The organism is Tsukamurella asaccharolytica (genome assembly GCF_007858435.1).
Classification (GTDB): Bacteria; Actinomycetota; Actinomycetes; order Mycobacteriales; family Mycobacteriaceae; genus Tsukamurella; species Tsukamurella asaccharolytica.
Genome location: NZ_VIGW01000001.1, coordinates 509634 through 567304, shown reverse-complemented (window position 1 = coordinate 567304; position 57671 = coordinate 509634). Strand labels below are relative to the sequence as shown.

Below are 57671 nucleotides of genomic sequence, written 5' to 3'. Positions count from 1 at the left end.
GGGAGGGCGGTGACGACCTCGGCCCGGCCCGACGTGGGAACGGCCGCGAGGACCGTGCCCGGGTAGACGGGCGGTGGGGTGTAGCGGCCCGTCGGCGTGACGTCGTAGGCGAGCCACGGCGCGACGACCCGCGCCTGGTCCCGGGCGGCGACGGGCCGGCCGGGCGTGACCGCCCATACCGGGACGTAGGGGTCGTCGCGGAATCGCGGGTTGGGGCGGGCGTGCGGGTTCTGCGGGACGTTCAGGCCGATCGAGACGGACACGATCGGCTGCGGACGCGGCCGGCTCCAGTCGCGCGGGTACACCCACATGACCGGGACGTCGGCGCGGAACGTCGGCTCGTACCAAGGCTTGGGCCAGGTCGGGCGCTCCCACGGCTTCGGCTGGCCGGGGTACCAGGGACGAACGCCGAGTTGGCGGCCGTACACGGTCCAGCAGGTCTGCGACTGCACCTCGGCGCCCGCGACCCAATCGTTCCACCGGCCGGTCTCGCAGATCTGTCGGTAGACGGTGATCTGGTACGGGGTGTAGTTCCACGGGCGCGTGTTCACGGGGCGGGTGAGCTGCGGCGGCGGGGGCGCGACCTCCTGCTCCGCGACGGGCAGCCCGGGAACGGGAGGGGCCTTCGGGTAGAAGACGGTGGTCCCGTCGTCCGAGCTCGCGGTGATTGTGCCCTGCTCGAGCCCGGCGTTCGCGACGGCCTGTGCGGCGACGGGGTCGCCGACCATCGTGACGCCCTTCTCGGGAACGGGCACGCCGTCGGTCTGGAAGGCGCCCGGGTTCGACGTGAAGTCGTCGCCGGTGACCTGGCTGAAGGCGACGGAGCTGTCCTGCTGGTCGTCGCTCGACCCGCACGCGGTGAGGGCGGTCGCAGTGAGGAGGGCAGCGGTCAGCGCGCCCACGTGCTTCGCGTTCATGACGGACCCGTTCCGCTCGGTCGGCGTGCTGAAGCGCTGGTTTCGTAACGCCGATTACCTGGGCACAGTCGATCACGACGGCCGGGGACGGTCAAGCGACGAGGGTTGCCCGACGTGGCCGCGCACACAGGCTCGTCGAGGATTCTGCTCACCGCGTAATCCCAGGTAGGATGACGCGCGTGACGCACAAGCACGCGGAGAACACCGAGAAGATGTCGCGCACCACCCGGATCTGGGGCTGGGTCGGCGCGGCCGTCGCTCTGGCCACGTCGCTGGTGCACCTGCCGATGCTCGGCGAGAACAGCTGGGTGGTCTCGTTGATCGTCGCCGCGATGCTGATCGGTTGCGCGCATTGCTCCGTGTGCCTGTTCCGCAACCCGACGGTCAGCGCCTGGGTGCGGACCGCGGCCATGGGCGCCATCATGATCGCGCTGCACCCGGTGCTCATGTCGGCGATGAATGCGGGAATGGCCGGCATGGACCACTCGATGCCCGGCATGGACATGGGCGCGATGGGGCACTCGATGAGCGCGATGCAACCCTGGATGACCTTGATGATCGTCTTCGCCGCGGCGGAGATCGTGGTGGCCGTGGCCGCCCTGAGCCGAATGGCGCTGCGCAACCGCATCGCGCGGTAACGCCCGACAGCCAAGAACAGATAGAGGAATCGATGAACGCGAAGACTGACCTCAAGCGAGCGGGCCTCCGTCGCGCCGCCACCCTCACCGCCGCGACCTCGCTGGTCGTCGGCCTCACCGGTGGGGTCGCCGTCGCCGACCCCGACACCACGTCGAAGCCCACCGCCTCGGCGGCGGAGCTGCTGCTCAACTCGAGCGACTTCCCGGGCGGCTACATCGTCGTGCCCTCGCCGCAGCAGCGACTGGCCAACGAGCTCGGTGCCGATCCGCTGACGCTCGCGAACTCGGCGAAGGTCACCCCGCCGGAGTGCAAGAACGTCCTCGCCGCCGCCGGCGGCGGCCAGGGGAACGGTGACACCGTCGCCGGCGTGCACGACCAGGACCGCAAGAGCCTGAGTGAGACGCTGATCGCCAAGGACTCCGACGTCGACACCCTCAAGGTCGGCCTGCTCAAGCTGTGCTCCGACGTGACCATCGAGACCAACGATCCGCGGGGCGGCGCCATCAAGGTGCGCGCCATCACCAAGGAGGTCTCCTCGGACACGCAGAAGGCGACCTTCGAGATCGCCCTCGACGGCACCCGCACCAAGGGCACTGATTCCTTCCCGATCCACCAGAAGGTCCTCGTCGGTGTGGCCTCGCTGCGCGGCTACACCGTCGCGGTGCAGGCCACCAAGCTCGGCGGCGACCCGGACCGCGGCGAGTTCGACGGCTTCTTCGACAAGTCCGTGAAGAAGATCAAGGACGCGAAGTAACTTGTCGACGGTGGCGCAGGAGACCGACGCCGCCGCGATGACCGAAGGATCCCCGGGCGCACCGCGCTCGGGCGGCATCGCGGCGCTCGTCGTCGGATCCCTCGCCGCCGTCGCGGTCGTGATCTGGCTCGTCGCCAGCGAGGGCGCGTTGCGATACCTCGTCAACGGCAACGCCTACCCGGGCGCGCTCACCGCGTACGGCGCCGCCGTCGGCCGGGTCGTCGGAACCGTCGCCGCCGCCCTGACCTTCGGTGCCGTGGCCTACGCGGTCTTCCGGACCAAGGCCCTCGATACGGGCGAGCTGGGCCTGCGCGGCTACCTCACGCAGCTGCAGGCCCGACGGTACGCCGCCGTCTGGGCCGTCGTCTCGCTCCCGATGATCTTCCTGGCGGCCGCGGAGAGCGCCGCCCAGAACCTCGTCGATACGTACCGCGTCGGCGGTCTCGGCATCCTCATCTCGGCGTCCGACACGGCCAAGGGCTGGATCGTCTCGCTGGTGTGCGCCGTGATCGTGTACGCGGCGCTGCGCACCGCGATGACCTGGATGGCGCACCTGTGGATGCTGCTGCCCGCCGTCGTCGGCCTGCTCGCCACGATCGTCACCGCCAACGAGGCGCAGAACTGGAACCACGACTACACGACTGCAGCGCTGATCACCCTCGGCGTGGTCGCGGCGCTGTGGCTCGGGGGCCTGTGGTCGGCGGTGCGGCTCCCGGCGCGGCCGGAGCGCCGCTGGATCGGTCCGCTGTACGCGGGTGTCGCGCTGCTCAACGGGGCGGTCATCGCCGTCGTCATGGCGCCGGGTTCCGACCTGTGGGTCACCTGGTACGGCCTGCTGCTGCTCGCCACCGGCGGGCTCCTGCTCGCCGCGGGCGCGGCGCACTGGCTGCGTGCCCTGCCGGTCGCGGGGGCCCTGCTGACCGCAGCGTTCGGCACCGCGATCGCGGCGTCCGAGCTGACGCCGCCGCCCTTCCTGCGCAGCCGCCCGACGGTGGGGGAGAACTTCCTCGGCTACAACCTGCCGGATCCGCCGAGCGCGATGGCCTTCCTCGGGAACTGGCGTCCCGACCTGAACCTCGCGCCGTTCGCGATCGCCCTCGCCGTCGGCTACCTGATCCTGGTGCGGCGCACGACGAACTGGCCCTGGTACCGGAGCGTCTTCTTCGTGCTGGGATGCGCCTTCCTGCTCACCCTGACCAGTTCCGGGCTGCGCACCTACTCCAACGCGATGTTCAGCGTGCACATGGTGGTGCACATGCTGATGACCTCGATCGTGCCGGTCTTCCTGCTGCTGGGCGCCCCGATCACGCTGCTGCGCGACACCCTGACCGGGGCGCCCGCGCGCTGGCTGGCGACGGTGCTCGACTCGCGCTCGTTCGCCGTCCTGATGCGGCCCGTCGTGCAACTCGGCCTGTTCGCAGCCGTGCTCTTCGGCCTCTACTTCACCCCGCTCTTCGACGCCATCGGCCGGTACCACTGGGGTCACCTGGCGATCTACTCCGCGCTGCTGTTCACCGGCTTCCTGTTCTACTGGCGCGTCTTCCAGATCGACCCGGTGCCGGGCGAGCTGCCCTTCATCGGCCGAATCGGCATGCTGCTGGCGATGATGCCGATCACCATGGTCTTCGCGCTCATCGTGATGACGATGGACGGGCTCATCGGCTCGCGCCTGTACCTGTACCTCGATTTCCCGTGGATGACGGATCTGCACCGCGACCAGTTCGTCGGCGGCGTCGTCGCGTGGGCCACCGACGAGGCTGCGATCGCGCTGGTCACCCTCGGCCTGGTGCTGCACTGGGCCTGGCGCAATCGCGACGAGGACACCGAGCCCGAGTTGCTCTGACGCCCTATCCGACCGCGTCGCGCGACGCCGGCGACGGCTCGTCACCCGTGCTCGCGAGCGGAGCGGGAGCGGGCGCCGTCTTCCGGAACCGGGCCGGTCGCTGGTGCAGCTTCGACCACCCGGACCACTTCCGGAACTCCGCCCAGGCCCAGCACGCCGCGAGCACGGCCAGCGTCACCAGCGTCGCGCGCGCCGGCCCCCACGGCTGGATCAGGACGATCGGGATCGTGATGAGGAGAACGGACTGCAGGACGTAGGAATCGAGCGATCGCGTCCCGACCATCACGAACGGATGCGCGGCGCGCTGGAACCAGCCGTAGTGCAGGAGCAGCGTGATCACGGCGAGTACCGCCGGCAGAACGACCCACGCGGCGACGATCCGCGCCGGCCCGAAGTCGATCTTCGCACCGAGGAACTCGTCCGCGGCGCGCCCGGTCACGGCGCGCCCGGCGACGAACGCCGCGGCCGTGCCGGCCAGGAGCACCAGCAGTACGCGGGGGCTCCGCAGACGCGCGTCAATGCTCCAGTCCTGCCACTTCCAGCCGATGACCAGGGCGGGGACGAACAGAGCCTGCCACGCTGCCCAGTTCGCCGTGGCCCCGGCCGGGCTCGCGTTCGGCAGCATGAACCAGGCCGGCGGCGCCAGGATCGCCCAGACGTACAGGCCGACGGACACGGCGATGATCGGCGCCCACAGGTTCCGGCGGAGAAGTGGGATGAGGACCAGTGCGCCGCACATCAGGACGAAGTAGAGGACGAGGATCTCGCCACCCGCGGGCAGGTACCGCATGGCGAAGACCTGGAGGAGAGGGTGCTCCGTCTCCCCGATCGGGGAGAGTCCCAGCTGCCGCGCCGGAGGCAGGGCGTAGGAGATGAGCGCGGCGACCGCGCACAGGAACACCTGGCAGAGGTAGATGACCGCGATCCTGCGGACGAGGCGCTCACGGGAGGTCGAGAAGCCGTTGTCCCGGTCCACCCAGCGCCGATGCACTACGCCGAGAATGAGTCCCGATAACAGGACGAACGCCGACGCACCGTCGAAGTACGGGATCATGTGGGTCGGCCACGCGAGGATGCTGCCTTCAGCGAAGTGCCCGGTGACCATACTGAACACTGCGAGCCCGCGAGCAGCGTCGACAGCGGTGAGACGTTGTGGCATTGCAAAATTGTAAATGACCGCAGCGGAGCGCGCCGAGTCCGCGTGGGCGGTGACTGCAGCGGGCTTCTCCCGAACAGCTACCGCGCGCCGAACTTCCGCAGCCGCAGGCTGTTCCACACGACGAAGAAGGAGCTGAAGGCCATCGCGGCGGCGCCGATGAGCGGATTCAGCAGGCCGGCGACGGCGACGGGGATCGCGGCGACGTTGTAGCCGAAGGCCCACACCAGGTTCGTCTTGATGGTCTTCAGCGTGGCGCGGGCGAGACCCAGGGCGTCGGGTACCGCAGAGAGCTCCTCGCGCATGAGCACGACGTCGGCCGCGCTCTGCGCCACGTCGGTGCCCGTGCCCATCGCCAGCCCCAGATCCGCCGCGGCGAGCGCGGGGCCGTCGTTCACGCCGTCGCCCACCATCGCGACGCGGCGCCCGGACGCCTGCAGCTCGCGGATCGCCGCGACCTTCCCGTCGGGCAGGACGTCGGCGCGCACATCGTCGATGCCGACGAGCACGGCGATCTTCGCCGCCGCGGCGGCGTTGTCGCCGGTCAGGAGCACGGTCCGGATGCCCGCCGCGTGCAGCCGCGCGACCGCGTCCGCGGCGTCGGGCTTGATCGTGTCGGCCACCTCGAGGACGGCGGCGACGGCACCGTCGACCTCCACCACGGCGACGGTGCGCCCGGCCTCCGCGGCTGCCTCGACGGCTGCGGAGAGCACCCCGGGCGCGACGAACCGCGGCGAGCCGACCCGGACCGAGGCACCCTCGACGACGCCCGTGGCGCCGAGCCCGGGCACGGCCCGGAAGTCGTCGACGGCGGGCAGGTCGGATCCGGCGCGCGCGACGACGGCCCGGGCGACGGCGTGCTCGGACGCCGCCTCGACGGCGCCGGCGAGCCTGAGCACGGTCTCCTCGGTGCGCCCGGGCGCGACGGTCACTCCCGCCACCGAGAGCACGCCGGTGGTCACGGTGCCGGTCTTGTCGAAGACGACGGTGTCGATGGTCTCGGTGGCCTCCAGTGCGCTGTGGCCGCGGACGTACACGCCGAGCTGCGCGCCACGGCCGGACGCGACCATGAACGCGACAGGGGTCGCCAGCCCCAGGGCGCACGGGCAGGCGATCACGAGCACGGCGATCGCGGACTTCACGGCGTCGTCGATCCCGCTGGCGATCAGCCAACCCACGAAGGTCAGCGCCGCGATGGCGAAGACGCACGGCACGAAGACGGCGGAGACGCGGTCGGCGAGGCGCTGCATCCGCGCCTTCGTGGCCTGGGCGTCCTCGACGAGGCGGAGCATCGCGGCGAACGTCGTGTCCTCGCCGACGGCGGTCGCGCGCACCGTCAGGCGGCCGTCCTGGCAGACGGTGCCGCCCACGACGCGATCGCCCGGTCCCGCGGGCACGGGGCGGGACTCGCCGGTCATCGTCGAGTTGTCGACGAACGCCGACCCGGATTCGACGGTGCCGTCCGTCGCTATCGTCTCGCCCGGGCGCACCACGAACAGCTGGTCCTCGCGCAGCTCCCGGACAGGTATGCGGAGCTCGGAGCCGTCGCGGACCAGCACCGATACCTCGCGGGCGCCGCGCGTCGCGAGCTCCCGCAGCGCGGACGCCGCCTTGGCGCGCGCCGACGCCTCGAAATAGCGGCCCGCCAGCACGAAGACGGTGACGCCCATCGCGACCTCGAGGTAGATCGGGTCGGACTGGAAGATCGCGTTCCAGAAGCCGTGCGGGTCGGGGCGCTGGCGACCGGGGGTGAGCACCGTGACCACGGACCAGGCCGTGGCGGAGATGATCCCGACCGAGACCAGGGTGTCCATCGTCGCGGCGCCGTGCCGCGCGCCCAGGAAAGCCCGCTTGTGCAGGGGCCAGGCGCCCCAGGTCACGACGGGCAGGCTCAGCGCGAGCAGCACCCACTGCCAGCCGGGGAAGCGGGTCGATGGGATGGTCGCGAGCACGATCGACAGATCCGCGGCCGGCACGAACAGCACCAGCGAGACGATCAGCCGACGCAGGACGTCGCGTCGCTCGCGTTCCTCGGCGAGGATCGTGCGGCGAGGGTTCGGGGACTTCGGCGCCGCCGTGTATCCCGCGGCCTCGACCGTGCCGGTCAGCTGCTCGACGGTCACCGTCGGCGCGTGCTCGACGGTGGCCGTCCGCGTGGCCAGGTTGACCACGGCGCGCACCCCGTCGAGCTTGTTGAGCTTGCGCTCGACCCGTCCGACACACGCGGCACAGGTCATGCCGCCGACGTCGAGGAAGGTGCGTTGCGCCTGTTCCGGCTGCGCGGCGGCCGGAGCGGGGGCCTGGTCGAGATCGGTCACCCCTCCAGTATCCACCCCGGCGCCGACGACCCCGACAGCGATCGGTCGGGCCGAGAACGTGAAAGGCCTTGATACCGGCTCCCGGAATGGGGGGAGGAGGGGGAACCGGTATCAAGGCTCAATCATGCAGCCGCCGACGTGGGGGGAGACGTCATATGGCGACCGCACGACCCACGATACGGGTATCGCCCTACCGGTGCCACCCTTCTCGTGACATGCGTGTGCGCAGGAAGGCGCCACTGCCAACGTTTGTTGTCGTCAACGGCGTACGAGAACTTCTTTCAAGACATCGAGCGCCGCATCCACGTCGACGCGGGCATCGGCGCTCACGCCGACCTTGTTGAGGAAGCCGTGCAGCGCCCCCGGTGCCAGCTGCGTCGTGGCGTCCACGCCCGCGTCGCGGAGCCGCTGGGCGTAGGCCGCGCCCTCGTCGCGCAGCGGGTCGAATCCTCCGACCACGATGTGCGTCCGGCCGATGCCGGCGAGGCCGTCGGCGTGGCGCAGATCGAACTTGGGGTCGGTGTCCTGGCCCGGCTCCGGGGTGTACAGCTGCCGGAAGAACTCGATGTCGGTCTTGGTGAGGAAGTAGCCGGAGGCGAAGGTGTCGCGACTGTGGTTCTCCGGGTCGGCGCCGGTCACGGGGTAGAAGAGCAGCGAGAACGCCGGCTGGACCCCGCCGGCCAGCGCCAACTCGCGCGCCGCGACGCCGGCGAGGTTGCCGCCCGCGCTGTCGCCGGAGACGGCCACGCGCGTCGGGTCGGCGCCGAGTTCCTGGGCGTGCTCGATGGCCCAGACCGTGGCCGCCACGGCGTCGTCGGCGGCCGCCGGGAAGATCGCCTCGGGCGCGAGCCGGTAGGCGACGGAGAGCACCCGGACCCGCGCCCGGTCCGCGATGTAGCGGCACGGTGCGTCGTGAGTGTCCAGGTCCCCCAGCGCGAAGCCGCCTCCGTGGAAGAAGACGACGAGCGGCGATCCGGCGTCGAGCCCCGGGGGGGTGTAGAGGCGCGCCGGGAGGGAGCCGGCGGCACCGTCGACCAGGAGTTCGCGGACTCCGACCGAGGGCGCCGCACCCGCGCCGACCGCGACGCTCAGCAGGCGCATCGACGCACGTGAGTGCGCGACGTCGCGGGGGCCGGCGAGTCCTTCGACGCCCTGCGCCTTGAGCAGGAGCAGGGTGATCTGCGAGTCCAGGTCCAACTCGTTGCCGTCGACGGTCTGCGGCGAGCCGAGCCGCCGCTTGACGGACACGGGCAGCCCGTAGATGAGCTTCGCTCCGGCCGCGACGAGCGGCGTCGGAGTCTTCAGGGCCAGCTTCTGGACGATGTCGGTGAGCGCCATATCACCGATCGTAGGACGTGGCGCACAGATCGGTGCCCCGCAGGCTCAGTGGTCGCGCGGCCCGTGCTTGGCGATGTAGGCGGCGTGCAGGTCCGCCTCTTTCTCCCGTGCGATCTGGTCGACGAGGTCGGGGTCGAGGCCGTGGTGCCGCAGCCGCGCGCGCCGGTAGATCTTGTTCAGCGCGATGGAGAAGTAGACGAAGGGGATGAAGATCGGCAGGGTCATCGTCGCGCGGTTCAGCACGGAGGTGTCGATGAACCAGAACGGGATCAGGATCAGCAGGCACGGGATCGCGAACCGCACGACGGTCCGCAGCGCGGCACGCGGTCCGGCGAGGTCATTGGCGACCCAGGCGTGCATCGACGGCGGCAGCACGCTCCTTCCGTAGGAGTACAGGATGTACTGCACGGGGCTGGGCTTGCTCGGACCGTCGTTCATGCCTCCATCGTCCCACTGCGCCTAGAATCGGGCGTTGTGAGTCCCGGCAGAAACGATCAGACCGCGCAGAGCATCCTGTCTGCCGCGGTGTCGAGCATCGGCAGTGTCGGCATCTCGCGGACCACGATGGAGAACGTCGCGAATCTCGCGGGAATCGGTGTGGCCACCGTCTACCGGCGGTTCAACCGCAAGGACAACCTCGTCCAGCAGGCCATCCGGTACGAGGCCGAGCAGCTGCTCAAGACGGTGGAGCAGCAGGTCCAGGGCTTGCGCTCCGTCGAGGAGGCGCTCACCGAGGGGTTCGTGGCCTTTCTCCGTGAGGCGCACCGCCGGCCGCTGATCCGCGGCATCGGCGACGGCAACGTCGTCGTGGGCCTGCCGATGATCGCGCAGGGCGGCGGCATGGTCATCGAGATCGGTCGAGAGTTCGCCGCGAACATCATCGTGGGCTTCCAGACGAGCGGTGATCTGCCGGAGTTCGATCCCAAGCCCATCGCCGAGATCTTCGCGCGCGTCGGGCACTCCGTGCTGCTCGCGCCCGACGGCTTGATCAGTTTCGACGACCCGTACACCGCGGGCCGTGTCGTCCGCGAATGCCTCATGCCGGCGATCGCGGCGCAGGCCGCGGCCGCGGGTGGGGCGCCGTGATCCGTCCCGCCGTACCGGCTGACGTGCCGGAGATCCTCGCCATGATCGCCGAGCTCGCGGCCTACGAGGAGGAGCCCGACTCGGCGGTCGCCACCGCCCGACAACTGCACGACGCGCTGTTCGGGGCCGCGCCCGCCGTCTTCGCACGCATCGCCACGGAGCCGGGGCCCGACGGTGCCGACACCGTCGTCGGGATGGCCGTCTACTTCCGCACGTTCTCCACCTGGACCGGTACGCATGGCATCTGGCTCGAGGACCTGTACGTCCGGCCGGGCGCCCGCGGCGGCGGCCACGGCAAGAAGCTGCTCGCGGCCCTCGCTCAGGAGTGCCGGGACAACGGGTACGCCCGCCTCGAGTGGACCGTCCTGGACTGGAACGCGCCCGCGATCGGCCTCTACCGGTCCATCGGCGCGGTGCCGATGGACGAATGGACCACGCAACGGCTCACCGGCGACGCCCTGGCCGCGCTCGCGGACGGTGCCGAGGCGTCCGGCGCGCACGGGGCGTGATGGACGTCTTCGAGGCGATCCTGCGCCGGCGCGACGTGCGCAACGAGTTCTCCGGCGAGCGGATCGACGAGGAGCGGCTGCTGCGGATCCTCGGCGCCGCGCACAGCGCGCCCAGCGTCGGGAACACGCAGCCCTGGGACTTCGTCGTGGTGCAGGAACCCGAGACGCTCGCGCGATTCGCCGGGCATGTCGGTGAGTGTCGTGAGGACTTCGCCCGCTCGCTGCCGCCGGACCGCAAGGACACCTTCAACCCCATCGTCGTCGAGGGGATCGAAGCGTCGCGGACCGGCGTGGTGGTCACCTACGACCCCACCCGCGGCGGCGCGCACATCCTGGGCCGCCACACCATCGACGAGACGGGCCGACTCTCGGTGGCGCTGGCCATCCAGAACCTGTGGCTCGCGGCGACCGCGGAGGGCATCGGCGTGGGCTGGGTGTCGTTCTACCGGGAGCCCTTCGTGCGCGCCCTGGTGAACGTGCCCGAGCACGTCCACGTCGTCGCGTGGTTGTGCGTCGGTCCCGTGACGTCCCTGCAGACGGTCCCCGATCTCGAGCGATTCGGTTGGCGCGAGCGTCGGCCACTCGGTGCGGCGATGCATTGGGAGCGCTACCCCGAGGACGATGTCAGCACTCATCGTTAGACTCGCATGTAAGCAGTGAGGGGACGTCGAGTGAGTATGTTCAACGAGCGCGTCGGTCGGCGTGCGGTCCTGGTCGGTGCCGCCGCGGCGGTGCCCCTGGTGGCCGCGGGCTGCACGATCGGCGAACTGACCGGTGGCGGCACGAGCGCGGGGCCGTCCACGCCCCCGCCCGATCCGGCGGAGGTCACCGTCGCCCCGGCCGACGGCGCCCAGGCCGTCAGCCCGGTCACCCCGGTCACGGTGTCGATCGCGAAGGCCGTCCTCGGCTCGGTCACGCTGACGGACGCGAAGGGCGCCACCATCGAGGGCGCGCTGTCGACGGACCTGCTGACCTGGAAGGCGTCGAAGCCCCTCGAGTACAACGCGCAGTACACGCTGGTTGCGAAGTACGAGACGTTGGGGCAGCAGCGCGAGAAGCGCACCACCTTCTCCACGGTCACCGTCGACGAGACGAACAAGACGCTGCCCTACTTCGAGAACACGGGCGGGATGTCGCTCAACGACGGTGCCGTCTACGGCGTCGGGCAGGTCGCGGTCGTCCACTTCGACGAGCCGATCAAGGACCGGGCGATGGCCCAGAGGCTGCTCAAGGTCACCACGACCCCGCCGCTCGAGGGCGCGTGGATGTGGACCACCGACAAGACGGTGGCGTGGCGGCCCAAGGACTACTACCCGTCGGGCACGAAGGTGTCGATCGAGGTCAAGGCCTTCGGCAAGGAGGTCAGCCCGGGGCTGTGGGGCGAGAAGGACATCGCGATCGCGTTCTCGATCGGCGAGTCGCACGTCTCCATCGCCGACGACACCACCAAGCAGGTGCAGGTCTTCGTCAACGGCCAGATGGTGCGGTCGATGCCCACGTCGATGGGGCAGGGCGGCAACGAGGTCATCAACGGCAAGACCTTCCACTTCTGGACGCAGCGCGGCGTCTACACCGTGCTCGACAAGGCGAACCCGGTCGTCATGGACTCGTCGACGTACGGGCTGCCGATCAACTCGCGGCTCGGCTACAAGCAGACCATCGGCTGGGCCACCCGGATCAGCAACGACGGCATCTACCTGCACGCCCTCGACAACATCGGCGCGCAGGGCGTCCGCAACGAGTCGCACGGCTGCCTCAACCTGAGCCCCGCGAACGCGCAGTGGTTCTTCGGGCTGGCGCAGCCGGGCGACGTGGTGGAGGTCCGCAACACGGGCGGTCCCGCGTTGGAGCAGTGGCAGAACGGCGACTGGTCCGTGCCGTGGGCCACGTGGGTCGCCGGCGGTGCCCTCCCGCCGGGTGCGCAGGGCGATGCGCCGGAGACCACCTCCGCGGCGCCGTCGGCCCCGCCGTCCCCCGCCACGAGCGCCGGCACCCCCGGCGGCTGACCCGCGGCCCGTCGCCGCTCGGGTGGCGGGAGGTCGCACGTCCGGCCACGCGACTCTCGTATTCTGTCCGTTTCGGACAGGGGGCGAGCCCTCCGAGCGGGGACGCGGGCTGCAGAGGTCGAGGGAGCGTCGTCGATGCTCGCGTGGTGAAAGCCACCGTATCGACCCATCGTGCTCGCAGGTCGTCCCCCGCGCCGCGCCGAGAGGAGCGCAGGACGTTCCCTCCCCCACGGGAAGCCGCTCGTCTCGTGGGGGTCGAGTCGTCCCCCGCGCGGCGTCGCGTCCCCCATGGGAAGCCGCGGCGTTCGGTGTGGGAGCGGACGTCCCCCGCGCGACGCCGAATCCCCCACGGTGAGGTGGCCCTCCCTCTCCGGAGCCGCTGCGATTGCCGACGCGTCCGAAACGGACAGAATCCGAGAGCGGCCCGAGATCGCCGACACCGCCTCGCTGCGCGGCCCAGCCCTACCCGACGATTGCGGACCGTCGACCGCGGAGGCCGATCGCGGCGGCGCCGAGGCAGGCCGTGGCGACGGCGGCGGCGAACCACGGGAAGATGGTCGCGGTGCTGTACCGCGTGGCGAGATACCCGGCGATCACCGTCGGCACGCCCATCGCGAGGTAGCCGAGCAGGTAGTAGGCGCTCATCACTTGGCCACGGGCGTGCGCGGGCGCGACCGAGCCGAGGTGCCGCAGCGAGCCGCCGAAGGCCAGCCCGAAGGTGGCGCCCAGCAGGACGGTGTCGACCACGATGAGCCACGTGTGCCCGTAGCGCACCGCGACCACCGCGAGCGCCAGCGAGACTGCGAGCCCGATGTCGCCGACGATCGCGGTCGGCTTCGCGGGGTAGCGGCCTCCGATGAACTGCGCGATCGCCGAGGCGATCGCCATCAGGGCGACGAGGCAGCCGGTGAAGATCACCGAGCGGTGTCCGGTCACGTGCTGCACGAGCGCGGGGTAGAGGCTGAGGAAGACGCCGAGTACCGACCACGCGGTGACGATGCCGATGCCGGAGAACCAGAAGTCGGCGGCGATCTCGCCGGGCACCCCCGGGCGGCTCAGGCGGACCCGCTCGCCGGTGCGCCCGACGTGGGGTTCGATCAGTGCGATCACGCCGACCAGGATCGCGAGCACCACGATGCCCATCGCCACGAACGGAGTGCGCAGCGGGTACGGCGCGTATTGGGCGACGGCCGCGGCGCCGAGCGCGGTGGCGGCGATGCCGACGTTGAGGGCGACGCCGGAGAGCATCCCGTTGCGGGCACCGTCGGTGGGCCGCACGTCGAGGAGGGCGGCGCCGGCCACTACGGTGATCGAGCCGATGGCAGCGCCGTGCAGGAACCGCGCGAGGATCAGCTGCCACTCCGCGCCGGCGAACAAGAACAGCAGCAGCCCGACGAGGATCGTGCCGACCGCGGCGAGCAGCACGGGCTTGCGGCCGATGGCGTCGGAGATCGGCCCGACGGTCAGCGCCGCGCCGAGTGCCCCCATCGCGTAGACCGCGAAGACGATCGTCGTCGACAGCGCCGACAGATGCCATTGCTCCTGGTAGAGCGGGTACAGCGGCGACGGGAGCCCGGATACGCCGAGGGCCAGCGCGAGCAGCGCGAGCAGGAGGGCGAAGGACCAGCGCTGCGGGTGGACGTGGGTCGACGGTGTCGCGACCTGCGGCGCCAGGCTCATCCGTGCCTCCGGGTGTACGGTGGTGGTTCGACGATCGTCGAACCATGCGGCAACAGTACACCCGGTTCGACGAAGATCAAACCGTTATCTCAGGGAACGAGAATGATGACCCACGCGACAGTCACCGCCTCCTTGCACACCGTGCTCACGGCGTTGGCCGATCCGGTGCGCCTGGAGATGGTCCGGCGCCTGCACCGCGAACGGCGCCCCCTCGCCTGCGGGGAGCTCTACGACGGCGTCACGAAGGCGACCGCGAGCCATCACTTCAAGGTGCTGCGCGAGGCCGGCCTCACCCGTCGCGACGATCTGGGAGCGACTGCCCGGCAGTTGTTGCTGATCGACGAGGCGAACGCGGCGTATCCCGGCCTGCTCGAGGCGGTGCTCCGGGCGGCAGAGCGCGAGGCCGCCGAACCCGGGGCGACGTCGCCAGCAACACCAGCCAGAGAGTGATCGCGATCACCTGCGCGCGTTGGGCCAGCCCGAGGTAGAGGTTCGGCTGGACCATCGCCGCCAGCGTCCACGCGGTCGCCACCAGGTACGCCACCCCCATGCCGAGGGTGAGGCGCGCACCGTCGAAGGCTCGTCCCGCACCCTGCCCCGCGGATCGGGCCTTCGTCTCCGAGCGGTGCCACAGCGCCCACCCGAGCACGGCGACCACAGCGCCGAAACCCGCGATCCCCGACGAGAAAGCGTGCCCGACGTGCGTGAACGGCACATGGCCCGCGGCCTCCCGCGCGGCGCAGGCGGCGTCGGCGGTGGGGGTGCAGGAGAGCGGCATGAGGGCGTCGAGCATCGTGGCCGCGCCGAAGGCGACGAGCCCGGCGAGAGTGATCAGGCCGAGGACCGAGACGGGCCGCAGGGCGCGGTGGCCCAGCGCGGCCGCCACGACGAAGGCGGTTCCCGCGAGCAGGTCGGTCGCGCGGAAGAACTGGGCGTTCGGCTGCCCGGCGGCGCCGACTTCGCTGACGAAGGAGTGCAGCTGGCTCAGTCGGGAGCCCAGTAGCGGCGCGAGCACCCACGCGGAGTAGAGCAACGTCCCCGCGAGCAGGATGAGTCGGGCGCGGCGCATGGCGCCAGACTACTGACCGCGCAGTTCGCGCAGATAGGCGTTGTAGGCCTCGCGCTCGTCCTCTGCCCGGCGGTCCGCCCCTGCCCGCTCGGCGTCGCGCCGCTCGGCCCGGCGCCAGCGCAGCGCGAACAGGCAGACGGTGATCATCGCGATCGGTTCGCCGTACGACCAGGCCAGGGCGCCGGCGATGGACTGGTCGCGCAGCGGGTCGATGCCCCACGACGCGGGCGGCGTCGCGAACAGCGCGACCATCGGGGTGGTCGCCATCATGAGGATCACGCCGATGAAGACGTGCAGCGGCATCTCGATGAAGATGTCGAAGAAGCGCATGAGCCAGGAGTCGCGGCCGGGCAGCGGGCCGATCGACAGGATCGGGATGATGAACAGCAGCCCCGCGCCGAGGAAGAAGACCTGCAGCGCGGTGTGCCCGATCCAGGTCCCGCCGATCGCGTCGACCACGCCGCCGAGGTACACGCCGTAGTAGCTCGCGAGGAACAGCGGGATCGTGAAGCCCGAGTGCAGCAGGATCCGCGGGACGCGACTGCGCAGCAGGCCGAGCGCCGCCCCGAGCACGACGCGGCCCAGCCCGCGGTGCGGCGTCGCGCGCAGCAGCAGCACGCCGGGCGCACCGCCGACCAGCAGCGGCGGCACCAGGATCGACAGCGTGAGCTGCTGGAACATGAAGGCGCTGAACAGGTACCAGGAGTAGGCCTCGATGCGTAGCCCGGTGACGCCGGCCAGCACCACGCAGCCGAGGAGGAACGACACGACGCGCGCGACCGGCCACCGTCGGCCCGACCGGCGCACCGTCCGCACCCCCAGGAGGTACAGGCCCGCCGCGACCGCCGCCGCGAGCGGCAGCACGGGAAGCGCGGGCGGGTCCCAGCTCAGCATGCCCAGGATCGATGGTGCCGGCGCCGGCGGATCTGGAATCAGCACATGCGCATATTACTATATAAGGATTCACGATCCCGAGCGCGGTGCTCGCGGCGCGGACTGCGACACGACTGTGACCTTCGTGAAGCGAAACGGAGGCGGTCGGGCGACGATGGGGCACAATGCTCGGCGTCATGTTCGCAAGCACACGCCCCTGGACCGCCGCGACGACGGCCGTCGTCGCCGTGCTGGCGCTCGGCGGGCTCTACCTCGCGGTCGTGGGCACCCCGGCGGGCCAGCACGTCGACCACGAACTCATGCGGCTCGTCTCCGCGGCGTTCGGGGTGGAGAACCCCGTCGAGGGCGCGCTGGGCCGATACCAGCTCCCGATGCTCGCGGCCGCCGGTCTCCTCGTAGCCGCGGTCGTCGCGAGCCGTCGGTCGACGACGATCGCCGTCTCCGCCGCGCTGGTGCTCGTCGCGACGGTGACGGCCGCCTTCGTCTTCAAGGCCCTGCTGGAGCGCCCGTCGTTCGGCATCGGCCCCGAGCTCAATTCCTTCCCGTCGAACACCGTCGCGGTGGTCGCAGCCCTCGCGGTGATCCTCGTCGGCTCCGCCGCGCGCCGCTACCGGGGCGTCGCCCTCGTCGTCGCGGTGGCGGCCGGGACCGCGGTCTCGGTGCTCGTCGTCGCCCAACAGTGGCACCGCCCGGGCGATGTCCTGGGAGCATGGTTGGTGGCCGTGGGGACCGCCGCGGTGGTCCGGGTCGGTCAGGCCGCCTGGGCCTGGACCTCCGACGTGGAAGGGAGCCTCACGGGTGGTCAGGCTGCTGCTCATCGAGGATGATCCGGCGATCGTCGACGCGCTGACGCTCTCGCTCGGTCGGCTCGACCACCGCGTCGAGCACCTGACCGCCGCCACGGACGACCTCGAGGAGCGGGTGACCGGCACTGACGTGGTGATCCTCGACGTCGGCCTCCCCGGCGAGGACGGCTTCGCTGTGTGCCGCCGCATCCGCCGCTCCAGCACGGTTCCGATCCTCATGCTGACGGCGCGCTCGGACGACATCGACACCGTCGCGGGGCTCGAGGCGGGGGCCGACGACTACGTCGTCAAGCCCGTGAGTCCGCGGGTGCTCGACGCCCGGATCAAGGCCGCGTTGCGCCGTTCCGCGCCGGCATCGTCGACCCTGACGCCGCCCGAGGACGGCCCGCTGACCGTCGACAAGGCCGGCGCGGAGGTGCTCCGCGACGGCGCGCCCCTGTCACTCACGCCCACCGAGAAGCGGCTGATGTACGCCTTCGCCGATCACCCCGGCCAGGTGCTCAGCCGCGAGCAGTTGCTCGCGATGGCGTGGAACCAGGACTTCCTCGGCGACTCCCGGCTGGTGGACAACGCGATCCTGCGGCTGCGGCCCAAGATCGACCCGCCCGACGGGAACAGCCACATCGAGACGGTGCGCGGCTTCGGCTACCGGTTCCGGCCCGCTCCGTGACCGGGCGCGGGCGCTCGCCGCTCATCGCGGGCCTGCGCGCCCGGATCCTCGCGATCATCGTCGTCGTCACGTGCCTGACCGCGGGCGTCACGGGCGTCGCCGTCGCGGTGGTCGTCCGGGACTGGGTGTACCAGGACGCGCAGGACGCCGTACTGACCACCTTCCGGCACGACATGGAGAACCTCGAACGCCAGGGGATGCGGGAGCCGGGCAGCGGTGGGGCGCCGGGCCGCTACTCGTCGACGTTCTACGAGTCGCTGCCGGGCGACTTCACGGTGGACGTCGACGGCGCCACGGTCCGACAGGGTTCCGCCCGGCCGCAGGATCTTCCCGGGGCGATGCGCGCGGAGCTCGAGCGGGTGCCCTCGCTGTACCGCTTTCAGCGACTGTCCGACGGCCGGGTCCTCGTGGCGCACAGCGCGAACCGGCCGTCGGTGCTGGACGGCCGGCAGAGCGTCGTGGTCTACGCCGTGCAGCCGCTCGAGGACGTGGGGCCGCGCCTGAGCCGGCTCACGCTGCTGGTCGTCGTCGCGGTCGGGGGGAGCGCCCTGCTCGGCATCCTCGTCGCCCTGGTCGTCGCCCGCACGGTGATCCGGCCGCTCAGCCGGATCCAGTCCGTCGCTGCGCGGGTCACCGACGGCGACACCGAGGCCCGGCTGCCCGCGACCGACGTGACCGAGCTGCGTGACCTCACGGACACCTTCAACTCCATGCTCGATCGGCAGAACGAGTCCATCGACGTGCTGCGCCACCAGGACGCGCGCTCGAGGCGGTTCGTCGGCGACGTCTCCCACGAGCTCCGCAGCCCGCTCGCCGCGCTGGTCCCGGCCGCGGAGGTGCTGCGCGAGGAGGCCGCGACCCTGCCCCCCGACACCGATCTCCGGCGCGCCTCCGAGCTGGTCGCCTCGGAGGTCGACACCCTGGCCGGCCTCGTCGACGACCTGCTCGAGATGACCCGCCTGGACGCCGGGGCCGCCGAGGTGCGAAGCGCGTCCTTCGAGCTGGTGGGCGCGCTCCGCGAGGCCCTCACCGCCCGCGGCTGGACGTCCGTCGTGCTCGACGGTGCGCCGCAGCGCACGATCGAGTCCGATCGGCGCCGGGTGATCGCGGTGGTGACCAACCTCGTCGGCAACGCCGTCCGGCACGGGGCTCCGCCGGTGACGGTGACGGTCGCCGCCACGCCCGGCGGCACCGTCGTCGAGGTGCGCGACCACGGGCCGGGCGTGCCGTCCGGCGACGAGGAGCGGGTCTTCGGGCGGTTCGCGAAGGCTCAGGAGGCCCGCTCGCGCGGCGCCGGCGGGGGTGCGGGTCTCGGGCTCGCGATCGCGCGGGACAACGCGCGGCTGCTGGGGGGCGACGTCGATTACCGGCGCGAGGGCGGGACCACCGTTTTCCGGTTGCGGCTCGACCGGTAAATTCGGGTCATGCGCGTCGCCGTGATCGACTCCGGGTTCGGGATGGTCAACTACGCCGACGCCCTCTCCCGCGTGCGGCCCGATGCCGAGCTGGTCCTCGCTCGAGACCCCGACAACATGCCGTACGGACTGCTGGACCCCGCGCAGATCTCGGAGTGCGTGGTCGCCATGGCCGGCGCTGCGGCGCGTCATCACGTGGATGCGATCATCGTCGCCTGCAACACGGGATCGATGTATGCGCTGGAGGCGGCGCGGGCGCGGTTCGAGCCCGCGATCCCCGTGGTCGGGGTGGTGCCCGCGATCCGCCCCGCGGGTGCGACGGGACGCCCGTTCGCCGTCTGGGCGACGGCCGCCGCCACGGTGAGCGAGTACCAGACCTCGCTCATCGACGCCTTCGCCGACCCGGCTCTCGCGCACCGCATCCCCTGCTACGGCCTGGCGGAGGCGATCGACTCCGGCGACCCCGGGCGGGTCGCGGCGGCCATCGACGCCGCGGCCGCCGCCACCCCCGCCGAGATCGAGTCGGTGGTGCTGGGGTGCACGCACTACGGGCTGGTCAGGGAGCCGATCGTCGCCGCGTTGCGCGCGCGGACGGGGCGGGACGTCGTGGTCTTCGACTCGCCGGAGCCGGTCGCGCGGCAGACGCTGCGCCGGCTCGGTGTGGAGCCGGGCGGACCGCCGGAGCTGGGCGACGTGGTGGCCGTGCTGGAGTCCGGCCGGCCGGGGACGCTGCCGGGATCGCTGGCGGCCTACCCCGCCGGTCGGCTGCTGCTCGAGCGATGCGGTCACAGCGCGACAACGCCGTGACAAAGAATCGCGATGAGATATATGCATCACCGCAACTCTCCTGTTATCCTGAGGACGCACTGACCGCAGCTGACTCGTTCGCTGCGGTCAGTAGTCATTTGCAGGGCTTTTGATCGCTCAAGTTAGCCCGACTTCTCTCAGGTGAAGAGTCAACCGTCTCAGTCGATGGGATACGAGGAGGAGGACGGATCGTCGATCCACGAGTCCAGCAGCTCGGCAGGGATCCCCAGTCGGCGTTTCGGGCGCACCGTGACGACCGACAATGGCCGGGTTCGGTCGATCGACACGATATTCGCGCGTTCGATGAAGAACGTGTTGATCGGGTTGTCGATGCGTAGGCGCACCGCGTCGGACCCCAGCGCCCATCGTGCGCCAGGGGCGAGGCCGATCCTGTTGTGGCGATAGGCGCTGATGAGCCAGACAAGCATCATCTCGAGTGCCACACCGATCGAGAAGCCGCCCCCGATCGCGAGGCCGAGAGGCCAACCGCTTCCTGTCGCGACGCAGATCGCGGTGGCGATGATGCCCACAATCAGGCCGGTCGTCAGTGCCCGCAGCCACAGCCGCCGCTGACGGACCAGCGTCAGCGTCATTCGCCGAGCGTCGCCGGATTGCGCGGTCCACTCGACGGTCGTCGCGGGAAACGTGTCATCCTCGGCAGGATGAGTCTTCGGCGGCGTGCTGTGAGGGTGCTGGTCGTTCGTCACAAGTGCAGTATCGCAGAGCTCCGATGCGGTGCCGCGCACCGCAGGGTTCGCGGAAGGCTTGTGGCGCGACGTCCATACAGAAAATGAATAACCGCTGGTCGGCGCGGCCAGGGGGGCGCTGAGCCGCGGCTATTCACTTTCTGTATGGCTGCGCGGACGAGCTATCGCACTGCGCGGGCCGAGATCGCGCCGGCCCGCCGCGACCGCCCGGCGGCCTACGCCGCCAGGTCCCGGCGGGACTCGGAGAAGGCGGCCGCGATCAACCCCGCGGCGGCGATCACGACCAGCGTGATCGTGGTGCCGGTGAGCACGGCGGCGCCGGGCTGCGTGGCGACGTGCTTGAACGGCGAGACCTTCGCGACCCAGTCGGGGAGCTTGAGCACGTCGGCGATCATCGTGGTCACGCACAGCGCGAGCACGATCCAGCCGACCGACGACCAGCGGGCCGAGATCGCGCCGGCGAGGGCGGCGATCGCGGTGATCACCCATACCGCGGGGAGCGCCGCCAGCGCCGGGACGATCAGCTCGCGGCCCGCCGTGAGCGAGACGCCCACGCCCAGCGCGAGGCTGACCACGGTCGTCGCGACGACGGCCGCGACCAGATGCGATGCGTACCAGCGCAACCGCGCCACCGGTGCCGAGAGGAGATACTCCGCGCGGCCCGAAACCTCCTCGGAGCAGGCCGTGTTGACGATCGAGATGCCCAGCGCCGCGATCGCCATGCCCATGATGGAGAACTCGGCGCCGAAGAAGACGTCCAGCAGGCTGGAGCCGGATCCGCCGAGCCGCTCGAGTATCTCGCGGGTCCCGGCATTACCGGCGAGCGAGTCGATCGCGCTGCCCATGCCGCCGAAGGCGAGACCCACGGCCAGCATGCCGACGCTCCACCCGATGATCTGGCCCCGGTGCAGCCGCCAGGTGAGCGCCTCCACCGAGCGGAGCAGTGCGCTGCCGCGCGCCCGGCCCCGCCCGACGGGGATGAGGCCCGCTCCGAGGTCGCGCTGGGCGGCGAGCCGGAGGGCTGCAGCGGCCAGGACCACCGAGGCCGCGAGCAGCAGCAGGATCGGCCAGGGCCGATCGTCGGCGAACGGGCGGATCTGCTGCGCCCAGCCGAGCGGCGAGAGCCAGGACTCCCATCCGGGCTCGGCGGGAGGCGTCCCATCGGTGCGGATGACCGAGATGTCGCCGACGGCCCGGAGGAGGTACGCGCCGCCCAGGCCCACCGCGAACAGGCCGCGCGCCGCGCGCGCTCCCTCGGTGAGCTGGGCGCAGAGCAGCGCGAAGGCGGCGAAGAAGATCCCCGCGAAGGCCCAGAGTGCACCGAACAGGATGCTGCCCTGCGCATCCGCGCCCATGCCGATGAGTGTCAGCGCGCTCAGCCCCCCGATCGCCAGGCTCAGCGCGGTGGTCTCGACGAGGGCGGCGAGCGGGGGAGCGGTGCGGTCGATCGCGGACGCGCCCAGCATCTCCCGGCGGCCGGACTCCTCGTCGGCGCGCGTGTGACGGATCACGAGCAGGCCCGTGAGCAGGCCCAGCGCTGCCGCCATCATGACGACCATCTTGATCATGCCCACCGCCCCGGTGCTCGCCGAGTACACCGGGCCGAACATCGCGACGAGGGAAGGGTTCTCGCTCGCGGCCCGCGCGGCGGAGTCGAGGGCGGCCTGGTCGGCGTAGTTGGTCTTCGCCGTCGAGTAGGCCGACGCGGCCATCGCCACGTAGAGCAACAGCCACACCACCAGCTGGATGCGGTCGCGCCGCACCACCAGCCGCAGCGCGGCGCCCAGGCCGGTCATCGCACGGCTCCGGCGGTGTCGTAGTGCCGCAGGAAGAGCTCCTCCAGCGTGGGCGGGCGGCTGGTCAGCGACGTGGGGCCGGCCGCCGCGAGCTCGCCGAGCAGCCGGCCGAGATCGGCGGATTCCACGCTGAACGAGACCCGGTCGCCGTCGGCCTCGAGATCGTGCACGCCCGCGGTGTTCGTGAGGTCGACGGGGCGCGCGAGCGTCGCCTCGACGCGCGTGCGCGAGAGGTGGCGCAGGGAGGCCAGCGAACCGGTCTCGACCGACGCACCGTCCTTGATGATGGTGACGGTGTCCGCCACCCGATCGACCTCGGACAGGATGTGGCTGGAGAGCAGGATCGACGTGCCGGCGGCCTTCGCCTCGGCGAGACAGTCGGTGAAGACCTCTTCCATGAGGGGGTCGAGTCCCGAGGTGGGCTCGTCGAGGATCATCAGCTCGGCGGGGGCGGCGAACGCGGCGACGAGCGCGACCTTCTGCCGGTTGCCCTTGCTGTACGTCCGCGCCTTCTTCGCGGGGTCGAGGGCGAAGCGCTCGATCAGCTCGGCGCGCCGGGCCTCGTCGAGCCCGCCGCGCAGTCGGCCCATGAGGTCGATGATCTCGCCGCCGGAGAGGTTGGGCCACAGCGTCACATCGCCCGGCACGTAGGCGAGCCGCCGGTGCAGTTCGGGGGCCTGCGACCAGGGATCGCCACCCAGTAGCTCGACGGTGCCGGAGGTCTTCTTCAGCAGACCGAGCAGAATCCGGAGGGTGGTGGACTTGCCCGCCCCGTTGGGCCCGAGGAAGGCGTGGACCTCGCCCGGCGTGACGTGGAGGTCGAGCCCGTTGAGTGCGCGTGCGCTGCCGAAGGTCTTGGTCAGGCCCTCGACGCGGATGACGTCAGTTGTCATGGCGCTGAGGCTACGCCCACTTCACACATTTGTGAAGTGTCTGAATCTTGGCTATCGTGACCTGCATGGATGCGCCGAACTTCGTCGAGAACATGGCCGCCGCGTTCGTGGATGCGGGCATGCAGCGCATGGCGTCCCGCGTCTTCGCGGCGGTGCTCAGTTCCCCGGAGGCCGCACTCACGCCGTCGCAGATCGCTGCGCAGCTGCAGGTTTCCGCGGGCGCAGTATCGGGCGCGGTGAGCTATCTGGAGCAGACGGGCATGATCCGCCGCACGCACGTCCCCGGGTCCAGGCACAGCCTGATCACCCTCGGGGACGACATCTGGTACGAGGCCTTCGCCGCCCGAAACCCGATCCTGGAACGGTGGCGCGACCTGGCGGACGAAGGAATCGAAGAGCTTCCGGCCGACAGCCCAGCCGCGGAACGGCTGTCGGTGATGCGGGACTTCTTCGAGTTCATGATCACCGAGCTTCCCGAGATGATGGAACGCTGGCGTCAGGTCCGCGAGGCCAAGCACGGGCACTGACACCGGGCGACGGCGGTGCGATGATGGGTGCATGACTGCACCCACCCTGCCCGGCGGCACCTTCGACCTCGGCGGCGAGCTCACCGTGACCCGATTCGGTTACGGCGCCATGCAACTCGCAGGTCCGCACGTCTTCGGCCCGCCCGCCGACCGCGAGGCCGCGATCGAGGTGCTGCACGACGTGATCGACCTCGGCATCACGCACATCGACACCAGCGACTACTACGGCCCCTTCGTCACCAACGAGATCATCCGCGAGGCGCTGCATCCCTATCCGGATTCGCTGCACATCGTGACCAAGGTGGGCGCGCGGCGCGATGCCACCGGTGGCTGGCCGCCGGCGCTGGCGCCCGACGACCTGCGTCGCGCCGTCGACGAGAACCTCGAGCGCCTCGGCCTGGAGGCGATCGACGTGGTGAACCTGCGCGTCGGCGACTTCGACAGCCCCAGTGCCGGCTCGATCGCCGAGCCCTTCACGGTGCTCGCGGAGCTGCAGCAGCAGGGTCTGATCCGGCACCTGGGCGTCAGCACCGTGTCGGCCGAGCAGGTCGCCGAGGCCCAGTCGATCGCGCCGGTGGCGTGCGTGCAGAACTTCTACAACATCGCCCACCGCGTGGATGACGAGTTGGTGGATTCGCTCGCGGCGCAGGGCATCGCGTACGTCCCCTACTTCCCACTGGGCGGCTTCAGCCCGCTGCAGTCGGACGTGCTGAGCGCCGTCGCGGCCCGCCTCGGCGCGACCCCGATGGCGGTCGCCCTCGCGTGGCTGCTGCAGCGCTCGCCGAACATCCTGCTCATCCCGGGCACCTCGTCGGTGGTGCACCTGCGCGAGAACGTCGCCGGTGCGGCACTAGAACTGCCCGCCGACGCCGTCGCGGAGCTGGACGCCATCGGCGCTCGCTGACCACACGATTTCAGTAGTTCGGCGCCCCGGCGTCGTACCGGCCGTCCGCCGCCAGCCAGGTCACTGCGACGACGGCGATCGGCGTCACGCACAGGATCGCGACCAGCACGTACAGCTGCATGACCGCCGCGGCCAGGGGAGAGGCGCCGCCCAGCACCATCCCCACGAACGCGCCGGGGATCGTCACCAGCCCGACGGTCCGCGTCTGGTCCAGCGCGGGGATCAGGGCGGTCGAGGATGCGGCGCGCGCCAGCTCCAGCCGCACGAACCGTGGATTCAGGCCCAGCGCGAGACCGGCCTCCAACTCGCCGCGGCGGGCGGTCAACTCCTCGAGGGCGCGCCTCCCGGCGAGTCCCGCCCCGGCCATCGCCGCGCCGATCGCGCTGCCCGCCACGGGAATCACGGCGATTCCGCGTGCCGGCAATACCCCGGTCGTGATGAGTGCGACGGTCAGGAGGGCCGCCGGCCCGGCGACCGCTCCGGTCGTCGCCGCCAGCTCCGACCATCGAGGCCGTCGGCCGACGATGCGCCGCGCCGCCGTCCACCCCGCGGTGACGCCCATGAGCAGCACGAACGCCGCTGTCAACCACAGGCTCCGCACGATCATCGTGAGTGCCATCCCGAGCAGCGCGAGCTGGACCGTCGCGCGGGCCGTCGAACCGAGGATCGCGGGGCCGTATCCGGTGCGTCCGAGCCACGCGACGGCCGCGCCCGTCAGGGCGAGGGCGACGAGCGCGACGGCGAGTCCCGGTCCCACCGTGAGCAGCTCGCCCGGATCACTTCCGGTCACGTCGTGGAAACCTAGCCGAAACGAGCGGCCCGCGGGGCTTCGCAGGTGCATCAGCGCTGGTCCAGGCCAGTAAGGTTGACCTTCCATTTGGTGATCCGGGGCGCGGAAACTACAGTTTTCCGTACAGCCAACGATGCCTGAGGTGATCTGCAGTCTTCGATCGCCGAACCTTGAAGAACCCGTTCCGCCGTGAGGCGCTGCGTAGAGGCAGGTATTCGATGAGCCGATTCGTCCCCCCGGGCCCCCAGGGCCTGTACCACCCCGCGAACGAGCACGACGCGTGTGGCGTCGCCTTCGTGGTGGACATGCACGGACGCAAGTCCCGGGACATCGTCGACAAGGCCATCACCGCCCTCGTCAACCTCGAGCACCGCGGCGCCGCGGGTGCCGAGCCCAACACCGGTGACGGCGCGGGCATCCTCATCCAGATCCCGGACCGCTTCTTCCGTGAGGTCGTGGACTTCGAGCTGCCCCACCAGGGCGCCTACGCGACGGGCATCGCCTTCCTTCCGCAGGCCGCCGCTGAGGCGACCCGGGCCGCCGAGGGCGTCGAGCGCGTCGTCGCCGAGGAGGGCCTCACGGTCCTCGGCTGGCGCGACCAGCCCACCGACGACGGCTCGCTGGGCGCGCTGGCCCGCGACGCCATGCCCACCATGCGCCAGGTCTTCATCGCCGGCACGGATTCCGACGGTGCCCCCCTCTCGGGCCTGGACCTCGAGCGCCGCTGCTTCGTGATCCGCAAGCGCGTCGAGCGCGAGCTCGGGACCGACGGTGCCGGCGCGGGCTCGCAGGGCAAGGAGTCGGTGTACTTCCCGTCGCTGTCCGGCCAGACCTTCGTCTACAAGGGCATGCTGACCACCCCGCAGCTGCGCGGCTTCTTCGTGGACCTGCAGGACGAGCGCGTCGAGTCGGCCCTCGGCCTGGTGCACTCGCGCTTCTCCACCAACACCTTCCCGAGCTGGCCCCTCGCGCACCCCTACCGGCGCGTGGCCCACAACGGCGAGATCAACACCGTCAACGGCAACGAGAACTGGATGCGCGCCCGCGAGGCGCTGCTGGACGTCTCGACGTTCGGTGACGACGCCGTCGACAAGATCTTCCCGATCTGCACCGAGGGCGGCTCCGACACCGCGCGCTTCGACGAGGTGCTCGAGCTGCTGCACCTCGGGGGCCGCAGCCTGCCGCACGCCGTGCTCATGATGATCCCCGAGGCGTGGGAGCGGCACCAGGACATGGACCCGGCCCGCCGGGCGTTCTACGAGTACCACTCCTCGCTCATGGAGCCGTGGGACGGGCCGGCCTCGGTCTGCTTCACCGACGGCACCGTCATCGGCGCCGTGCTCGACCGCAACGGCCTGCGGCCGTCGCGCATCTGGGTCACCAAGGACGGCCTCGTCGTGCTCGGTTCCGAGGTGGGCGTGCTCGACATCGACCACGCCGACGTGGTCTACAAGACCCGCCTGCAGCCGGGCCGCATGTTCCTCGTGGACACGGCGCAGGGCCGCATCGTCTCCGACGAGGAGATCAAGGGCGAGCTCGCCGCCGCCGAGCCGTACCAGGAGTGGCTCGACGAGGGCCTGCTCCGGTTGAAGGACCTGCCGGACCGACCGCACACGGTGATGGCCCACGACCGGGTGACCCAGCGGCAGCAGATGTTCGGCTACACCACGGAAGAGCTGGAACTCCTGCTCACCCCGATGGCGAAGACCGGCGCCGAGGCGATCGGCTCCATGGGTACCGACACCCCCGTGGCCGTGCTCTCGCTGCGCCCCCGCCTGCTGTTCGACTACTTCCAGCAGCTCTTCGCACAGGTCACCAACCCGCCGCTGGACGCCATCCGCGAGGAGATCGTGACCGCGCTCGGGGGCACGATCGGCAGCGAATCCGACCTGCTCAACCCGACGGCGACCAGCTGCCGCCAGATCCACCTCGACCAGCCGATCCTCAACAACGACGAGCTGCAGAAGCTGGTCAAGGTCAACGACGACGGCACCCTGCCCGAGTTCCGGTCCGTGGTGATCCCGGGCCTGTACCACGTGGACGAGGGCGGCCAGGGCCTGCGCGACGCGCTCGACACCGTGCGCACCCAGGTGTCCGAGGCCATCGATGGCGGCGCGCGCCTGATCGTCCTGTCGGACCGCAACTCCGACCGCCTGCTGGCGCCGATCCCGTCGCTGCTGCTGACCTCCGCCGTGCACCATCACCTGGTGCGCGAGCGCAGCCGTACCAAGGTCGGCCTCATCGTGGAGTCGGGCGACGCGCGCGAGGTGCACCACATGGCGGCCCTCATCGGCTTCGGCGCCGCGGCGGTCAACCCGTACATGGCCTTCGCGACCATCGAGGACATGCACATCCGGGGCGAGCTCAACGGCATCCCGCTGGAGAAGCTCAACGCCAACTACGTCAAGGCGGCCGGCAAGGGTGTCCTGAAGGTGATGTCCAAGATGGGCATCTCCACGCTGGCCTCGTACACCGGTGCCCAGCTGTTCCAGGTGATCGGCCTCTCGCAGGAGGTCGTCGACGAGTTCTTCGCCGGCCTGCAGAGCCAGCTCGGCGGCATCGGGCTCGACGAGATCGCCGCCGACGTGGCCGCGCGGCACAAGCGCGCCATGAACGACCGCCCCGAGGAGCTGGCGCACCGCGAGCTCGAGGTCGGCGGCGAGTACCAGTGGCGCCGCGAGGGCGAGTACCACCTGTTCAACCCGGACACCGTCTTCAAGCTCCAGCACGCCACCCGCACCGGGCAGTACAAGGTGTTCAAGGAGTACACGAAGCTGGTCGACGATCAGAGCGAGCGGCTCGCCTCGCTGCGCGGCCTGTTCCGGTTCCAGAGCGATCGTCCGTCGATCCCCCTCGACGAGGTGGAGCCCGCCAGCGAGATCGTCAAGCGGTTCTCGACCGGCGCGATGAGCTACGGCTCGATCTCGGCCGAGGCGCACGAGACGCTGGCCATCGCCATGAACCGCCTCGGCGGTCGCTCGAACTCCGGTGAGGGCGGCGAGGATCCGCGGCGCTTCACGCCCGACGAGAACGGCGACTTCCGCCGCTCGGCGATCAAGCAGGTCGCCTCGGGCCGGTTCGGCGTGACCTCGCACTACCTGAGCAACTGCACCGACATCCAGATCAAGATGGCGCAGGGCGCGAAGCCCGGCGAGGGCGGGCAGCTGCCGCCGCACAAGGTGTACCCGTGGGTCGCCGAGGTCCGCGGCTCGACGCCCGGCGTCGGCCTGATCTCGCCGCCGCCGCACCACGACATCTACTCCATCGAGGACCTGGCGCAGCTGATCCACGACCTGAAGAACGCGAACCCGCAGGCGCGGATTCACGTGAAACTCGTCTCGGAGATCGGCGTGGGCACGGTCGCCGCCGGCGTCTCCAAGGCGCACGCCGACGTGGTGCTCATCTCGGGCCACGACGGCGGCACCGGCGCCACCCCGCTGACCTCGGTCAAGCATGCGGGTGCGCCCTGGGAGATCGGTCTCGCCGAGACCCAGCAGACGCTGCTGCTCAACGGCCTCCGCGACCGCATCGTGGTGCAGGTCGACGGCCAGCTCAAGACGGGGCGCGACGTGATCATCGCCGCGCTGCTCGGCGGCGAGGAGTTCGGCTTCGCGACCGCCCCGCTGGTGGTCTCCGGCTGCATCATGATGCGCGTGTGCCACCTGGACACGTGCCCCGTGGGCGTGGCCACCCAGAACCCGGTGCTACGGCGCCGGTTCACCGGCAAGCCCGAGTTCGTGGAGAACTTCTTCCTCTACATCGCCGAGGAGGTGCGCGAGCTGCTCGCGGAGCTGGGCTTCCGCACCCTGCAGGAGGCCGTCGGCCAGTCGCAGGTCCTCGACACCACGGCGGCGCAGGCGCACTGGGGCGACGCCAAGGCCGGCAAGCTGGACCTCGCGCCGATCCTGGCGCAGGTCGAGTCGCCGTTCATGAAGCAGGACCTGTTCTGCAGCCAGCCGCAGGACCACGGCCTCGAGAAGGCCCTGGACCAGCAGCTGATCCTGCAGGCGCGGGTCGCCGTGGACACCGGCGCGCCGGTCACCCTTTCGACCCCGATCTCCAACGTCAACCGCACCGTGGGCACGATGCTGGGCCACGAGGTGACCAAGGTGCACGGCGCCGACGGCCTCCCCGAGGACACCATCGACATCACCTTCAAGGGCAGCGCGGGCAACAGCTTCGGCGCCTTCGTGCCGAAGGGCATCACGCTGCGCCTCGAGGGCGACGCCAACGACTTCGTGGGCAAGGGCCTCTCGGGCGGCAAGATCGTCGTCCGCCCGGCGCGCAACGCCCCCGAGGAGTTCGTCGCCGCGGACAACATCATCGCGGGCAACGTGATCCTCTTCGGCGCCACCGCCGGCGAGGTCTACCTCAACGGCAAGGCGGGCGAGCGGTTCGCGGTGCGCAACTCGGGCGCCGTCGCGGTGGTCGAGGGCGTGGGCGACCACGGCTGCGAGTACATGACCGGCGGTCGCGTGGTGGTCCTGGGCGACACGGGCCGCAACTTCGGCGCCGGCATGTCCGGCGGCGTGGCCTACGTCTACAACGTCGACGGGCAGTTCGAGCGCGACCTCAACACCGAGCTGGTGGAGCTGGAGTCGCTCGACGAGGCCGATATCGACTTCGTCCACGGCGCCGTGACCGACCACTACCGGTACACCGATTCCGCCGTCGCGGAACGGATCCTGGCCAACTGGCCGCGGGAGCGCCAGCTCTTCGCCAAGGTGATGCCGCGCGACTACAAGCGCGTGCTCACCGCCATCAAGCGCGCCGAACTCGACGGCCGCAACATCGACGACGCAGTGATGGAGGCCGCTCGTGGCTGATCCGCAAGGCTTTCTGAAGAACAACTCGCGCGAGACCCCGGTGCGCCGGCCCGTCCCGCTGCGGCTCCTGGACTGGAACGAGGTCTACAAGCCCTTCGACGGGACCACCCTGCGGAAGCAGGCCTCCCGGTGCATGGACTGCGGTATCCCGTTCTGCCACAACGGCTGCCCGCTCGGAAACCTGATCCCCGAGTGGAACACGCTGGCCTACAAGGACCGCTGGCACGACGGCATCGAGCGGCTGCACGCGACGAACAACTTCCCGGAGTTCACCGGGCGGCTGTGCCCCGCGCCCTGCGAGGCCTCGTGCGTGCTCGGCATCAACCAGGACCCCGTCACCATCAAGCAGGTCGAGGTCGAGCTCATCGATAAGGCCTTCGACGAGGGCTGGGTCTCGCCGCAGCATCCGACCAAGCTGACGGGCAAGAAGATCGCGGTCGTCGGGTCGGGCCCCGCGGGGCTGGCCGCCGCGCAGCAGCTCACCCGCGGCGGGCACACGGTGACCGTCTTCGAGCGCGCCGACCGCATCGGAGGCCTGCTCCGCTACGGCATCCCCGAGTTCAAGATGGAGAAGCGGCACATCGACCGCCGCCTCGCCCAGATGAACGCCGAGGGCACCGTCTTCAAGACCGGCGTCAACGTGGGCGTCGACGTGACCGTCGAGCAGCTCCGCGAGGACTTCGACGCGGTCGTGCTCGCCAACGGCGCCACCGTGTGGCGCGACCTGCCGATCCCCGGCCGGGAGCTCGATGGCATCCACCAGGCGATGGAGTTCCTGCCCTGGGCCAACCGTGCCGCGGTCGGCGACGACGTCGTCGACGAGAACGGTGTGCCGCCGCTGCACGCCAAGGACAAGAAGGTCGTCATCATCGGCGGCGGCGACACCGGCGCCGACTGCCTGGGCACCTCGCTGCGCCAGGGTGCCACGAGCGTGCATCAGTTCGAGATCATGCCGATGCCGCCGCGCGAGCGCGCCGAGTCCACGCCGTGGCCGACCTACCCGCTCATGTACCGCATCAGCTCCGCACACGAGGAGGGCGGCGAGCGCGTCTTCTCCGTGAGCACCGAGGAGTTCGTCGGCGAGGACGGCAAGGTCACCGGCCTCAAGGCCTACGAGGTCACGATGGAGGGCGGCCGGTTCGAGAAGGTCGAGGGCACCGATTTCACCCTCGAGGCCGACCTCGTGCTGCTGGCGATGGGCTTCGTCGGCCCGCAGCGCGACGACCTGCTCGACAAGCTGGGCGTCGAGTACAGCGAGCGCGGCAACGTCGCCCGCGGCGACGACTTCCAGTCGACGGTGCCGGGCGTCTTCGTCGCCGGCGACGCCGGCCGGGGCCAGTCGCTCATCGTGTGGGCGATCGCGGAGGGCCGCAGCGCCGCGGCCGCCGTCGACCGCTTCCTGATGGGCGACACCGCGCTGCCCGCGCCGATCGTCCCCACCACCGCGCCGCAGCGGTAACGCATCGTCGAACCACGAAGGCCGGCTCCCGCACGGGAGCCGGCCTTCGGTCGTTCAGGGGTTACTTGCCCTTGAGCAGGCCGCCCAGGATGTTGCCGAGCACGTTGCCCGCGGCGTTGCCGCCGGCCTGCTGGTTGGCGCCACCGAGCATGTTGCCCAGGATGCTGCCGAGCACGTCGCCGCCGCCCTGCTGCGGGGCCGGGGCCTGCTCCTGCTGCGGGGCCGCCGCGCCGCCTCCGCCGGCCAGCTTCTTCATGACGAAGCTGATGACGATGGGCGCCAGGATCGGGAGCAGCTGCTTGACCAGGCCGTCGGTGACGCCGGAGGACAGGGGAGCGGCGGCCGCGGCGGCCACGTCGTCGGTCTTCTCACCGAAGAGGCTGGCCACGATCTCCTGGCCGTCGCCGTTGTCGGCGGCGTCGATGAGCTGGGCCTGCGGCTCGGTGGTGTCCTGCGCCTGCAGGCCGGCGAGCAGCGTCGGCACCGTCTGGTTGACGGCCTCCGAGGCGGTCTCCTCCGAGACGCCGAGCTGGGCGGCGATGTCGGCGAGCGGGATGGACTTGATCAGGTCGTCGAGATCGGACACGGTTCTCCTTGGCGGATGGGTGCGGACGCGAAATGCTGCACGAACACCCACAGCGTAGCCGCGGCGCGCGCGGGCGCTCGGCGGAACCCGGATGTGAGGAGCGACACGCTTCGAGTCGCAGCGCTGGACCCTGCCGCGCGGGGGGAATACAGTATTCGTAAGCAACCGTTCCGCATCCAGATAGCACCGGAGACCGTCGTGAAGCTGCACCGTCGCACCACCCTGCTGGGTTCGAAAGCGATCTCCCGGTTGCGGAGCCGCCGACTCGCACGCACGCTCGCCGAGGATGGCGAACGTCTCGTCACCGCCTCGGACCTGCGGGTTCTTCGGGCCGGCTAGTCGCATCCAGGATCAGCGCCGCCGTCTGGGCGGGCTGATCGACCATGGCCTGGTGCCCACTCGGCGCGATCACCGCGAACCGCGCGTGCAGCACGTCGGCCAGTTCGCGTTGCTGCTCCAGCCAGTGGCTCGCCCACGGGGTGCGTCGCCCGGTGAACGCCGCGGCCACCGTCCAGGGAACCGCCGGGAGGGGGGCGCGCTCCCGGAGATCCGCGACGTCGTGCGCGAGCACCGGGTAGCGGCCGTTCTCGAGGAACGCCGCCCGGAAGTAGGCCTCGGAGGAGAGGATCTCCGCGTACTCGGGCGGCGGCGCACTCGCCCCCAGCATCCGATGCGCGACCGGGCCGAACAGATTCATCCGCACCGCGGCGGCCGCGTCGGCGGACCGCAGGAGCAGGGTGTCGCGCAGGTCGCCCGGCAGCACCCAGCGGGGAGTGATCTCGACGCTGCCGTCGAGGAGGACCGATCCCGCGGTGCGGTCCGGGTATTCGCGGGCGAACGCCTCGACGTAGAAGCTGGCCATCGAATGCCCCACCATCACGGCCGTGTCGATGTCCAGAGCATCCAGCAATTCGCGCAGCCGGGTGACCTCGGACTCCAGGGTGGGGACGGCGTCGTCGGGCCAGGGATCGGAGAGGCCGTAACCGGGCCGGTCCAGGCGCACGACGGTGCGGCTCGCGGTCAGGAGCTCGGTGACGGCGTCCCAGTCGAACCAGTTCCCGGCCAGGCCGGAGTTGAGCACGACCGGTGGGCCGCTCGCCGAGGCGTGCGGTTCGTCGACCACGACGTGGGTGCGGGTACCCGCCAGCTCGAGCAGCACAACGGTGAGGATAGTCGGGCATGATGGTGCGCGTGAGCGAGGCGATCGACGTGACCATCTCCGACGATGTGATCCGGCTGGGACAGTTCCTCAAGCTGGCGGGGCTCATCGACTCCGGGGCCGAGGCCAAGGCCGTGATCGCCGAGGGCGAAGTCACTGTGAACGGCGAGGTCGACGTCCGTCGGGGCCGGCAGCTCGCGGCCGGGGACGTGGTGGAGGTCTTCGGGCAGTCCGCTCGCGTCGCGCGCTGACGGTCAGTGACTCCGCAGCGGCGTCATCGGAGCACGATGCCGTCGTCGTCGCTGAAGAGTAGGTCGCCGGGGGTGAACGTCACGCCGCCGAAGGTGAGCGGCACATCGCGCTGCCCCTCGGCGGTCTTGGTGGACTTGCGCGGGTTGGTGCCCAGGGCTTTGACGCCGATGTCGAGGGTGCCGATGACGGCGGCGTCGCGGACCGCGCCGTAGGCCACGATCCCCGCCCAGCCGTTGCTGCGGCCCAGCTCGGCGATGAGATCGCCGACCAGCGCCGTGTGGAGCGAGGGGACGCCGTTCTCGTCGGAGCCGTCGATGACCAGCACGCGGCCCTCACCCGGCTCGCCCAGAATCGACTTGAGGAGCGCGTTGTCCTGGAAGCACTTGACCGTGACGACCTCGCCGGCGAACTGCTTGCGGCCGCCGAACTGACGGAACTGCGTATCGCAACTGCGCACGTCGGGGCCGATCTCGTCGACCAGGTCCGCGGTGGGGGTGAACTGCACGTCGCTCATGGTCGTCAGGGTATCGCCTCGTGAATCCGGCTGATTGCCGGGTCACGAGGCCAGATCCGGCCTCGTCGCTCAGGAAACGGCCGCTCTCACGAGGGCCATCCACGATCGCTATTGAGTCACCATCAACAAGTAGGTATTCTGGCGTCATGCCAGCACCTACCCAGGCCACGTTCGACCGTCTTCGCGCCCTCGCGGCGATCGACCACCCCGAGCAGCGCGAGTCGCGCGACGTCCTCGAGGCGTTCTCCGGCGAGAAGGTCACGACGATCCCCGTCGGAACCGTGGACGACGTGGAGAAGGCCTTCGAGCGGGCGCGCCTGGCGCAGAAGCAGTGGGCGGCCCGCAGTGCCAAGGATCGCGCCGCGGTTCTGCTGAAGTTCGCGGACCTGGTGAGCGACCACCGCGCCGAGCTCATGGACATGGTGCAGCTGGAGACCGGCAAGGCCCGTCAGTACGCCCAGGAGGAGGCGCTGGACGTCGCGATGACGGCCCGCTGGTACGGGAAGAACGCGCCCAAGATCCTGGCCGAGAAGAGCACCGACGGCATGCTGCCGGTGTTCACCAAGACCCGCGTGCGCTACCAGCCCAAGGGCGTGGTCGGCGTGATCGCGCCGTGGAACTACCCGATCACCTTGGCGGTCTCCGACGGTGTCGCCGCGCTGGCCGCCGGCAACGCCGTCGTGCTCAAGCCCGACTCGCAGACCCCGTACTGCGCCCTCGCGGCCGTCGAGCTGCTCTACTGCGCCGGCCTGCCGCGCGACCTGTTCGCCGTGGTCCCCGGCCCGGGCGGCGTCGTGGGCACCGCGATCGTCGAGCGCGCCGACTACCTCATGTTCACCGGCTCCTCCGCCACCGGCGCGACCCTCGCCGAGCAGTGCGGCAAGCGCCTGATCGGCTTCTCGGCCGAGCTGGGCGGCAAGAACCCGATGGTGGTCACCAAGGACGCCGACATCGCGCACACGGCCGACGGTGCCGCCCGCGCCGCGTTCTCGAACTCGGGTCAGCTCTGCATCTCGATCGAGCGGATCTACGTCGAGCGGGAGATCGCCGACGAGTTCGCGCGCGCCTTCGCCGAGCGCACCGCCGCGCTCGCACTGGGCGCCGGCTACGACTTCCAGAATGAGATGGGCTCGCTCGCGTCGAAGTCGCAGATCGACACCGTGGCCGCGCACGTCGACGACGCCGTCGCCAAGGGCGCGACGGTGCTTGCCGGCGGCAAGGCGCGTCCCGACCTCGGCCCGTTCTTCTACGAGCCGACCGTGCTCAAGGACGTGCCGGAGGAGGCCGTCTGCTTCAAGTCGGAGACTTTCGGCCCGCTGGTCTCGATCTACCCCGTGGACTCCGTCGACGAGGCCGTCGAGAAGGCCAACGACACCGAGTACGGCCTCAACGCCAGCGTTTTCGCGGGTACGACGAAGCAGGCCCAGGAGATCGCCGAGCGGATCAACGCCGGCACCGTGAACATCAACGAGGGCTACGCCGCCGCGTGGGGCTCCACCGCCGCGCCGATGGGCGGCATGGGCATCTCGGGCGTCGGCCGCCGCCACGGCACCGAGGGCCTGCTCAAGTACTGCGAGTCGAAGACCATTGCGCAGCAGCGGATCATCGGCATCGGCGGCATCAAGGGCGTGCCGCGCAACGTCTTCCTCAACGTCGTCCCGTCGGCGATCAGGGCGCTCAAGCTGATCGGCCGGTAGTCCTGCCCGCCGACGAGGCGACGCGGGAGCGGTTACAGGCGCGGGCCTGACGCCCGCACCGCGGCGGTGACGGCGGTGGCGACCGCCTCGCCCTCCTCGGGGAAGGGATGCAGGGAGGCGGCGCGGGGCACCTCGTTGACGCCGTTGATCCACGGGCGCGCGCTGCACAGCTCGTGGCCCTTCGACGGTGCCTCCATATCGACGTACTCGGCGCGGGCGTTCACCGCGGCGCGCTGGACGGCGTCGTTGAGCCGCTCGGTGAGGATGCTGCGCATCCACGGGATCGAGGCGGAGCGGAAGGGGGCGATCGCGGCGCAGGTGCTGTCGCCGGCGAAGATGGCGGGGTAGCCCACCAGGAGGACCCGGGCGTGCGGCGAGCGCTCGCGGACGGCACGGATGATGCGTTCGTTCGATGCTGTGATCTGGGCGAGGTGGGAGGCGACGGCACCGTCGGAGAGGCGGGCCGGGCGGGTGCGTTCATCGGAAGTGCAGCGGATGGCGGCCGATCGCGGAGCCACCGCGCAGGATTCGAGAATGCTCGAATACAGGTCGCTGTCGTTCCCGCCGAGGGAGACGGTGACGAGCTTCGTGGCGGGGGTGATCCCGTCGAGCTGCGGCGCGGCGTCGTAGTAACCGGTCTTCGCGGAGCCCGCGTGCTGACGTGCGAAGGCGTCCCTCGTCTGGGCGCCGCCGCAGGTGTTGTCCCGCAGTGCGTCCGGGGCGAGTCCCAGCGACGCGGCGACCAGCTTCGGGTAGTTGTGCGTGGACCGGCCGCACGCGCGCTCCTGCTGCGAGGCACCGACGGTGGCGTCGGCGGGGAGGGAGGAGTAGGAATCGCCGAGCGCGACGTACGTGGGAGCGGCGGGTGCCGCGTGCGCCGGGGCGCCGCCGACCGCGGCCGTCGTGGCGAGGACCGCCGCGCCGAGCAGGGACACAGACGGGCGGGTGCGCATCGACATGCCGCCACTGTATTGCGCGGGGTCGCGCCCCGCAGCCCGACGAAAACCGGTTGCGGCGGCCCGGCGTACGACGCACCCTGGAGGCATGCAGGTCACGTTCGTCAAGCGCCGGAACGGGTACGACGTGCGGATCGCGCGTGCGAAAGGCCCGGAGCTGGCGCCCCGGGGCGGACCGGGCGGTCGGCCGCCGGTGCCGCACGACGCGGCGCACCTCATCGTCGAGGCCGAGGCGGGTCTGCGCGGCGGGGTGTTCGGGCGGATCGCCGACGCGAACGGCCTCGACGGGCTGTTCTGGCCCGCCGACCCGGCGGAGCGCCGCAAGGCGTCCCGCCGCAAGCGGCAGCCGACGGCCGCGCAGTCCGCGGACATGGCGCGCTCGGAGTACCTCGCGTCGCTGACCGCGGCGCTGTGGGAGGTGGAGCGCGGTCACCGTGCGCCGGATCCCAGCTGGCCGGGTTCGCTCGACGACGTCGACGTCGAACCCGCGCTGCGCGAGCGCATCTTCGCCCGGTACGACGATTTCGCCCCGCGCTGGGCCGCCCTTCCCGATGGCGGTGAGCTCACCGTGACATGGTGAGAGGCCACCGCGCGCCGATCGGGGCACGACTGGGACGGAACCGCGGACCGTCGGCGACGGGACCGGGACGTGCGCGCCCCATCGTGAGCGTATGGCTCATGTACTCACGAAATCGTTTGCCGCGCTGGCGGTATTGGTTGCGGTCGCGGCGGTGATCGCGGCGTGTTCGGAGACGGTCCCGGGGATACCGAGAGGGGTGGAGACGCGCACCGTCGGGCAATTGGGGGAGGCGGACGGGGTGGTGCTCGACCGGGTGGAGGTCGACGCGGACGTGCCGGCGGTGACCAAGCTCGATCCGAAGCTGCGCACGGCGATCCGGTCGGCCGCACGCGCGGCCGCCCGGGAGGGCGTTGCGCTGCACCTCACTTCGGGGTGGCGGTCGGAGCGGTATCAGCAGTTTCTCTACGACGATGCCGTGCGGCGGGACGGGGTGGAGGAGGCGGCGCGGGTGGTCGCGACCCCGTTGACCTCCGAGCACGTGACGGGCGACGCGGTGGACGTGGGGCCGGCGGCGGCCGCGTATTGGATGGACCGCCACGGGGAGCGGTTCGGGTTGTGCCGCACGTACGCGAACGAGGTGTGGCACTACGAGCTGCGGGCGGGGCGGGTGTGCCCGGAGATGGTGTCCGACGCCTCTGCGCGGCAGCGATGAATGGGGCGGTTCAGTTCACGTGTCACGCTCGATGTGGTGGCCGACGATCCGTTGTACGAGCGGGGTGTGGATCCTGTCGGTGAAGAACTGGATCAACGGACCGTTGAAGAATGCGGTCATGACCGTCCCGACACCGACCGGACCGTGGGCGAGGATCGCGAGAGCGACCACGAGGATGTCCTGCGGCACCCGCACTCGTTGGTAGGACAAGCCCGTCCTATCGACGATCATCGGAGCAAGGGCGTCGTACGGGGCCGTGCCCACGCCGGCGCTCATGTAGGCGCTGGCACCGAAGCCGATGACGCTGATGCCGACCAGGAAGAAGGCAGTCATCCTCAGCGGGGTCTGACCAGCCGACGCCAGTGGGCCGAGAATTCCGGCGAAGACGTCGATGAAGTAGCCGACGAGGATCATGTTGATCACCGTCCCGGGCCCGATGTACTTGCGACCCCAGATGACCATGGGGATGAACAGCACCAGGTTGCTCAGCATCTGGTACTCGCCGAGTGACCACCCGAGGAGGCTGCTGATGCCCATGTTCAGCGCGGTGTACGGATCGAGCCCTACGTCGCCGACTCGGAGTACCGCGGAGCCGAGACCGATGAGAACGACTCCCACGAATGCGTAGCCGGTGCGGATGACTGAGCTCTTCGAGGGGGCTCTCCGTAGCACGATCTCTCCCAAGCTTCTGTGTGGTCGGCGCAGGTGATACTCCACCTGCGGTCGGGTGGTCGCCGCCGTGTCTCACCTCGCGGGATGACGCGCGTCACCGTCCGATGAGAAGGCAACCGTGCTGGCCCAATTCAGGGGCGAAAGCCGTAGTCGGCCCAGCGGGAGCGCACCTGGTTCTGGAGGGAGATCGGGTAGGACGTGGTGAACTGTGCAGGTATCCCCCGGGTGCGGCCGTGAGAGATCTGCTCCGGCTGGAGCAGGCTCATGACCGACTTGCCGCCGCGGCCGGCAGCGATGTCGGCGTCCGATAGGTACGGGACGAGCGGAATCCCTGGTGCATCGTCGAAGACGTACTCGGTTCCGGGGCGGTATCGCGTCGCGAGCGCCCATAGGAGAGCGTTCGCGTCGGTGACATCGATGTCCGCCCCGACGAGAAGCACCTTGGGAACGAGCCAACCGACATGGGATTCGAACAGGACGTCGGCGACGCGGTGCGCGAGCTCGGACTCGCTCAGATGCATTCCCGCGAGGCGTTCGATATCGAACGAGACCGCGAGCCAACATGTTGCGGCCTCGTACGTGCACCAGGCAAAGCTGACTGGAAGCCCGTGACCGCGCAGCAGCTCGGTCGCCACTGCGGAGATCATCGTGCCCCAGATCGTGTGGTTCTCCTCGGGCGGCATCCCGGCGACGCAGAACGGGAGGATGGGCTGCGTCCGATGACTGATGGACTCGACATGGAAGACCGGCTTGGGTGAGCTGTCGTCGAACTGGTAACCGTGGTACTCGCCCATGGGGCCTTCGGCGTCGGTCAGGTGTGGATCGATCACGCCCTCGACCACGATCTCGGAGTTCGCCGGCACCGGGATCCCGCGACCCGGCGTGCGCACGACGTCGACCGGTACTCCGGCGAGGGCGCCGACGTATCCGTCTTCACTGACTCCTTCGGCGAGCGGCATCCCGGCCGCAGCGATCGCGGCGGGTGGAGCGCCCAGGACGAATGCCCACGGGGTGGCCTCCCCCATCGCGGACCACTGCTGATGGATCATCCCCAGATGCTGCGCAGGCATCGCGGGCCCCACCAGCGACCGGTGGTCGCGCACCATCAGGCGGCTGATCGACCAGCTCGTCCACGTCCCGTCCGGGGATCGGACGACGTGCATGCCATAGGTACCGAAATATCGGCCGCCGTCCTGCATGTGCAACAACGGACTGCCGAAATCCCGGAGGTCGACCGCGGCCCCCTCGGACGTGTTCTCGAGTACTGGGCCGCTCCGCACTTCGCGTGGCGGTATCGGGGCAGTGCCCATCGCATGAATGAGGTGATCGACGATCTCGCGCGGCCGGGACTCTCGTGGTAATCCGAAATGGCGTGCGATACGCCCGTACCCGTTCCCGAGCCGGCTCATGCCTGCGGGCGCGCCCAGAAGACGGTGACCGGGCGCGGCGCCGATGACCTGGTTGAAAAGCGGCGCAGGTCCATGAGTCTCGTAGACCCTGCGGGTGATCGCCGCGGCCTCCAGATCGGAGTCCACAGGAACGTCGATGCCGACCGCATCACCCTCTGCCAGTAGTTCATCCACGAAATCACGGAAGTTCAGTGCGGGCCCGTGTTGGACACCGTCATTCATCACAGGTTTCACAGCGCGCTCCTTCGCGACGAGGCGGAAGCCAGACCGGCCCACCGTTCGGCAAAAGGACTCTCCACCCCGAGTTGATCGAGGATGCGCGAGACGAGATGGTCGACGATGTCGTGGATCTCGCGTGGATTGTTGTAGAAGGCAGGCATCGGCGGGAAGATGGTGGCCCCGCTCCTGCTGAGTGCGAGCATGTTGTCGAGGTGGATGGACGACAGGGGAGTTTCACGAACTGCCAGGATCAGGGGCCGGCGTTCCTTGAGGGTCACGTCAGCGGCCCTGCCGATGAGCGTGTCTCCGAACCCCATTCGGATTCCCGCCAACGTCTTGACGCTGCACGGGACGATCACCATTGCATCGGTGTGGAAAGAGCCACTCGAGATGTCTGCGCCTTGATCGTCGGGGTGGTAACTGACGGTTGCAAGCTTCTGCACCTCTGCCACGGTGCGACTCGTCTCCTGAGCGATCGTGGCGCGCCCCCACCGACTGACGATCAGGTGAGTGTCGATTCCCAAGTCCCGCAATACCTCAAGGAAACGCACGCCGATCGGGGCTCCGGTGGCTCCGGTCATCCCGACGACGATCCTCACTGTGCCTCCTCGGTCTTCGCGCCTACTCGAGCGGGTTCATCCCAAGAGTAGTTGGTGTACAAACTATCGTCAACCCGTCGATGGGACAATGGCCAGGTGACTGCTGAAGACGTACTCGACGGCGCCGGTCCTCTCGCGAGGCGGCTGTATCAGCGGCACACCCGCCTGTGGAGAGAGAACGTGGGCGACGTGCTGACCCCACCGCAGTACACGGTCCTGGCACTCCTCGACGGGGCGGGTCCCACCGATCACGCCACCCTCGCGGATTGGGCGGCTCTCGATAAGGCGACTCTCACCACGATGCGAAATCGCTTGTTGGAGAGGGAGCTTGTCGAGGTCGCGGGTGATCACGACGATGGTCGGCGTCGGCTCCTCTCGATCACTCCACACGGACGCGAGGTCCTGCGTGACGCCACCCCCGGCGCGCACGCCGCCGGTCGTCAGTTGCTCGCGCCGTTGTCGCCCGGGGATCGAGATACGTTGGTCGAACTCCTCAGGCTCGCTGCCGCCGATGCCACTGGATGACGTGGGCCGGATCCCGGTCGGGGCTGCTCTCGAAGCCCGCACCGCGAGCAGGTGTTTCTGCGAAGTCTCGACGGAGGCGCTACGCTACGAATCGTGAGGATCTCGCGCACACCTTGCGCGGCTTCATCTTCCAAGGCGACGACCCAATTTGAGTCATACGACCGCACGGACCGGCTTTCACCGCCCTCCGTTCGGCCGATGTTCACGTTTTCGGTTCCCCAAAGTTCTCGTGGACGTTCTGACTCGACTCCGGAAGTCGCCGGGGACGAGAAGAATTCTTCACGGTGGGTTCACTGTGGCCCGCCTATCGCCGGGGCATTCACCCGGGCGTGACAACTCACACCAGAGAGGGAAGTCTGATATGAACGCTCTAGTCCAGCTCCAGAACGCCGCTAAGGCGATCCGTATACCGCTGTCCGACGGCATCACATTGAGCGCGGACCATTTCCCGGCCAAGGAAGGGCAGCCCGCGCCCGTCGTGGTGATGTTCACGCCGTATCTGAAGAGCAATCTGAGCCCCGAAATGCTGCCCGTCGAAGCGTTGAACAAGCGCGGCATCGACGCGGTCGTGGTTGACATTCGCGGCACCGGCGACTCGGACGGCGTCTTTCCGGGGCCGCTGTCCCCGGCGGAAGTGTCCGACGGCGCTGAAGTCGTCGAATGGATCGCGGAACAGCCCTGGTGCACGGGACGGGTCGGGCTGGGTGGTGGCTCGTATCCCGGTGGAATTCAGTTCCTGATCGCAGCTCGCCAGCCCAAGGGGCTGCGCTGCATCGCGCCGGCCGTCGCACCCATCGACTTCTTCCGTGATTGGACCCACCGCGGGGGCATTCCCACGCATTCGAACTGGGGAGCGCTGACCTTCTTGCAGACGCCCCAACCGGAGCGTTCCGTCGCTGCGGCGCTGACCTTCTACTACGGCACCGCCCAGGGGCTGCACGTGGACGGGCCGGCGTTTCGGGAGCGCTCGCCGATCACGTACTTCGACCAGATCGAGGTACCGATCCTGTTCATCGGCGGCCTCTACGACTACTACTCACGCGGCACGCTCCGCGGTTTCGACGCCGCACGCGGCCCTAAGCGGCTCGTTCTCGGGCCCTGGGGCCACCACTATCCCGAAGATCCCACCGAGGTCGTCGACTGGTTCCGCTTCTGGCTCCTGGACGAGGGCGCGGACCCCGCCGCGGAGGACAACGTGGTGTTCTGGCGGATCGGTGCGGACGCCTGGTACCGGACCACGGGACGTGACATCCCGGCGTCGCCCACGGTCCTCTCGGCGGAAGGCCTCACGGTGCCCGTCCGGGCCTCCGACACCGGGTGGCCCGTCGACGTGACGCCGTCGCCGGTCCCGGTCTCCATGGACACGGCGACGGCGTCGGGTACACATCTCTGGGGCGAGGATCTCGTTGTTCCCCTCGGCCACGTCGACGGTGACGTCCAGGGCGCGCCGGTCCTGCGGGTCGTCCTCACCGCGCAGGGCTGCGACGACGCCGACCTCAATGCGCGACTGAGCGTGTCCCACGCCGGCGGGGAGGTCGAGCAGCTCACCGAAGGGCGTCTGCGCCTATCCCACAGGGCCATCGATCCAGAGAACTGCCGTACCTACGCCGACGGCTCCTACGAGTCGGTGCAGCTGACGCACGTGGATCCTGAGCCGCTCCCGTCCGAGGCGACCGAGGTGCTCATCGAGATGCTTCCGACGAGTGTTCGGCTGGCCGAGGGATCCACCTTCCGGCTCGGTCTGTCCGCCCGACGGCTCGACGGCGTGAGCCGCGACGCCGCCCTGACCATTGAACGGCTCGAGCTTCTGCTTCCCGTCCTCGAGGAGGCCGAGCCGCACGCCTAGACACCCAGCTCGGAGCTACGAGCTCACGCCGAGGCGGTTGAGGAGGTCCGCATCGATGCCGTCCAGCTCGCGGGCGATCGCCTGGTGCGCCGGGCGCCGGCGCGCGGGCGGCATCGATTCGGACGCGGTGATCGCGGTGGCGAGGTCGTCGAGGCGCTGGGCGACCGCGGTGGTGAAGGACTTGGTCTCCGCATCCGGATGCGTCGCCGCGAGCTGATCCAGCGATCGGCGGGCCGTGGCGACGCGGGCCGAGAGCCCGCCGCCGTACCCGGCGAACGCCGCGACCTCGTCGACGGGCACGCCGAGGCGCGAGGCCTTCGCGGCGTCGAGCTGGTTCCGGCCGGCCTGCGCCGCCCGGTACACGATCGGGACGACGACGGGCGCGAGCAGGCGCCGTGCCTACCCCGGAGCGAGACGGTGTCCGCGTCGATGCGGGCGATCACCGACGACGTGGCGGCGTCGAGACCCGCGTTGCGTGCCCACACCAGGCCCTGCCGGGTCTCGCGGAGCAGCGCAAGCCAGCCAAAGCCAAGCCCGGGCGGCGGTGGAACACCGACCAGGACACTGCCCATTCCGACGGCGGCGCAGTGGGGCAGGTGGTGTCGGTGCCCGGCCGGTTCGTCGGCGGCGCCGTTGACCGCTTCGGCAACACCATCGCCGGCAATGCCGCACTCATCGGCGTCGGCGGCGACCCCGTCCGCGCCTGGACGGGGCTGCTGTCGAACGTCACCAGCCCCGCCGCAGGTGCCGGTCGCGCCGTAGCCTCAGCGACACCCGAACAAATCCTGGCCGACCCCATCGCCGCCGCCGGCTCAGCAGCCACCCACGCACCCGCAGCCGTGCCCTTCGTCGGCTGGGCTTACGGACTGGTGGAATGGGCGACCAAACCCGGCGAACTCGCCCGCGAAGGCGCGAAAGAAACACTCACCTCCGCCCTCGACACGCTCACCCTGAAAAACCTCGAAGCCAGCCAGACGGTCGCCAACACCGGCGAAGTGCAAGTCACCACCCCCGATGTGGACATCCACGCCGACAACGGCGGATACGTCACCTTCACCCTCCCCGACCTCGAAGGCGGAGAACCCAAAGCCTGGTACATCCTCGCCACCCCCGACAGCCCCGGCAACTTCACCACCAACGTCGCAACCGGCCCAGGTGAGGAACTCATCGAACGCGCCGACGGCTCCGTCGTCCTGATCAACACCGGCACCGGACAGGTCGTGCGAACGGTCAAAGCCCCGTGGGCGAAAGACGCCCTCGGACGCGACCAACCCACCTGGTACTCCATCGAGCGTGTCGACGATTCCACGTCGACGATCACCCAACACATCGCCCCAAACAAGGGAGCGCTGTACCCGCTGGTGGCGGATGCGCCGCGTGGTGGCGCGTTGGTCAAGCCCCCGAGTGGTTCGCAGATCGCCGGGGTTACCGGTGGAGGTGGCGATGGGGGTGGGCCGACGACGCAGTCGGATGGGTTCTCGCAGCCGGTGACGCCGAACGCCGTCAACGCCCCCTACGAGCGGCCGCAGGGCAGCAGCGGGGGCACGACGACGACCCCGCAGGCCCAAGCCGAGCCGTACATTCCTTCCGCCGGCGGGAGCAGTGGTGGCACTGCAAAGGTGGATCCTCAGCCGTACCGGCCCAACCCGGCCCCGGCAGTCCCGGTGGCGCCGCCGAAGCCGGACTCCGAATCCGGGCAAGACGATGACAAGCAGTCGGACGCCTACGTAGGTGCTGTCACAGATGTCGCTAGTAGCTTCCGGGATGACTCGGCTGTGAACAATGACGCAAATGCGGCCGCCAACCCCAGCCCCGGTACCGGTATCGCAGCGACCGACGACAAGTCCGCGGAACTGACGCGGCTCCTGCAGTCCGGGGTGATGAACACCGCGATGCTGGAGGCACTCGGCTACAGGATCGACGCGAGCGGCAAGGTCGTCAAAGACACCCCCACCGGTCCGCCGGTGTCGGTGGAACTGGCCCCTGGCCTCGCTCAGAGCCCAGTGGCAGGGCTAATCGTGCCGCAACTGCAGGCCGGGGGCGCGCAGGTGAAAGTTAAAGAACCTGCGCCGGGGACGCCGCAGGACAACGGGCTCAGTTCGGTGTCGATCGGTGACCCCGGCAAGCAGGTCGACACGTATCTTGTCCGCGGTGACGGTGCGACTAGCCGTACACAGTCGACGCGAACACCAGACGGTATCGACACGATCACCCAGACCTTCGACGGCGCCCGCATCGACGGCGCAACCGCTGTCAGTCCTGACGGTCGGCCAGCCTCCTCGTCGTGGAAAGACTCGGCCGGAAACCGCGGAGTGATTGATAACGGCGATCCGCAGCAGCGAACCCGTGTAGAGGAAGCCAATGGCTCCGTGTCGGGGATCATCACCACCGGTGAGATCGGAAACGTGTACAAGGTCACCACGCTCACTCCATCCGGCGAGGTAATCCGTACCGCTACCACCGACTCTGGGCGCGATACCCATGTCGAATTGCTACCCAACCCCGACCCCGGCGGGATGCCAGCGGGGACGCAGGGCCACCGAGAGGGCGATACCTGGACCACCGAGCTCGGCAACGGGCTGACGGTGGAAAACACCATCCCGTACGGCAACGGCAACCGGACCGTGGATCAGAAGATCTTTGACGGGCGCGGGTACACCTACAGTCGTGTGGTCTCTGACGGGCGTGGTGGGTGGCAGCGGTGGAACACCGACAGCCTGGGACGCTCGACATATGCGGTCAAACCCGGCCTTAACGGCGACGTTGCGGTGAACACCTTCGCGCCGGGTGTTTCCACCTCTGGCGCACCGTCATCGGTGAGCAAGGTCAGTGCCGACTTCACCAAGACGATCACTCCGACCGCCGACGGCGGGAAGATCATCACCACGCTCACCGGCAACGGTGGCTACGGCCCGGGAAAGCTGAGCATCACCCGGGTCGACGGTCAAGGCAACATCACCCTGTCCGAGCGGGATTCGACCTCGCCGGTCGACAAGGTCACCGGGCAACTCGACAGTGCCGGTAACGGCTGGTGGGTCGACGGCCAAGGCCGGCACGTGCGTGACCGCGACTTCGTCACCACCACCAACGAGAATCCACTCACCGGCGCCCGAACCGAAACAAAGATCTCGCGCGACACCGGGCACAGCGTCACCAGTACCTACAGCCGCGACGGAATCCTCCTCTCTGAAGTCAAGAACTACGGCGGCTCCTACCAGTACGGTTTCATGCAGACCCCGGACGGGAGGGTCGAAATCGAAGTCCGACCCAACGGAGACATCCTCGGCCGCAACGCCGACGGCACCTTCGTTCCGGTCGGCGCCGACGGGCGCCTCGCCGACGGCCTGACCTGGTTCGGCCGGTACGGCAAGACCGTCGGCACCGGCGTCGCCGACATGGTCGACGGCGCAGGAACCCTCCTAGGCACAAAGGGATCAGACGCCGCCGGTAAAGCCTGGTCAGCCGTCGGCGACAGCCTCGCCGGCCTCGTCGGCCAAGACAAGGCCGGTAACAGCATCGTCCACAACCAGAGCACCTTCTGGACCGGCACCAACGCCAACCAGTTCACCGAAGAAGGATCAGCAGCATCCGCAGGCGCCGCCACGGTCGCCGCCATCGGCTACGTCCCCGTCGTCGGCTGGCTCGGCAAACTCGGACGCGCCGGCCGCTTCGGCTCCACCGTTGCCCACGGCCTCGAAATGGCCGACCACGCACGCGCAGTCACCGGATCATCGGTTCGAGCCGGCGTCTCCAGCCTCACCAACACCCTCCTGCGCCGCGGTGACGGACCCGCCATCCCCACCCCACCGCTCGGCGAGGTACTCGACACCGCAGACAACGCACCCACCCCCAGCACCACCAACACAGGCAGCGCAACTGCCCCGAACGCCGCCACCCCACCGGTCAACGCACACCCAACTCCAGAAGCAGCCACCACCCCCCACCCCGACAAACCCGCCGCCCCCGCAGTCCCGACACAACCACGCCCCGACCCCACTGCACCGGTGCCGGCCGAACCACGCCCCGACTCCGTCACCGCCTCGGTGCCGACAGAGCCCCACCCCGGCTCCAGCTACAAACCCTTCACCACCAAACCTGCCGCCGAGAACGCCGCTATCACCGCAGCCAAGGCAGCAGACCTCGAGACACCCGTACCCGGCCCCGAACACCCCACGGCAGCAGGAGTCGGCGTTGGAAAGGGCGCGCCGCCCGCCGCCACGCAAGGTACGCTTGAATTGACACAGACGGCGGCGAAGCCGGCGGGCACCGACGCTGCAACCGAAGCGAGGCAGGTCGGCGAAGCCGCAGACGCAGCCTCCCCTTCTCGCGTCGGGCAGAATGCTGCTGAAGCTGGGTACACTGCCGCCGACGGAAATCCACGCGCGTTCAACGCAGACGGGACAATTCCAGCAAACAGCCTCTTCAATTTGACAGACCCCCGCACCTGGGAGCCGATGCGATTCTTCAGCCGCGAAACGTGGGAGGCAACTCCGAGCACTCGTATTCGGGAAGCGGGGAATCGCTTCGAAAGAGTGCTCGGTAGCTTTACAAGGACCGCGGCATCCACAGTCAGATATACCTTGACAAATATGGCCCGAACGGCGGAAACCTCCGGCTAGACTATTATAAGCCTGGCGAATTTCGCGCGTCAGCAAAACTTACTCAAGTGGCTGAAACTCCCGGTAAGTTTAGGTCTTATGTCGACGAGCTAACTTCGAAGTACTCTGCCGGAACCGGAATTGCCCAGGTCCCCACCTCCAAGGCGCGTGGCCTTCGCGGTGAACTAGACGGCGATCAGATCTTACTACTTCCACCGCAGCAGTCAGGCATCCCGACAGAACTACTTAAATATGCCGCAAAGAGAAATGTGCACGTGGTAGACGTAACCGGAACGGTGTACACTAACGGCATGATGCCACTCGCCCTCCGTCCAGAGTATGTCGCCGCACTTAATATTGCCCGCCCGTGATACGCCGCCCAGGAAGGCGAACCTGAACGATGCATCTTGAGGTTAGATACTGCGAGCTCTGGAACTCCTGGTATTACGAAGGAGTTGACCCGATTCCTGCGGATGAAGCTAGCAGCTTATTCGAATCGACAGAGCGCGATTTCTCACTGTCCGCCGTGGTAGGCAAGACTGGCTTCTTCGAACGCAAGGAGCAGCCTATGTTCGTTGTGCGTGCCTCGCTGAGCGGAACGCAAGTCCTCGTGTTAAACAATTCCGGATCTGAAGTTCAATCATATTCCTACCGCAACATCGACAAAGAGCGAATGTTCCTTTTTGGCTACACCCGCCACGAATACGCTGACTCCAGCCTATACACGCCTAACTCCTACGCGGACCGCACCTACAAATGGGGTTTCAGCGAGGATGGAACATTTGAGTTCGCCACAATTGTCCCGGGAACAGAAACAGACTGGGGCAATGTACATTCCGGTCTTGACACAAGCATCCTCTGGAGAGAGCGTGCGAAGTTCGGCGATTGGCGCAACCTTACCGTCGTGGGAATAATCGGCGAGGCCGTTGAGGGGTTCGTTGGGATTGAATGGCCCGACGTAACAATCGACGATCACGGGCGGGCGCATGTCGACTCCGCGACTGACGTCATCTCAGTCGCGAACTTTCCCGCCACGGATTAGCCCCTTACTTCCTTAAAGCGGCATTCTCCGCAAACGACTGTTTGCGGCACGAACTCGCCGCGGCGCTCGGACTGGGCGTACTGCTGTCGCACAAACCTGTCCCAGAACCCGTGCCCCTCAAGCTGTCTCAGAACCCGACTTGTCGGAGGGTTCCGATACAACTGACGCATGGACACCTTGGTGACGCCTTCCGCTACGACCGCCGGCCGCCGTTTCGGGTACGCGCGTGTGTCGACCGAGGCTCAGGACGAAGTGAACCGCCCCGGTGTGTCCGGAGACTGACTCAAACAGTCACCGGCACCTGATGGTGGGGTGTCTTGGCAGCGTAGTACACGGCTTCCAACTCGGCGGGTGGGATGTCGCCGCAGTACTCGTAGGGTCGGCGGTGGTTGAACCAGTCGACCCATTCGGCGGTGCTGTACTCGACCTGTTCGACGCTCTTCCAGGGCTTGCGGGGTTTGATCAGTTCGGTCTTGTACAGACCGTTGATCGTCTTAGCGAGTGCATTGTCGTACGAATCACCGACGCTGCCAATGGGACCGACGATGCCTGCACCGACGAGCCCTTCGGCGAAGCGGGCCGCGGTGTATTGAGCTCCGGCGTCGGTGTGGTGAATCACCCCTTCCAGATCATCCCCGTCTCGGCGGCGGGTCCAGACCGCGTGATCGAACGCGGCGAGCACCAGCTCGGTGGTCATCGTTGATCCGACGGCCCACCCGATGATCCGGCGGGCATAAGCGTCGGTCACGAAGGCGACGTATGCCCATCCGGCCCACGTCGACACGTACGTCATGTCCGCGACCCACAGCTGGTTCGGCCGGGTCGGTGCGAAACCACGGTGGACCAGGTCCGGGTACCGGTCGGCGCGACGGCCGGCGATCGTGGTGCGTTTGACCTTGCCCCGCACCGCGCCTGTCAGGCGGCCTCGCGCATCAGCCGCTCGACCGTGCAGCGGGCCACCGCGATACCCATCCGGTTCAGCACGATCCACATCTTCCGCGCCCCGAACACCGAATAGTTCGCCGCATGCGCATCGCGGATCATGTTTGCCAGCAAGGCCTCCCGATACTCCGAGCTGCTGGCAGGGCGATCGACGTTCTCGTAGTACGTGGACGGGGCGATCGACACACCATGCTCAGTGAGCGCCGTGCAGATCGGTTCGACACCCCACCGCAGACCACCCGCCTCACGCCGGCCGGCATGCGTGCGGATGAAGTCCACGATCAGCCGTGTGGCCGGTCGAACTCGGCCGCGAAGAAGGCCGACGCCGCCTTCAAAATCGCGTTAGCCCGTTTGAGCTCGGCATTCTCCCGCTTCAACCGTTTGATCTCCTCCGACTCCGCCGACGTGACCCCGGTACGTTCACCCGCATCGACCTGCGCCTTCCGGAACCACTTGCGGACCGACTCCGCCGAGGTCACCCCCAGCAGCGCAGCGACCCGCTGCATCGCCGCGTACTCCGTCTCATCCTCCGGCCGCTCCGCGACCATCCGCACCGCCCGCGCCTTCAACTCAGCCGGATACCGATTCGATGTGCTCCCTGCCATGACTCCAACCTTCCAACATTCGGAGTCTCCGGACTACCCGGGGCGGTTCACCACCGCACCGCGTCCCGCCACCGCAACACGGACGACCACAGCCAAGACACCAACCATCAACCCCCTCTCCGAAACCTCTGAACCCACCCGCGCCGCAGCAGCAGAAGCCTCCACCACCCCCAAACCCGACAAGCCTGCCTTCACGACAACCCCCGGAGATGACCGCCGCGCCGCAGCAGCCGAAGCAGTAGCCGCAACCGCGAAAACCTCTGACACTCCGAAGATCACCCCGACGACAGCCGCGACCCGCGAAGAGATCACCACCGACGCGGCGAAGACTATCGACACACCCACCACCGGGGACGAGGCAATCACCACATGCCCGCAGCGGAGAGGGCGAGCGGGGACGCAGCGAAGACCGCGGACGCGTCCACCACTGGTGACAAGGCGTTCACCCTGACGCCTGACGCGGATGGCGTCGGCAGGGCCATCGACGGACCGAGCACTCGCGGTACGCGCCTGCTGACGGCTCGCCACTGGTACCTGGATCACCCATCGACCCACGCTTACGTACGATCAACGGCGAGATCCGTAGCTTCCTCGCCGACGGAACGCACGTCGGCGGAGACCCGTTCAACCCCGCAACCTGGAATGCCGAGAACTTTTTCAGCGCCACCACCGCTGAAAGATTCTCGGCGAACGGGACCCTGAACATGCATGCGGGTACGCGATTCGAAAAAGTCGTGGAACCATCTTTCAGGGAGAAGGGTCTTAACTCGCAAGTCTACATAAACGATGTCAAACGAGGCGAAGGTTTCCATCGAATCGTAGATCACTTCGGGCAAGACATTGCCACTGTATCTCAGAAGCACACCGTTGCGCTGGGCAACCCGGGACAGATCATGGGGTATATTAAAGAATTCGATGACAAGTATCCCGCAGGCGCTACCGTGAAAGACGTCCCCACCAGCCAGAATCGTGACATAGTTGGACAGCAACTGGACGGAACCCGAATCCTACTCATCCAGCCACAAAAGGGAATAACCGCCGAGCAGGCAGCTTTTGCCGCGAAGCGCGACATCTATATCGCAGACCCGATGGGGCGAGTGTATAATGAAGTTGAGATGGGTGCGCCCATGCGCCCTGAGGCGCGCGATGCAATTGATATTCGCGCCCTTGGATTGAGCGCAACAAGCAGGAGGGTAGGTAGTGGACTACTTGCAGTTGGGGCACCCGCGATCGGTGAATCGATCGGTCATTAATTATGAGTACGGATTGAGGTGGAATAACCGATTCGAGGAGGTGGTGGAGCCTCATACCGAGGAGTACGCGCGTAGATTCTTTGAGACGGTGGGTCCGCCTGGACGTGTGCAGGCGGTGGCCACCGCACCCGTTTTGCGAAAAGATCAGCCCCTCTTCACCGTCACGTTCTCCAGCAGGCATCCCGACTGGAATAGCAACGTCTTCACTGTCGAGATATTGAACGACGGCGGAAGCCCTTTGGAGAACTTCTCTTTCTCGCCATGTGGAGAAGGGGAAATTTTCCTCTTCTCGTATCGCCAGAACGACTACGCCGCTGCCGATACAAAGACGATGCATACGCACTCGGATAGCCAGCTTACCTGGACTTTTCTTGAGGACGGATCATCGAACTTTAGGGAACGTAAAGATTCCACGCGTTCCCCTCAATGTCGCTGGGATCGCGGCTTCCCGCTGGAGAGACTGATATTCAAGCAGCCATCGTTCGGCGATTGGGAGTCACTCGTAGACATAGGTCCGCTACCAGGCGTTTCGGACTACGCTGGCATAAAGATTAGGTAGAGCTGCCGAGTAGGAGTGGAAGGCGCATGATCTATCGCGAGGAGGCGAGTTGAACGGCGAATTTTTGCACCTTCGATGGCGCGATGGAGCTCCGGATGATCCGACCTTCGGTGGTGAGCTTGAGTTTGCAGACGAAACTACCGTGGAAGACCCGCTACGGTCAGCAGCAGGGCTTGGTCCGTGGTGTTTGGCAACAGAGACAGGAGTGTTGCTGATATCTAATGGCTATCTTACTGTTGATGGACCTGTAGAAGCGCTCGTCGCGCAGGTTCAAACCACGGTTTCGCGACTAATGCTCGGGTCCACCGGCGGACAATACGACTTTCGCCAGTATCGTGGGGGTGCCCTTACTCGGCACCTGCGCGAAGGCGTGTCAGTTGAAATATCGATTGGTGAGCCACTGCCGTATGAAATGCAGCTTGCAGAACTCTGGTGGGCAGAACAGATGCTAACCGAGGACCGTCTGATGTACCTTTTCCTACACGAAACGCAAATCAAGACGCCGTTCCTAGGTGGTGGCGTCTCCTTCACCAAGCTTGCGACACCGAACCTCATACAAGCTTACTGAATGTCGCGACATCCACAGTGGGCACCTACATGACAGATGGGGAACCAGCTTAGCCCCGATCTCTCATGTGGTAGCTGAACCGCCCGAGGTTTCGTGTCGCTCCTATTCGGGGCGCGGCTCTCGGGTCAGGGCCGCGTAGTGTGTGTTCTCGTACTCCCCTGGGGGCATCATGCAAGGGGGCTGCTGTGCAGCCGCCTGTTGTTGTACGAGTCGGCCCAGCCGGCGGTGCCGTACTCGACGTCAGCGATCGTGCGGTAGGGACCGTCGTGGAAGACCGTGGTGCAGATGCACTCGGTCTTGTAGAGGCCGATCACGCACTCCATCAACGCATTATCGTATGCATCGGCAACGGTCCCGATGGACGGCCGGATTCCCGCGTCGGCGAGGTGGTCGGTGAAGGCGACCGAGGTGTATTGCGACCCCGGGGGATAAGGTTGGGCTTGCCGTCGGCGCCCCGGCATCGTCGTGTCCGATCAGCTCACCGCGGACCACAGGGCGCCCTTCGCGGCCGCCGTGCCACAGCGCCATCCGCAGCGGGACGTCGACCAACTCGACCGCTTTGGTCGCCGCGACGTTCCACGCGACGATCCCCCGGGCGAAGACCTCGACGATGACCGCGACGTAGACGAACCCCACCCAGGTACGGACGTAGGTGAAGTCCATCACCCAGGTCCGGTTCGGCGCCGGGGCGGTGAAGTCACGGTCGAGCAGATCCCCGGCCCGCCGGCCGTCCTTGGATCCGATCGTGGTCCTGATGGCTTTGCCACGCCGAACCCCTTGCAGGTTAAGCGATTGCATAGCCCTATCCACCGATCCCGGCGAAGCGCCCGGGATGTGGCGCCGGACCAGAGCGGTCACCTTCCGCCGCCCGTAGAGCCCTTCCGGTGTCATCCGGCGCACCCCCGCGTGATCGACGATCCAGGCCAGCTCACGAACCTGGTCGGTGACCACCGCATCCTGCACGGTCCGATCAGAGACACGGCGACCGGCCTGCGCCCACAGGCGGTAGGTCCGTGCGGCGACCTGACAGCCCTGCTCACGCAGGACCCGGCAGATCGACTCGACCGCACAGCCCTCGGCCCGCAGCTCATCGGTGAACGCGACGATCATCGATTGCGGGGGTCGAGCTCCCCCGCGAAGAAAATCGACGCCCGCCGTAGGATCTCGTTGTCCTCCTCCATCCGGCGGACCTTGGCCTTGAGCTCTCGGATCTCCGCGAGCTCCTCGCTGGTCGTACCGTGGCGGTGGCCGCCGTCGATCTGGGCCTGCACGACCCACCGGCGCACCGATTCCTTACCCACCCCCTCACGGCGAGCGACCGCCTCCGCTGCGGCCGTCACCGACGGGTACTCCGCCAGATGCTCAAGCACCTGCCGGATACACCGCTCCTTGACCTTCTCGTCGATCTTCCTCGGCATACTCTGCATCCTTCCAACTCACAAGGATGCGGCAAGAAACCTCGGGCGGTTCACAATGGGGCAAAGCGGGCGAAGGGATCACCAACAAGAACACAGGCGGAAAACGCTTCTGGGCGATGTTTCAAGAATGGACCAGCAGAGTCCCGGCCGAATACGCTTTCAAAGTGGATGGCGTACCTGAAAAGATCGCCAATAAAGGTGTCGTCAAATTCGACGTTGCAGGATACTCGGGCAAGCAGCGAATCTATGGCGATGCCAAGATGGGATATGCGGAAGCGCTTGAAGGTGCGCTCAAGTCTGTTGCGAAGAATCCGAACGTCAAATCCTTGCCTACGCAGGTCAAGAGCTTGATCGAGAGTGTTGCGAAGCAGGTAGAAGCACTGCAGTCTAAGGGCTTCCAATTCGGGGTCGGAACGGATAATCGCTATGCCGTCGTCTTTAACCGAACGGACACACCGGCCCTGGCGAGAAGGATACTTGGTGTGCGTTCAGATATTCCGTCAGAGATACTTCGGAAGATTGATTTCGTGTCACTGGACGACTTCAAGAGGAGATTCCCCGAGTTCACCCCGATTCGCCCTGAAAAATTCGGGCAGTAGCGTTAGGGTAGGATGATTTTCGGACCATGTGCCCGATTTGTGACGGCTTCTAGATTGAATCAGGAGGACAGATGAGGGTCCGTATTGAAGTTAAGGGTGCGCCAGGAAATTTCTATGCAGGTGTGCGTCAGATTTCCTCGTTCCTCACAGTCCTTTCCTCGGTTGGTTGGATCCGGCCCTGGGAGCTGAACGGCGATTCCGGTGATCATCCACTGTGCAGCGTGGATGAAGAAGGGGTGGCAGCGGCGCTAGCCCTGGAGGATGACAAAGATTACCGAGGGAACTGGAATTTCTACTCCGTGCCCGAGGGCTATGGTTTCACGGCATGGACAGGGATAGTCAGCAAACAGCGTTCGGATCGATATGGCAACGCTCCCATATGGGACGAAGACGCTACCTCGCGCTTTGAGGTCGCCATCTCCCAGCTCGCCGATGGATCGGTTCCGCCCGAGCAGCAGAAGATAGCGTCTTATCTTACCTTGATTGAGTCGCTGTCGCGGGCAGCCGAAATAGTCAGCATAAAAGCGGGCTTTGTGGATTTCGCTATAGGTGAATATTGGTTTGAACTTGATGAGCGTATCCAGGCTGTTGACTTGGCGGCCAATCAGCAGATAGTAAACGCTGATGCAGTACAGGTCGACTGGCTGTTTTCTGTTGCCGATGTGCCGTTCGACGAGGCGAAGATACCGTCGTCTGCGACAGTTTTCATTGAGCCTGGTAGCGGGCTGAAATGCATTCGCCTGTGCGAGAATCCGGAGGACGTGACTGTAGAGATGATTGACGACACGCGAGCGGCTTTCGGGTTCCCAAGGTTGCGACAGATTGTGGATGTGAGCACGGTGCCGGACGACTACGACGGTCCGTACGTTCTACCTGAGTAGCGCCATCGCCGTCGCCAGCGGCAACGTGTCAAGGCCAATCCGATAAACCACTGGCCCAAGTGTGGACAGGATCAGAATTTCGATTTCCAGGTGTACCTTCGTTCCGTCTTCCCTGGCCGGCTGACGTCGATAGAGGGCGAGTCATGATAGCCAAGGAGGATGGGCAGCCTGGTGACTGGTGGCTGGCCTTCGATGGCGGAGTTGGATCCCCGGTAGTGACGGTAGAAGTGTAGACGCAGGATATGGCCGGTACCCGATAGTCGGTCCACCCCGTGCTGGAGCCCAGGGGGTGTGAAACCTGTTCAGTCGATCTCGCAGGCCACCGGGGTGTGGGTGTGCCTGCACTGGGCAGCGTACTCGTCGGGGGTGAGGTAGCCCAGCGAGGAGTGCCGGTGCCGGGTGTTGTGCTCGTGCTTGTAGTCGCCGATCGTGACCTGCGCCTCGAGCAGGCTCGTCCAGTGGTTGCGGTTGAGGCACTCGCGGCGCATCCGGGACTGCTGCACGGATAGGTGACAGGCGGAGTGTTATGCCGCTGGTGCGGCTGTGTTGATGATGGTCTCGTATTCGATCGGGGTCAAGCGGCCGAGGCGGGCTTGCCGGCGTCGGCGGTGATAGGTCCTTTCGATCCAGGTGACGATCGCGATGCGTAGCTCCTCGCGGGTGGCCCAGCGTTGCCGGTCGAGGACGTTGCGTTGCAGCAGGGCGAAGAACGACTCCATCGCCGCATTATCGCCTGCCGCCCCGACACGCCCCATCGATCCGACGAGGCCGTGCCGGTTCAACGCTGATACGAACTTCCGTGATCGGAACTGAGATCCTCTGTCCGAGTGGATAATGCAACCGGATACGTCTGCGTCGCGGCGGGCGACCGCATTGCTGAGCGCATTCACAGCCAGCTGGGATTGCTTGCGGGAGTCGATGCTGTATCCGACGATCCGCCCCGAGCAGGCGTCCTTGATCGCGCACAGGTAGAGCTTGCCCTCGTCGGTCCAGTGCTCGGTGATATCGGTCAACCACAACTCGTCCGGTGCGGCGGCGGTGAAGTCGCGTTCGAGCAGGTCATCGTGCACCGGCGGACCGGGCTTGTTCCCGTTCCGCCCGCGCTTTTTACCGAAGCTCGACCACCAGCCGTTGGCGCAGCAGATCTGCCACGCCGTCCGCCCGCTCATGGGCTGACCTGTAGCTTCGACCTCATCGGCGAGGAACCGGTAGCCGAACTCCGGATCGTCCTGGTGGGCATTGAACAGGGCGTTCGCCCGTTCGGCGGCGACCCGGTCGGCGGTGATGACCGCGTCCCTTCGCCACCGATAGCACGGCTGGCGGGCGAGCTTGAGAACCCGGCACGTCACCGTGACGGGGATCCCGTCCGCGGCGAGCTCACTCACGAGCGGGTACATCATTTTCCCGGCAGGTTCGCCTGCGACAGATACGCTGCGGCCCGGCGCAGGACTTCATTCTCCTGTTTCAGCAACCGGTTCCGCTTGCGTAGTTCCCGCAACTCGGCGGACTCCGAGGCGGTCACCCCCGGCCGATGACCGTCCTCGACATCAGCGGCGCGCAGCCAGTTCTGCAGGCAGTTTCGCTGACACCGAAGCCGGCGGCGATCTGCTTGATCGTCACACCGTCCTCACGTCGGCGGGCGGCACCGACGACATCGTCACGGACCTCGCGGGGATAAGGATTGGGCATGGTGACATCCTTCCAGCGGCGCCCCTCACGGCACCACAGATC

The 57671-nt window shown here is 68.3% G+C and carries 48 protein-coding genes and 6 pseudogenes (2 of these 54 cut by a window edge); 29 read left to right on the top strand and 25 right to left on the bottom strand.

Annotated elements, in window-relative coordinates; all coding sequences use genetic code 11:
* Positions 1–917: the 5' portion of a hypothetical protein gene (locus tag FK529_RS02675; RefSeq protein ID WP_146559299.1), read on the bottom strand. Its footprint begins 508 nt before the window's first position; 917 of the gene's 1425 nt are visible here — the first part of the coding sequence; it begins with the start codon at positions 915–917; its stop codon lies beyond the left edge, outside the window.
* A 179-nt stretch (positions 918–1096) separates the two neighbouring features.
* On the opposite strand from FK529_RS02675, the gene FK529_RS02670 reads away from it, so the two are divergent.
* The 3 genes from FK529_RS02670 to FK529_RS02660 are packed head-to-tail and all read left to right on the top strand — an operon-like array spanning position 1097 to position 4153.
* A complete protein-coding gene (locus FK529_RS02670) occupies positions 1097–1555 on the top strand; it encodes a hypothetical protein (protein ID WP_146559297.1) in 459 nt (152 codons plus the stop codon).
* A 32-nt stretch (positions 1556–1587) separates the two neighbouring features.
* Positions 1588–2310, top strand: a complete 723-nt coding sequence (locus tag FK529_RS02665; RefSeq protein WP_146559295.1) for a hypothetical protein — start codon at positions 1588–1590, stop codon at positions 2308–2310.
* A 10-nt stretch (positions 2311–2320) separates the two neighbouring features.
* Complete coding sequence (locus tag FK529_RS02660; protein WP_146559293.1) at positions 2321–4153, top strand: cytochrome c oxidase assembly protein; 1833 nt, start codon at positions 2321–2323, stop codon at positions 4151–4153.
* A gap of 4 nt (positions 4154–4157) precedes the next feature.
* On the opposite strand, the gene opgC is transcribed toward FK529_RS02660, so the two are convergent.
* From opgC to FK529_RS02640, 4 genes are all read right to left on the bottom strand, one after another.
* The gene (gene opgC / locus FK529_RS02655) at positions 4158–5312 is read right to left on the bottom strand and encodes an OpgC domain-containing protein (RefSeq protein WP_146559290.1); all 1155 of its coding nucleotides are present in this window, start codon (positions 5310–5312) and stop codon (positions 4158–4160) included.
* A 77-nt stretch (positions 5313–5389) separates the two neighbouring features.
* Positions 5390–7627, bottom strand: coding sequence for a heavy metal translocating P-type ATPase (locus tag FK529_RS02650; RefSeq protein WP_146559288.1), 2238 nt, complete (start codon positions 7625–7627; stop codon positions 5390–5392).
* A 258-nt stretch (positions 7628–7885) separates the two neighbouring features.
* Positions 7886–8965 (bottom strand): alpha/beta hydrolase, encoded by a 1080-nt coding sequence (locus FK529_RS02645; protein WP_146559286.1) that lies wholly within the window; start codon positions 8963–8965, stop codon positions 7886–7888.
* 45 nt (positions 8966–9010) lie between these two features.
* Positions 9011–9403, bottom strand: coding sequence for a DUF5313 domain-containing protein (locus FK529_RS02640; protein ID WP_146559284.1), 393 nt, complete (start codon positions 9401–9403; stop codon positions 9011–9013).
* Between the two features lie 36 nt (positions 9404–9439).
* On the opposite strand from FK529_RS02640, the gene FK529_RS19940 reads away from it, so the two are divergent.
* From FK529_RS19940 to FK529_RS02620, 4 genes are read left to right on the top strand one after another with little or no spacing between them, the layout of a single operon-like run.
* Positions 9440–10051, top strand: a complete 612-nt coding sequence (locus FK529_RS19940; protein WP_158635028.1) for a TetR/AcrR family transcriptional regulator — start codon at positions 9440–9442, stop codon at positions 10049–10051.
* Positions 10048–10560: a GNAT family N-acetyltransferase gene (locus FK529_RS02630; protein WP_146559282.1), complete on the top strand. Its 513-nt coding sequence runs from the start codon at positions 10048–10050 to the stop codon at positions 10558–10560. Before FK529_RS19940 ends, FK529_RS02630 begins: the two co-directional genes overlap by 4 nt.
* Complete coding sequence (gene bluB / locus FK529_RS02625; protein ID WP_146559280.1) at positions 10560–11201, top strand: 5,6-dimethylbenzimidazole synthase; 642 nt, start codon at positions 10560–10562, stop codon at positions 11199–11201. The genes FK529_RS02630 and bluB overlap by 1 nt, the downstream gene beginning before the upstream one ends.
* A gap of 36 nt (positions 11202–11237) precedes the next feature.
* The gene (locus FK529_RS02620; RefSeq protein ID WP_146559545.1) at positions 11238–12566 is read left to right on the top strand and encodes a L,D-transpeptidase; all 1329 of its coding nucleotides are present in this window, start codon (positions 11238–11240) and stop codon (positions 12564–12566) included.
* A 462-nt stretch (positions 12567–13028) separates the two neighbouring features.
* Here the strand turns inward: FK529_RS02620 and FK529_RS02615 are convergent, their stop codons facing one another.
* Entirely contained in the window at positions 13029–14246 is a 1218-nt protein-coding gene (locus FK529_RS02615) for an MFS transporter (RefSeq protein WP_146559278.1), read from the bottom strand.
* A 102-nt stretch (positions 14247–14348) separates the two neighbouring features.
* On the opposite strand from FK529_RS02615, the pseudogene FK529_RS20750 reads away from it, so the two are divergent.
* Positions 14349–14483, top strand: a pseudogene (locus FK529_RS20750) (ArsR family transcriptional regulator); the annotation flags it as partial.
* Between the two features lie 52 nt (positions 14484–14535).
* Here FK529_RS20750 and FK529_RS20445 read toward each other — a convergent pair.
* Together FK529_RS20445 and FK529_RS02600 are read right to left on the bottom strand one after the other, a co-directional pair.
* Entirely contained in the window at positions 14536–15315 is a 780-nt protein-coding gene (locus FK529_RS20445) for a DUF998 domain-containing protein (RefSeq protein WP_146559274.1), read from the bottom strand.
* A 9-nt stretch (positions 15316–15324) separates the two neighbouring features.
* Positions 15325–16209, bottom strand: a complete 885-nt coding sequence (locus tag FK529_RS02600) for a cytochrome c oxidase assembly protein (RefSeq protein ID WP_146559543.1) — start codon at positions 16207–16209, stop codon at positions 15325–15327.
* Between the two features lie 176 nt (positions 16210–16385).
* On the opposite strand from FK529_RS02600, the gene FK529_RS02595 reads away from it, so the two are divergent.
* Genes FK529_RS02595 through FK529_RS02580 form a run of 4 tightly spaced genes read left to right on the top strand, consistent with a single transcriptional unit; the run spans position 16386 to position 19907 of the window.
* Complete coding sequence (locus FK529_RS02595; RefSeq protein ID WP_146559272.1) at positions 16386–17036, top strand: phosphatase PAP2 family protein; 651 nt, start codon at positions 16386–16388, stop codon at positions 17034–17036.
* Positions 17008–17685, top strand: a complete 678-nt coding sequence (locus tag FK529_RS02590) for a response regulator (protein ID WP_146559270.1) — start codon at positions 17008–17010, stop codon at positions 17683–17685. Before FK529_RS02595 ends, FK529_RS02590 begins: the two co-directional genes overlap by 29 nt.
* A complete protein-coding gene (locus FK529_RS02585) occupies positions 17682–19100 on the top strand; it encodes a sensor histidine kinase (protein WP_146559268.1) in 1419 nt (472 codons plus the stop codon). The genes FK529_RS02590 and FK529_RS02585 overlap by 4 nt, the downstream gene beginning before the upstream one ends.
* A gap of 9 nt (positions 19101–19109) precedes the next feature.
* Positions 19110–19907, top strand: coding sequence for a glutamate racemase (locus FK529_RS02580; RefSeq protein ID WP_146559266.1), 798 nt, complete (start codon positions 19110–19112; stop codon positions 19905–19907).
* A 158-nt stretch (positions 19908–20065) separates the two neighbouring features.
* Here FK529_RS02580 and FK529_RS02575 read toward each other — a convergent pair whose 3' ends face one another.
* The 3 genes from FK529_RS02575 to FK529_RS02565 all read right to left on the bottom strand — a co-directional run bounded on the left by FK529_RS02575 (position 20066) and on the right by FK529_RS02565 (position 23303).
* Entirely contained in the window at positions 20066–20614 is a 549-nt protein-coding gene (locus FK529_RS02575; protein WP_146559264.1) for a hypothetical protein, read from the bottom strand.
* Positions 20615–20829: 215 nt separating this feature from the next.
* Positions 20830–22410: an ABC transporter permease gene (locus FK529_RS02570; protein WP_146559262.1), complete on the bottom strand. Its 1581-nt coding sequence runs from the start codon at positions 22408–22410 to the stop codon at positions 20830–20832.
* Entirely contained in the window at positions 22407–23303 is an 897-nt protein-coding gene (locus FK529_RS02565) for an ABC transporter ATP-binding protein (RefSeq protein ID WP_146559260.1), read from the bottom strand. The genes FK529_RS02570 and FK529_RS02565 overlap by 4 nt, the downstream gene beginning before the upstream one ends.
* 65 nt (positions 23304–23368) lie before the next feature.
* Here FK529_RS02565 and FK529_RS02560 point away from each other — a divergent pair, with 65 nt between their 5' ends.
* Together FK529_RS02560 and FK529_RS02555 are read left to right on the top strand one after the other, a co-directional pair.
* Positions 23369–23830 carry a GbsR/MarR family transcriptional regulator gene (locus FK529_RS02560; protein ID WP_146559258.1) on the top strand — a complete coding sequence of 154 codons (462 nt, stop codon included), beginning with the start codon at positions 23369–23371 and terminating at the stop codon, positions 23828–23830.
* 31 nt (positions 23831–23861) lie between these two features.
* Complete coding sequence (locus FK529_RS02555) at positions 23862–24734, top strand: aldo/keto reductase family oxidoreductase (protein ID WP_146559256.1); 873 nt, start codon at positions 23862–23864, stop codon at positions 24732–24734.
* 10 nt (positions 24735–24744) lie between these two features.
* Here FK529_RS02555 and FK529_RS02550 read toward each other — a convergent pair whose 3' ends face one another.
* The gene (locus FK529_RS02550) at positions 24745–25524 is read right to left on the bottom strand and encodes an ABC transporter permease (RefSeq protein ID WP_231702884.1); all 780 of its coding nucleotides are present in this window, start codon (positions 25522–25524) and stop codon (positions 24745–24747) included.
* Positions 25525–25742: 218 nt separating this feature from the next.
* On the opposite strand from FK529_RS02550, the gene gltB reads away from it, so the two are divergent.
* Both gltB and FK529_RS02540 read left to right on the top strand, forming a co-directional pair.
* Positions 25743–30350 (top strand): glutamate synthase large subunit, encoded by a 4608-nt coding sequence (gene gltB, locus FK529_RS02545; protein WP_146559252.1) that lies wholly within the window; start codon positions 25743–25745, stop codon positions 30348–30350.
* Positions 30343–31809, top strand: a complete 1467-nt coding sequence (locus tag FK529_RS02540; protein WP_146559250.1) for a glutamate synthase subunit beta — start codon at positions 30343–30345, stop codon at positions 31807–31809. The genes gltB and FK529_RS02540 overlap by 8 nt, the downstream gene beginning before the upstream one ends.
* Before the next feature lie 61 nt (positions 31810–31870).
* On the opposite strand, the gene FK529_RS02535 is transcribed toward FK529_RS02540, so the two are convergent.
* Positions 31871–32395 carry a DUF937 domain-containing protein gene (locus FK529_RS02535; protein ID WP_146559247.1) on the bottom strand — a complete coding sequence of 175 codons (525 nt, stop codon included), beginning with the start codon at positions 32393–32395 and terminating at the stop codon, positions 31871–31873.
* A gap of 301 nt (positions 32396–32696) precedes the next feature.
* A complete protein-coding gene (locus tag FK529_RS02530) occupies positions 32697–33554 on the bottom strand; it encodes an alpha/beta fold hydrolase (protein ID WP_158635027.1) in 858 nt (285 codons plus the stop codon).
* Between the two features lie 20 nt (positions 33555–33574).
* Here FK529_RS02530 and FK529_RS02525 point away from each other — a divergent pair, with 20 nt between their 5' ends.
* Positions 33575–33805: an RNA-binding S4 domain-containing protein gene (locus tag FK529_RS02525; protein WP_438947163.1), complete on the top strand. Its 231-nt coding sequence runs from the start codon at positions 33575–33577 to the stop codon at positions 33803–33805.
* Positions 33806–33828: 23 nt separating this feature from the next.
* On the opposite strand, the gene rraA is transcribed toward FK529_RS02525, so the two are convergent.
* Complete coding sequence (gene rraA, locus FK529_RS02520) at positions 33829–34320, bottom strand: ribonuclease E activity regulator RraA (protein ID WP_146559241.1); 492 nt, start codon at positions 34318–34320, stop codon at positions 33829–33831.
* 146 nt (positions 34321–34466) lie between these two features.
* Here rraA and FK529_RS02515 point away from each other — a divergent pair, with 146 nt between their 5' ends.
* Positions 34467–36017, top strand: a complete 1551-nt coding sequence (locus FK529_RS02515) for a succinic semialdehyde dehydrogenase (RefSeq protein ID WP_146559239.1) — start codon at positions 34467–34469, stop codon at positions 36015–36017.
* Between the two features lie 32 nt (positions 36018–36049).
* Here the strand turns inward: FK529_RS02515 and FK529_RS02510 are convergent, their stop codons facing one another.
* Positions 36050–36976 (bottom strand): SGNH/GDSL hydrolase family protein, encoded by a 927-nt coding sequence (locus FK529_RS02510; protein ID WP_158635026.1) that lies wholly within the window; start codon positions 36974–36976, stop codon positions 36050–36052.
* An 85-nt stretch (positions 36977–37061) separates the two neighbouring features.
* Between FK529_RS02510 and FK529_RS02505 the strand changes: the two genes are divergently transcribed.
* Both FK529_RS02505 and FK529_RS02500 read left to right on the top strand, forming a co-directional pair.
* Positions 37062–37553 carry a hypothetical protein gene (locus FK529_RS02505; RefSeq protein WP_146559235.1) on the top strand — a complete coding sequence of 164 codons (492 nt, stop codon included), beginning with the start codon at positions 37062–37064 and terminating at the stop codon, positions 37551–37553.
* A 196-nt stretch (positions 37554–37749) separates the two neighbouring features.
* Complete coding sequence (locus FK529_RS02500) at positions 37750–38205, top strand: M15 family metallopeptidase (protein ID WP_231702883.1); 456 nt, start codon at positions 37750–37752, stop codon at positions 38203–38205.
* A gap of 15 nt (positions 38206–38220) precedes the next feature.
* Here the strand turns inward: FK529_RS02500 and FK529_RS02495 are convergent, their stop codons facing one another.
* From FK529_RS02495 to FK529_RS02485, 3 genes and pseudogenes are all read right to left on the bottom strand, one after another.
* Complete coding sequence (locus FK529_RS02495; protein WP_166436357.1) at positions 38221–38877, bottom strand: DUF6198 family protein; 657 nt, start codon at positions 38875–38877, stop codon at positions 38221–38223.
* A gap of 131 nt (positions 38878–39008) precedes the next feature.
* Positions 39009–40520, bottom strand: coding sequence for a UbiD family decarboxylase (locus FK529_RS02490; RefSeq protein WP_205124348.1), 1512 nt, complete (start codon positions 40518–40520; stop codon positions 39009–39011).
* Positions 40517–41116: pseudogene (locus FK529_RS02485) on the bottom strand (UbiX family flavin prenyltransferase); the annotation flags it as partial. The gene FK529_RS02490 and the pseudogene FK529_RS02485, both read right to left, overlap by 4 nt.
* Before the next feature lie 84 nt (positions 41117–41200).
* Between FK529_RS02485 and FK529_RS02480 the strand changes: the two are divergent.
* Both FK529_RS02480 and FK529_RS02475 read left to right on the top strand, forming a co-directional pair.
* Positions 41201–41629, top strand: a complete 429-nt coding sequence (locus FK529_RS02480; protein ID WP_158635025.1) for a MarR family winged helix-turn-helix transcriptional regulator — start codon at positions 41201–41203, stop codon at positions 41627–41629.
* Positions 41630–41990: 361 nt separating this feature from the next.
* Positions 41991–43475, top strand: coding sequence for a CocE/NonD family hydrolase (locus FK529_RS02475; RefSeq protein ID WP_146559226.1), 1485 nt, complete (start codon positions 41991–41993; stop codon positions 43473–43475).
* A gap of 15 nt (positions 43476–43490) precedes the next feature.
* Here FK529_RS02475 and FK529_RS02470 read toward each other — a convergent pair whose 3' ends face one another.
* Positions 43491–43838, bottom strand: a complete 348-nt coding sequence (locus FK529_RS02470) for a DUF6474 family protein (RefSeq protein ID WP_193559652.1) — start codon at positions 43836–43838, stop codon at positions 43491–43493.
* A gap of 92 nt (positions 43839–43930) precedes the next feature.
* Positions 43931–44047, bottom strand: a pseudogene (locus tag FK529_RS20745) (hypothetical protein); the annotation flags it as partial.
* A 4426-nt stretch (positions 44048–48473) separates the two neighbouring features.
* On the opposite strand from FK529_RS20745, the gene FK529_RS02460 reads away from it, so the two are divergent.
* The gene (locus tag FK529_RS02460; protein WP_146559222.1) at positions 48474–49115 is read left to right on the top strand and encodes a hypothetical protein; all 642 of its coding nucleotides are present in this window, start codon (positions 48474–48476) and stop codon (positions 49113–49115) included.
* A gap of 283 nt (positions 49116–49398) precedes the next feature.
* On the opposite strand, the pseudogene FK529_RS02455 reads toward FK529_RS02460, so the two are convergent.
* Positions 49399–50662: pseudogene (locus FK529_RS02455) on the bottom strand (IS3 family transposase).
* Between the two features lie 704 nt (positions 50663–51366).
* On the opposite strand from FK529_RS02455, the gene FK529_RS02450 reads away from it, so the two are divergent.
* The 3 genes from FK529_RS02450 to FK529_RS02440 are packed head-to-tail and all read left to right on the top strand — an operon-like array spanning position 51367 to position 53042.
* Entirely contained in the window at positions 51367–51915 is a 549-nt protein-coding gene (locus FK529_RS02450; protein ID WP_146559220.1) for a hypothetical protein, read from the top strand.
* A complete protein-coding gene (locus FK529_RS02445; RefSeq protein WP_158635024.1) occupies positions 51863–52474 on the top strand; it encodes a hypothetical protein in 612 nt (203 codons plus the stop codon). Before FK529_RS02450 ends, FK529_RS02445 begins: the two co-directional genes overlap by 53 nt.
* 49 nt (positions 52475–52523) lie before the next feature.
* Entirely contained in the window at positions 52524–53042 is a 519-nt protein-coding gene (locus FK529_RS02440) for a hypothetical protein (RefSeq protein WP_146559216.1), read from the top strand.
* 102 nt (positions 53043–53144) lie between these two features.
* Here FK529_RS02440 and FK529_RS02435 read toward each other — a convergent pair.
* Positions 53145–54460: pseudogene (locus FK529_RS02435) on the bottom strand (IS3 family transposase).
* Between the two features lie 26 nt (positions 54461–54486).
* On the opposite strand from FK529_RS02435, the gene FK529_RS02430 reads away from it, so the two are divergent.
* Entirely contained in the window at positions 54487–55059 is a 573-nt protein-coding gene (locus FK529_RS02430) for a hypothetical protein (protein WP_146559214.1), read from the top strand.
* A 71-nt stretch (positions 55060–55130) separates the two neighbouring features.
* Positions 55131–55940 carry a hypothetical protein gene (locus tag FK529_RS02425; protein WP_146559213.1) on the top strand — a complete coding sequence of 270 codons (810 nt, stop codon included), beginning with the start codon at positions 55131–55133 and terminating at the stop codon, positions 55938–55940.
* A 302-nt stretch (positions 55941–56242) separates the two neighbouring features.
* Here FK529_RS02425 and FK529_RS02420 read toward each other — a convergent pair whose 3' ends face one another.
* Together FK529_RS02420 and FK529_RS02415 are read right to left on the bottom strand one after the other, a co-directional pair.
* Positions 56243–56428: an integrase core domain-containing protein gene (locus FK529_RS02420; RefSeq protein WP_158635023.1), complete on the bottom strand. Its 186-nt coding sequence runs from the start codon at positions 56426–56428 to the stop codon at positions 56243–56245.
* A 36-nt stretch (positions 56429–56464) separates the two neighbouring features.
* A pseudogene (locus FK529_RS02415) lies at positions 56465–57629 on the bottom strand (IS3 family transposase).
* Here FK529_RS02415 and FK529_RS02410 point away from each other — a divergent pair.
* Positions 57628–57671, top strand: the beginning of a protein-coding gene (locus FK529_RS02410; RefSeq protein ID WP_205124347.1) for a DNA/RNA non-specific endonuclease. 424 nt of this gene lie beyond the right edge of the window; 44 of the gene's 468 nt are visible here — the first part of the coding sequence; it begins with the start codon at positions 57628–57630; the stop codon falls past the right edge of the window. The pseudogene FK529_RS02415 and the gene FK529_RS02410 overlap by 2 nt on opposite strands.

Coding starts and splice junctions, on each gene's coding strand:
- FK529_RS02570 (WP_146559262.1), bottom strand. CDS start 22,410: ATGACCGGCCTGGGCGCCGCGCTGCGGCTGGTGGTGCGGCGCGACCGC.
- FK529_RS02475 (WP_146559226.1), top strand. CDS start 41,991: ATGAACGCTCTAGTCCAGCTCCAGAACGCCGCTAAGGCGATCCGTATA.
- FK529_RS20445 (WP_146559274.1), bottom strand. CDS start 15,315: ATGCGCCGCGCCCGACTCATCCTGCTCGCGGGGACGTTGCTCTACTCC.
- FK529_RS02450 (WP_146559220.1), top strand. CDS start 51,367: ATGCATGCGGGTACGCGATTCGAAAAAGTCGTGGAACCATCTTTCAGG.
- FK529_RS02620 (WP_146559545.1), top strand. CDS start 11,238: ATGTTCAACGAGCGCGTCGGTCGGCGTGCGGTCCTGGTCGGTGCCGCC.
- FK529_RS02510 (WP_158635026.1), bottom strand. CDS start 36,976: ATGTCGATGCGCACCCGCCCGTCTGTGTCCCTGCTCGGCGCGGCGGTC.
- gltB (WP_146559252.1), top strand. CDS start 25,743: ATGAGCCGATTCGTCCCCCCGGGCCCCCAGGGCCTGTACCACCCCGCG.
- FK529_RS02420 (WP_158635023.1), bottom strand. CDS start 56,428: ATGCGCCGCGAGTGCCTCAACCGCAACCACTGGACGAGCCTGCTCGAG.
- FK529_RS02505 (WP_146559235.1), top strand. CDS start 37,062: ATGCAGGTCACGTTCGTCAAGCGCCGGAACGGGTACGACGTGCGGATC.
- FK529_RS02665 (WP_146559295.1), top strand. CDS start 1,588: ATGAACGCGAAGACTGACCTCAAGCGAGCGGGCCTCCGTCGCGCCGCC.
- FK529_RS02645 (WP_146559286.1), bottom strand. CDS start 8,965: ATGGCGCTCACCGACATCGTCCAGAAGCTGGCCCTGAAGACTCCGACG.
- FK529_RS02565 (WP_146559260.1), bottom strand. CDS start 23,303: ATGACAACTGACGTCATCCGCGTCGAGGGCCTGACCAAGACCTTCGGC.
- FK529_RS02515 (WP_146559239.1), top strand. CDS start 34,467: ATGCCAGCACCTACCCAGGCCACGTTCGACCGTCTTCGCGCCCTCGCG.
- FK529_RS02615 (WP_146559278.1), bottom strand. CDS start 14,246: ATGAGCCTGGCGCCGCAGGTCGCGACACCGTCGACCCACGTCCACCCG.
- FK529_RS02525 (WP_438947163.1), top strand. CDS start 33,575: ATGATGGTGCGCGTGAGCGAGGCGATCGACGTGACCATCTCCGACGAT.
- rraA (WP_146559241.1), bottom strand. CDS start 34,320: ATGAGCGACGTGCAGTTCACCCCCACCGCGGACCTGGTCGACGAGATC.
- FK529_RS02560 (WP_146559258.1), top strand. CDS start 23,369: ATGGATGCGCCGAACTTCGTCGAGAACATGGCCGCCGCGTTCGTGGAT.
- bluB (WP_146559280.1), top strand. CDS start 10,560: ATGGACGTCTTCGAGGCGATCCTGCGCCGGCGCGACGTGCGCAACGAG.
- FK529_RS02640 (WP_146559284.1), bottom strand. CDS start 9,403: ATGAACGACGGTCCGAGCAAGCCCAGCCCCGTGCAGTACATCCTGTAC.
- FK529_RS02460 (WP_146559222.1), top strand. CDS start 48,474: ATGCATCTTGAGGTTAGATACTGCGAGCTCTGGAACTCCTGGTATTAC.
- FK529_RS02595 (WP_146559272.1), top strand. CDS start 16,386: ATGTTCGCAAGCACACGCCCCTGGACCGCCGCGACGACGGCCGTCGTC.
- FK529_RS02425 (WP_146559213.1), top strand. CDS start 55,131: ATGAGGGTCCGTATTGAAGTTAAGGGTGCGCCAGGAAATTTCTATGCA.
- FK529_RS02600 (WP_146559543.1), bottom strand. CDS start 16,209: ATGCTGAGCTGGGACCCGCCCGCGCTTCCCGTGCTGCCGCTCGCGGCG.
- FK529_RS02580 (WP_146559266.1), top strand. CDS start 19,110: ATGCGCGTCGCCGTGATCGACTCCGGGTTCGGGATGGTCAACTACGCC.
- FK529_RS02430 (WP_146559214.1), top strand. CDS start 54,487: ATGCGGCAAGAAACCTCGGGCGGTTCACAATGGGGCAAAGCGGGCGAA.
- opgC (WP_146559290.1), bottom strand. CDS start 5,312: ATGCCACAACGTCTCACCGCTGTCGACGCTGCTCGCGGGCTCGCAGTG.
- FK529_RS02555 (WP_146559256.1), top strand. CDS start 23,862: ATGACTGCACCCACCCTGCCCGGCGGCACCTTCGACCTCGGCGGCGAG.